Source organism: Streptomyces sp. NPDC101490, assembly GCF_044767145.1.
GTDB lineage: Bacteria > Actinomycetota > Actinomycetes > Streptomycetales > Streptomycetaceae > Streptomyces.
The window spans coordinates 1-44080 of record NZ_JBIWNI010000014.1 but is presented as its reverse complement, the minus strand read 5'-3'; the positions used below and the strand labels follow the sequence as shown (position 1 = coordinate 44080).

The 44080-nt window shown below is 70.3% G+C and carries 42 protein-coding genes and 1 tRNA gene; 24 read left to right on the top strand and 19 right to left on the bottom strand.

All coding sequences use genetic code 11. The annotated features are described in order from the left end of the window. Positions 1–157 precede the first annotated feature (157 nt). Positions 158–469: a hypothetical protein gene (locus ACIRQY_RS23465; RefSeq protein WP_403928811.1), complete on the top strand. Its 312-nt coding sequence runs from the start codon at positions 158–160 to the stop codon at positions 467–469. A 111-nt stretch (positions 470–580) separates the two neighbouring features. Here the strand turns inward: ACIRQY_RS23465 and ACIRQY_RS23460 are convergent, their stop codons facing one another. Beyond that, positions 581–1396, bottom strand: a complete 816-nt coding sequence (locus tag ACIRQY_RS23460; RefSeq protein ID WP_403928808.1) for a M12 family metallo-peptidase — start codon at positions 1394–1396, stop codon at positions 581–583. Positions 1397–1966: 570 nt separating this feature from the next. Here ACIRQY_RS23460 and ACIRQY_RS23455 point away from each other — a divergent pair. After that, the gene (locus ACIRQY_RS23455) at positions 1967–3289 is read left to right on the top strand and encodes a glycoside hydrolase family 18 protein (RefSeq protein WP_403928805.1); all 1323 of its coding nucleotides are present in this window, start codon (positions 1967–1969) and stop codon (positions 3287–3289) included. 759 nt (positions 3290–4048) lie between these two features. Here ACIRQY_RS23455 and ACIRQY_RS23450 read toward each other — a convergent pair. Continuing rightward, positions 4049–5188 carry a helix-turn-helix domain-containing protein gene (locus ACIRQY_RS23450; protein WP_351793318.1) on the bottom strand — a complete coding sequence of 380 codons (1140 nt, stop codon included), beginning with the start codon at positions 5186–5188 and terminating at the stop codon, positions 4049–4051. A gap of 86 nt (positions 5189–5274) precedes the next feature. Between ACIRQY_RS23450 and ACIRQY_RS23445 the strand changes: the two genes are divergently transcribed. Together ACIRQY_RS23445 and ACIRQY_RS23440 are read left to right on the top strand one after the other, a co-directional pair. Next, entirely contained in the window at positions 5275–6330 is a 1056-nt protein-coding gene (locus ACIRQY_RS23445) for a ferredoxin reductase (protein ID WP_403928802.1), read from the top strand. A gap of 8 nt (positions 6331–6338) precedes the next feature. After that, positions 6339–7457: an acyl-CoA desaturase gene (locus ACIRQY_RS23440; protein ID WP_351793322.1), complete on the top strand. Its 1119-nt coding sequence runs from the start codon at positions 6339–6341 to the stop codon at positions 7455–7457. Positions 7458–7505: 48 nt separating this feature from the next. Here ACIRQY_RS23440 and ACIRQY_RS23435 read toward each other — a convergent pair whose 3' ends face one another. After that, positions 7506–8297 (bottom strand): class I SAM-dependent methyltransferase, encoded by a 792-nt coding sequence (locus ACIRQY_RS23435; RefSeq protein ID WP_403928799.1) that lies wholly within the window; start codon positions 8295–8297, stop codon positions 7506–7508. Positions 8298–8820: 523 nt separating this feature from the next. On the opposite strand from ACIRQY_RS23435, the gene ACIRQY_RS23430 reads away from it, so the two are divergent. From ACIRQY_RS23430 to ACIRQY_RS23420, 3 genes are all read left to right on the top strand, one after another. Beyond that, a complete protein-coding gene (locus ACIRQY_RS23430; protein ID WP_403928796.1) occupies positions 8821–9933 on the top strand; it encodes a hypothetical protein in 1113 nt (370 codons plus the stop codon). 74 nt (positions 9934–10007) lie between these two features. Then, positions 10008–11252, top strand: coding sequence for a HEAT repeat domain-containing protein (locus ACIRQY_RS23425; RefSeq protein WP_403928794.1), 1245 nt, complete (start codon positions 10008–10010; stop codon positions 11250–11252). A gap of 247 nt (positions 11253–11499) precedes the next feature. Beyond that, positions 11500–12195, top strand: coding sequence for a DUF6000 family protein (locus ACIRQY_RS23420; RefSeq protein WP_403928791.1), 696 nt, complete (start codon positions 11500–11502; stop codon positions 12193–12195). On the opposite strand, the gene mihF is transcribed toward ACIRQY_RS23420, so the two are convergent. The 5 genes from mihF to ACIRQY_RS23395 form a co-directional block, all read right to left on the bottom strand. Next, positions 12121–12552 carry an integration host factor, actinobacterial type gene (mihF, locus tag ACIRQY_RS23415; protein ID WP_403929053.1) on the bottom strand — a complete coding sequence of 144 codons (432 nt, stop codon included), beginning with the start codon at positions 12550–12552 and terminating at the stop codon, positions 12121–12123. The genes ACIRQY_RS23420 and mihF overlap by 75 nt on opposite strands. A gap of 30 nt (positions 12553–12582) precedes the next feature. Further along, positions 12583–12780 carry a hypothetical protein gene (locus ACIRQY_RS23410; RefSeq protein WP_403928789.1) on the bottom strand — a complete coding sequence of 66 codons (198 nt, stop codon included), beginning with the start codon at positions 12778–12780 and terminating at the stop codon, positions 12583–12585. Between the two features lie 473 nt (positions 12781–13253). Next, entirely contained in the window at positions 13254–13673 is a 420-nt protein-coding gene (locus ACIRQY_RS23405) for a PH domain-containing protein (protein ID WP_403929051.1), read from the bottom strand. Between the two features lie 518 nt (positions 13674–14191). Then, positions 14192–14500 (bottom strand): hypothetical protein, encoded by a 309-nt coding sequence (locus ACIRQY_RS23400; RefSeq protein WP_403928786.1) that lies wholly within the window; start codon positions 14498–14500, stop codon positions 14192–14194. Between the two features lie 382 nt (positions 14501–14882). Beyond that, positions 14883–15803 carry a hypothetical protein gene (locus ACIRQY_RS23395; RefSeq protein WP_403928784.1) on the bottom strand — a complete coding sequence of 307 codons (921 nt, stop codon included), beginning with the start codon at positions 15801–15803 and terminating at the stop codon, positions 14883–14885. A 966-nt stretch (positions 15804–16769) separates the two neighbouring features. Between ACIRQY_RS23395 and ACIRQY_RS23390 the strand changes: the two genes are divergently transcribed. The 7 genes from ACIRQY_RS23390 to ACIRQY_RS23360 all read left to right on the top strand — a co-directional run bounded on the left by ACIRQY_RS23390 (position 16770) and on the right by ACIRQY_RS23360 (position 21457). Then, positions 16770–16843, top strand: a tRNA-Ala gene (locus ACIRQY_RS23390). Between the two features lie 724 nt (positions 16844–17567). Further along, the gene (locus tag ACIRQY_RS23385; RefSeq protein ID WP_403928781.1) at positions 17568–18116 is read left to right on the top strand and encodes a hypothetical protein; all 549 of its coding nucleotides are present in this window, start codon (positions 17568–17570) and stop codon (positions 18114–18116) included. Between the two features lie 711 nt (positions 18117–18827). Continuing rightward, a complete protein-coding gene (locus tag ACIRQY_RS23380; RefSeq protein WP_403928778.1) occupies positions 18828–19640 on the top strand; it encodes an SAM-dependent methyltransferase in 813 nt (270 codons plus the stop codon). 314 nt (positions 19641–19954) lie between these two features. After that, positions 19955–20239, top strand: coding sequence for a hypothetical protein (locus ACIRQY_RS23375; RefSeq protein ID WP_351793347.1), 285 nt, complete (start codon positions 19955–19957; stop codon positions 20237–20239). 18 nt (positions 20240–20257) lie between these two features. Next, a complete protein-coding gene (locus ACIRQY_RS23370; protein WP_351793349.1) occupies positions 20258–20476 on the top strand; it encodes a hypothetical protein in 219 nt (72 codons plus the stop codon). A 370-nt stretch (positions 20477–20846) separates the two neighbouring features. Next, on the top strand, positions 20847–20975 hold the full coding sequence (locus ACIRQY_RS23365; protein WP_403928775.1) for a hypothetical protein: 129 nt from the start codon (positions 20847–20849) through the stop codon (positions 20973–20975). A 245-nt stretch (positions 20976–21220) separates the two neighbouring features. Further along, positions 21221–21457 carry a chaplin gene (locus tag ACIRQY_RS23360; RefSeq protein ID WP_351793354.1) on the top strand — a complete coding sequence of 79 codons (237 nt, stop codon included), beginning with the start codon at positions 21221–21223 and terminating at the stop codon, positions 21455–21457. 245 nt (positions 21458–21702) lie between these two features. Here ACIRQY_RS23360 and ACIRQY_RS23355 read toward each other — a convergent pair whose 3' ends face one another. Next, positions 21703–21990 carry a hypothetical protein gene (locus tag ACIRQY_RS23355; RefSeq protein WP_403928772.1) on the bottom strand — a complete coding sequence of 96 codons (288 nt, stop codon included), beginning with the start codon at positions 21988–21990 and terminating at the stop codon, positions 21703–21705. A 379-nt stretch (positions 21991–22369) separates the two neighbouring features. Next, complete coding sequence (locus tag ACIRQY_RS23350; protein WP_403928769.1) at positions 22370–23164, bottom strand: inositol monophosphatase family protein; 795 nt, start codon at positions 23162–23164, stop codon at positions 22370–22372. Between the two features lie 326 nt (positions 23165–23490). Here ACIRQY_RS23350 and ACIRQY_RS23345 point away from each other — a divergent pair, with 326 nt between their 5' ends. Beyond that, positions 23491–24111, top strand: coding sequence for a hypothetical protein (locus ACIRQY_RS23345; protein WP_403929049.1), 621 nt, complete (start codon positions 23491–23493; stop codon positions 24109–24111). Between the two features lie 728 nt (positions 24112–24839). Here ACIRQY_RS23345 and ACIRQY_RS23340 read toward each other — a convergent pair. Beyond that, positions 24840–25121 (bottom strand): hypothetical protein, encoded by a 282-nt coding sequence (locus ACIRQY_RS23340; protein ID WP_403928767.1) that lies wholly within the window; start codon positions 25119–25121, stop codon positions 24840–24842. 640 nt (positions 25122–25761) lie between these two features. Here ACIRQY_RS23340 and ACIRQY_RS23335 point away from each other — a divergent pair. The 4 genes from ACIRQY_RS23335 (at position 25762) to ACIRQY_RS23320 (ending at position 29642) form a co-directional block, all read left to right on the top strand. Next, entirely contained in the window at positions 25762–27144 is a 1383-nt protein-coding gene (locus tag ACIRQY_RS23335; protein ID WP_403928764.1) for an erythromycin esterase family protein, read from the top strand. A 187-nt stretch (positions 27145–27331) separates the two neighbouring features. Next, positions 27332–27457: a hypothetical protein gene (locus tag ACIRQY_RS23330; RefSeq protein ID WP_403928761.1), complete on the top strand. Its 126-nt coding sequence runs from the start codon at positions 27332–27334 to the stop codon at positions 27455–27457. A gap of 277 nt (positions 27458–27734) precedes the next feature. After that, on the top strand, positions 27735–28967 hold the full coding sequence (locus tag ACIRQY_RS23325; protein ID WP_403928758.1) for a TolB family protein: 1233 nt from the start codon (positions 27735–27737) through the stop codon (positions 28965–28967). Between the two features lie 246 nt (positions 28968–29213). Next, the gene (locus ACIRQY_RS23320; RefSeq protein ID WP_403928756.1) at positions 29214–29642 is read left to right on the top strand and encodes an ester cyclase; all 429 of its coding nucleotides are present in this window, start codon (positions 29214–29216) and stop codon (positions 29640–29642) included. 326 nt (positions 29643–29968) lie between these two features. Here ACIRQY_RS23320 and ACIRQY_RS23315 read toward each other — a convergent pair whose 3' ends face one another. The 3 genes from ACIRQY_RS23315 to ACIRQY_RS23305 form a co-directional block, all read right to left on the bottom strand. Next, positions 29969–31156 (bottom strand): ATP-binding protein, encoded by a 1188-nt coding sequence (locus ACIRQY_RS23315; protein ID WP_403928753.1) that lies wholly within the window; start codon positions 31154–31156, stop codon positions 29969–29971. A gap of 452 nt (positions 31157–31608) precedes the next feature. Beyond that, positions 31609–32712 (bottom strand): hypothetical protein, encoded by a 1104-nt coding sequence (locus ACIRQY_RS23310; protein ID WP_351793372.1) that lies wholly within the window; start codon positions 32710–32712, stop codon positions 31609–31611. 493 nt (positions 32713–33205) lie between these two features. Next, positions 33206–34900 carry an FAD-binding oxidoreductase gene (locus ACIRQY_RS23305; RefSeq protein WP_403928750.1) on the bottom strand — a complete coding sequence of 565 codons (1695 nt, stop codon included), beginning with the start codon at positions 34898–34900 and terminating at the stop codon, positions 33206–33208. Between the two features lie 47 nt (positions 34901–34947). Between ACIRQY_RS23305 and ACIRQY_RS23300 the strand changes: the two genes are divergently transcribed. Then, positions 34948–35406, top strand: a complete 459-nt coding sequence (locus tag ACIRQY_RS23300) for a DUF1877 family protein (protein ID WP_403928747.1) — start codon at positions 34948–34950, stop codon at positions 35404–35406. Between the two features lie 83 nt (positions 35407–35489). Here ACIRQY_RS23300 and ACIRQY_RS23295 read toward each other — a convergent pair whose 3' ends face one another. After that, positions 35490–36008 carry a hypothetical protein gene (locus ACIRQY_RS23295; RefSeq protein ID WP_403928744.1) on the bottom strand — a complete coding sequence of 173 codons (519 nt, stop codon included), beginning with the start codon at positions 36006–36008 and terminating at the stop codon, positions 35490–35492. A gap of 614 nt (positions 36009–36622) precedes the next feature. Here ACIRQY_RS23295 and ACIRQY_RS23290 point away from each other — a divergent pair. Further along, entirely contained in the window at positions 36623–37312 is a 690-nt protein-coding gene (locus ACIRQY_RS23290; RefSeq protein WP_403928741.1) for an adenylate kinase, read from the top strand. A 790-nt stretch (positions 37313–38102) separates the two neighbouring features. Here ACIRQY_RS23290 and ACIRQY_RS23285 read toward each other — a convergent pair. Both ACIRQY_RS23285 and ACIRQY_RS23280 read right to left on the bottom strand, forming a co-directional pair. Further along, complete coding sequence (locus tag ACIRQY_RS23285) at positions 38103–38576, bottom strand: hypothetical protein (RefSeq protein WP_403928738.1); 474 nt, start codon at positions 38574–38576, stop codon at positions 38103–38105. Then, positions 38573–39877 carry an FAD-dependent monooxygenase gene (locus ACIRQY_RS23280; protein ID WP_403928735.1) on the bottom strand — a complete coding sequence of 435 codons (1305 nt, stop codon included), beginning with the start codon at positions 39875–39877 and terminating at the stop codon, positions 38573–38575. Before ACIRQY_RS23280 ends, ACIRQY_RS23285 begins: the two co-directional genes overlap by 4 nt. Here ACIRQY_RS23280 and ACIRQY_RS23275 point away from each other — a divergent pair. The 3 genes from ACIRQY_RS23275 to ACIRQY_RS23265 all read left to right on the top strand — a co-directional run bounded on the left by ACIRQY_RS23275 (position 39870) and on the right by ACIRQY_RS23265 (position 41570). Further along, positions 39870–40454 carry a TetR/AcrR family transcriptional regulator gene (locus tag ACIRQY_RS23275; RefSeq protein ID WP_403928732.1) on the top strand — a complete coding sequence of 195 codons (585 nt, stop codon included), beginning with the start codon at positions 39870–39872 and terminating at the stop codon, positions 40452–40454. The genes ACIRQY_RS23280 and ACIRQY_RS23275 overlap by 8 nt on opposite strands. A 158-nt stretch (positions 40455–40612) precedes the next feature. After that, positions 40613–41149, top strand: a complete 537-nt coding sequence (locus ACIRQY_RS23270; RefSeq protein WP_403928729.1) for a S1 RNA-binding domain-containing protein — start codon at positions 40613–40615, stop codon at positions 41147–41149. A 232-nt stretch (positions 41150–41381) separates the two neighbouring features. Then, complete coding sequence (locus ACIRQY_RS23265; RefSeq protein ID WP_403928726.1) at positions 41382–41570, top strand: hypothetical protein; 189 nt, start codon at positions 41382–41384, stop codon at positions 41568–41570. A gap of 766 nt (positions 41571–42336) precedes the next feature. Here ACIRQY_RS23265 and ACIRQY_RS23260 read toward each other — a convergent pair. Next, a complete protein-coding gene (locus ACIRQY_RS23260; protein WP_403928723.1) occupies positions 42337–43332 on the bottom strand; it encodes a hypothetical protein in 996 nt (331 codons plus the stop codon). 274 nt (positions 43333–43606) lie between these two features. Further along, the coding region (locus tag ACIRQY_RS23255; protein ID WP_403928720.1) for an IS5 family transposase at positions 43607–44080 on the bottom strand (474 nt) is incomplete at its 5' end.

Below are 44080 nucleotides of genomic sequence, written 5' to 3'. Positions count from 1 at the left end.
GGCCCGGGGGCGGTCCCGGCCCCCGCCGGGGGCCCGCCCCCCGCCCCCCTGGGCCGCCCCCCGCCCGGCTCCCCACCCCCCGGGGGGCGCCCGGGGCCCCCCCCCCCCCCCCCCCCACGTCCCCGAGAACCACGCCCCCCACGCCGGTGCCACGACCGTGGGGGCGACCGCCACCGGCGGACTGATCGGTCTGCTCGGCGGCCCCCTCGGCACCCTGATCGGGGCCACCGCCGGGGCGCTCGTGGGCGACGCCGCCGAGGCCCGGCGGGACCAGGAGGGCACGGCGGCCCTCATCCTCCTGAGCGCCGACGTCCCCGACGGAACGGCCCTGCTGGTCCTCGACCTGTCCGAAGAATCCACGGAGCCCGTCGACGCGCTGGCCGCCCGCTACGACACCACCGCGCGTCGCGAACCCGCCGAGACCTTCGCGACCCGGCTGCGCCAGGCCTGGAAGTCGACCGGCAGCTGACACCTGCGAGCGCCTCCCGACACGGCGGGCTCGCTGACCGTCCGTCCGACCCCTGAGACAGGGCCGTGACGGGCGGCATGGGGCGCTCCGGGTCCTGGTGGTGACGCCCGGCTATCGGTAGGCGGCGACGACGGAGGCGGATGCATTGATCATGCTCACGGCATGGGCCTGGTCGTCCCGGCCGATGGCCCTGCCCAGCGGTTCCCCGTCGATGTCCAGATCCGGGTTGGAGAAGTACGGAACGACCGGGCACGAGGTGCCCGCGTCCAGACACGCGTCCTCGTACGCCATGATCGTGCGCCACTTCTTGCTGGGCGCGACGTAGCCTCGGGCGTGGTCGTAGCCGTCGCCCTGATCCGAGCTGACGTGACGGTCGTGGTCGAGGCCGAGCAGGTGCCCCAGTTCGTGGGCGAAGGTGTCCGGTTCCTTGCCGAGCAGCTGCTGGCCGATCACCATGCTGGCACCCTCCATCCCCGGCGCCTCGGGCGGCAGCGGACGTCCGCGATCGCCGATGTAGGCCATGCCGCCGAAATCGCTCGGGACGATCGCGATCACGTCGGCGCGGTACCGGTCGCGGAGCTTCCCCACTGACTCCGGGGTCGCGGAGAGGTAGTCGTAGACGCGCTCGTTGTCGTCCGTTCCCTGCCCGAAGTCCGGGGCCGGCAGGACAGCGGCGATGCGGGTCCCGGCGCGGGCCTCGCTGTTGTCGAAGGCCTCGTTGGCGTAGTCGACGGACCGCTCGACGATGCTCCGTAGCCTCTTCACTCCTCCGGCGTCCCGCTTCGCGTTCGAGGTGTAGAGCACCAGTACGTCGATGACCGGCTCCTCCGCGGCCACCGCGCTGGGGGCGGAGGGAACGAGGACACCGAGGGCGGCGCAGCCGGCGATCAGGGCGCCGCACGCCTTGTGCGTGAACTTTCGCTTCATGCGCTCCAACCTAGGGAGGCGAGTTCATGGTCCTGTGATCATCGTGTAATGAACCGTGGATCAGCGCCATGCCGACGGCCTGGGACACCCCGCCGAAAAGCCGCGCTGAGCGTGGTGACGCCGGACACCCCGGACGGCCGGTGCGGGCCCCTCGGACCGGCCGTACTCCGCAGGCCCGCGTCGGCACTGCCGGTGAGGCGGACCGCTAGGGCGTGTTTCAAAAGTGGCGTCGTCTGCCCGGAGGGCAGGCCTGGCGGCGTCTGGTGCGTGCGATCGCAAGGCGGACGGTTGCCCCGATACTGGATGTATCGGGGTGATCACGACAACGCGGTGAGCGTGCGTGCCAGGCGTCGCCAGGCAGGCGGGACTTTCGAAACACGCCCTACCGCGACGGCGGCATCCCGTGGGACGTGCTGCGTGTGCCGGAGCGACTGACGGTCCGGCAACTCGCAAGAAAATCAGGCAACTTCATGCGCCCCCGCCCCCCTTGTGCGGGTCCCCGCGGATGCACTAGATCTTCTCTCACGATTGGTACAGACCATCTGACCCCACGCAGACAAGGCCACCCGCATGTTCAGACGTACCTCCACGCTCCTCGCCACGGCTCTGCTCGCGTCCCTGGTCGCGGTCCCCGCCACCGCACACGCCGATGACGACGGCAGCCGCCGGCTGACCGGTCAGCGGGTCGCCTACTTCACCCAGTGGAGCGTCTACAGCGGCTTCTCGGCGAAGAAGGTCCAGGACTCGGGCCAGGCCGCAAAACTCACCGTGCTCAACTACGCCTTCGGCAACATCTCCCCCGAGGGCACCTGCTTCGAGGCCAACCAGGCCGGCGAGGGCGACGCCTGGGCCGACTACCAGCGTCCGATCGGCGCCGCCGACTCCGTCGACGGCGTGGCCGACACCTGGGACCAGCCGCTGAAGGGCAGCTTCAACCAGCTGCGCAAGCTGAAGGCGAAGAACCCGCACCTCAAGACGGTCATCTCGATCGGCGGCTGGTCCTGGTCCAAGTACTTCTCGGACGTCGCCGCCACCGACGAGGCCCGCAAGAAGTTCGTCTCCTCCTGCATCGACCTCTACATCAAGGGCAACCTGCCGCAGCTGGGCTCCCTCGAGGGCGGCCCGGGCACCGGCGCGGGCGTCTTCGACGGCATCGACCTCGACTGGGAACACCCGGGCGGCGGCGGTCTGCCGGACAACGCGGTGCGCCCCGAGGACGGCCGCAACTACACCCTGCTGATGGCCGAGTTCCGGCGCCAGCTGGACGCGCTGAGCGGCAAGAAGCGCGGCCAGCGCTACCTGCTGACCGCGGCGGTCGCCGCCAACACCACCATCGTGGACCGGCTGGAGCTGCCGAAGATCGCCCGGCACGTCGACTTCCTCAACCTGATGGCGTACGACCTGCACGGCGCCTGGGAGCCGCAGGGGCCGACCAACCACCAGGCCAACCTCTACACGGACAAGGCCGACCCGTCCGGCATCAACAACGGTTACAGCGCCGACCGGATCGTCCGCCACTACCTGGACCGCGGCCTGCCGGCCCACAAGGCGGTGCTCGGCGTGCCGTCCTGGGGCTACGGCTGGACGGGTGTCCCCGCAGGACCCAGGAACGGCCTCTACCAGCCCGCCACGGGCATGTCGCCCCGCGGCAGCCAGCTGCCCTACAAGGCGATCAAGGACCTGCCCGGAACCGTCCACAACGACTTCCGGCACGGCGGCAGCTGGAAGTACGACGGCACCGAGTTCTGGACCTTCGACACCCCCGAGGTGGCTGCCCAGAAGGCCCGCTACACACGCCACAAGGGTCTCGGCGGTGTCATGGTGTGGTCGCTGGACGGGGACGACGAGCAGGGCTCGCTGATCGCCGCACTGGACCGGGGCCTGCGGCGCTGACCCGTTCGAGGACGGCACCCCGTGGGCCGACCCGTCGCCCCGGACCCGGATGAACGACGGCACACCCCGTGCCGGCCCCGGGGCGCGGGGAGGGAATCCCAGGTGGGTGCCGTCCGCGCGTCCTCGGGGGCGCCGGTCGTGGGGTGCGTGCGGGCGTCGACGCGCCGGGGCGGGAGGACGGCTCCCGACCGTGCGGCGAGCGCGCGGGCCCGCCGGAGCAAGGTCGGGCGCGGCCGGGGTCACCGCGCCCGCACGCGGCCGGGGGCACCGGCCGCGGTGCGGGCCTCGGCCGGGTAGGCCGGTCAGCGCCGTCGTGGGTTCGCCCCCGGCCTGACCGCGCTCCGGGTGGCCCACAGCCTGTTCCAGCGCCCCCGCGCTTCTCCGCCGAAAGGGTCGCGGCCTTCGCCCGTCATGCCGTGCCCAGGGGAGCGCGGCAGACCGCCGCGCACGTACAACACCGTGATCCACGTCCCGGTCTCCGGCTCCGCGTCGTGCCGCGTACGGGCCAGCCGTTGTTCGCCCTCGTCGGTCCGGCCCGGGCCGAGGAGGGCGTACGCGAGGGAGTGGGGGAAGCGCCGCTGCCCGAGCGGGCAGGTCAGCCAAGCGGCTGGCTCCTGGCGCGCCCGGGCATCCGGTCCCAGTCGGCTGAGGCCGCTTCTTTGCCCGAGCCCGGGCCGTATGCGCCCGCAGATGGCACCGAGGACGAGGCGCGATGTACGAATGACCCACGGAAACGGTCGTGGACGGTCGCCGTACGCGTCAGTCGCCCCGAAGACCGACCGCCAGCGTCAGTTCGAGAACCCGGTGGGGCGCTGCGAGATCCGGAAACAGCTCCCGCAGCTGCGACATCCGGTACCGGACCGTCTGCGGATGGACGAACAACGCCGCCGCCACCTCCTCCCGTCTGCCCTGGTGCAGCAGCCACGCCCGCAACGTCTCCTCCAGCCGCCGCGCCGTCGCGTCGGGCAAGGTCCGCAACGGTGCGAGTGCTCGGGCACGCAGGTCCGCGAACGCGTCCACGTCGGCGCTCAGCACCAGCTCGGGCAAGTGGTCCTCGGTGTCGCGGACATCGGAGGAGAGGGAGCGCGCGCGTACCGCCCGTGCGTACGAGGCCGACGCCCGAGTCCATGGCCGCGCCGGGCCGACCACGGCGGTGCGGTCGGCCAGCTGGCCCAAGAGGTGTGACCGGTCGGCATCGGGGACGAGCAGCACGCCCGTGGAGTCCGGCACATCGTCGAGGACGAGGGTGCTCGGATCGAGCGTGCGGTAGGCGGGCCGCGCCTGGGCGGCGGGCAGCAGGACCGCCGTCAGCGAAACCGGAGGCTGCCACCCCGCCCGTTGCGCCGAGGCCAGCAGCACGTCCGTGCTCGCGCCGGCCAGGAGGTCGCGGGCCAGGTGCTCCAGGTGGCGCTCGTGGGCCCGGCCCCGGGCGGCCAGTTCGTCGGCGTGCCCCGCGGCGCTCGCGGCGGAGAGCTCGTCGATGTAGGCGAAGGTCAGCTCGGCGAATTTGGCGACCTCGGCGGCGGGCAGACCTGCGGGCACGGCACCCGCTGCCAGGCAGCGCCAGGCCACGCGCGCGCCGACACGGTAGGCGCCGAGCAGGGCGTCCATCGAACGCCCGTCGCGCACCTCGCCGCGGCCCAGCTCGTAGGCCGCGTCACCGGCGTCGCCGCCCGTGGCGTTCCCGCTCGCGCGGTCCAGGTAGTGCCCCAGGGCGGTGCGGACGGCTCGGCGGATGGTGCCGCCCATGCGGCCCGAAAGAGCGTTGGCGTACGGCGGGACCTCGTCGATGATCGCTTGGACGACCTCGTCGGCAGTGCTCTTCAGCACGCCCCGAAGCGCGGTGACCGTCGTCTCATCCAGGGCCAGATCAGTGGCCCTCTTGATTGGATACCCCATTTTTTGTTCCCAACGAACAACTCGGCCGACCAGATTCACGTCCTACGGGTAGGACTTTACGCCCGGAGGCGCATCAAGCTGGAGCCATGACGAGTGCAGCCCTCCGCAGTAGGGCGTGGAAACTGCTGGAGATGGTCACGACGCCGCTGTTGCCGTCGGACTACCTCGACCTGGTCAGCCCGCTGCGTGCGGGCGCCGACCTGCGGGGGCGCATCGAGGCGGTGCACCCCGAGACGAGTGACGCCGCGACCATCGTGATCAGGCCCGGACGGGGCTGGCGCGGCCACACGGCCGGTCAGTACGTGCGGATCGGGGTCGACGTCGACGGGGTGCGCCTGTGGCGTGCCTACTCCATCACCTCGCCGACGAACCGCCGGGACGGCCGCATCACGATCACCGTGAAGGCGATCCCGGACGGCAAGGTCAGCAACCACCTGGTCCGGAGCGCGAAACCGGGCACGCTGATCCAGCTCGACCAGGCGACCGGTGATTTCGTACTGCCGGAGGCCAGGCCCGCCAAGGTGCTCTGTCTGACGGCCGGCAGTGGCATCACGCCGGTGATGGGCATGCTGCGCGACACTGAGTTCGACGACGTCGTCATGGTCCACTGCGCGCCACGGCCGCAGGACGTGATCTTCCGGGACGATCTGCACGCCCTGGTCGCGGACAAGAAGCTGCGCCTCACCGAGGTGCACACCGACACGGACGGCAAGCTCGACATCGCCCGTCTCGACGCACTGGTGCCCGACTGGGCCGAGCGCGAGACCTGGGCCTGCGGGCCCTCGGGCCTGCTCGACGCCGCCGAAGAGCACTGGACCGCGCACGGCGTACCCGAGCGCCTGCACACCGAACGCTTCCGCTCCGCCCTCGCCGTCGTCGGTGACGGCGGCGAGGTCACGTTCAGCACCACCGGCAAGATCGTCGACGCGGACGGTGCCACGCCGTTGCTGGACGTCGGCGAGGAGGCCGGTGTGCTCATGCCCTCCGGCTGCCGCATGGGCATCTGCTTCGGCTGCGTCACTCCGCTGAAGGCGGGTGCCGTCCGCGACCTGCGTACCGGCGAGATCACCGAGTCCGCGCCGGGCGTCCTCATCCAGACCTGTGTGTCCGCCGCGGCGGGCCCCTGCGACATCGAACGGTAGGAAGCACCTTGACCGCCATCGACCCCACCGCCCACCTGACCGCGGAGCAGATCGAGGAGCTCGGCCGCGAGCTGGACGCGATCCGCGACGAGGTGATCGCCAGCCGTGGTGAGCAGGACGCCGCCTACATCCGCAAGGTCATCTCCGCGCAGCGCAGGCTGGAGCTGGCCAGCCGGGGCGTACTGCTGTTCTCCCTCTTCCCGCCCGCATGGCTGATCGGCACCGTCGGCCTGTCCGTGGCGAAGATCATGGACAACATGGAGATCGGCCACAACGTCCTGCACGGCCAGTGGGACTGGATGCGGGACCCGAAGATCCACTCCACCACCTGGGAGTGGGACCACGTCTCGCCTGCCGAGCAGTGGAAGCACTCGCACAACGAGCTGCACCACACGTACACCAACGTGATCGGCAAGGACAACGACCTCGGCTACGGCATCATGCGCGTCGACGAGGACCAGAAGTGGTACCCGTTCCACCTCGGCCAGCCGCTGTGGAACTTCATCAACGCCTGCTTCTTCGAGTACGGCATCGCGGCGTACGACCTGGAGCTCGGCAAGAACCTGAGCAAGCGCCGCCGCAAGGACCCGGAGTTCCGCGCGCGGGCCAAGGCCGTGGGCCGCAAGATCCGCAAGCAGGTGCTCAAGGACTACGTGATCCACCCGCTGCTGTCGGGCCCGTCGTTCCTCCCCACGCTCGCCGCCACCTTCACCGCGAACCTGGTCCGCAACATCTGGTCCCACTCGGTGATCATGTGCGGGCACTTCCCCGAGGGCGTGCAGGTCTTCGATCGCCGGTCGATCAAGGGCGAGACGCGCGGCCAGTGGTACCTGCGGCAGATGATGGGCTCGGCGAACATCAGCGGCAGCAGGGCCATGCACTTCATGACCGGCAACCTGTCGCACCAGATCGAGCACCACCTGTACCCGGACCTGCCGAGCAACCGGTACGCCGAGGTCGCGGTGAAGGTGCGCGCGCTGTTCGAGAAGTACGAGCTGGAGTACGTCACCGGGCCGCTGCCCCAGCAGGTGTTCTCCGCGTGGCGCAAGGTCTTCCGGCTCTCCCTGCCGAACAAGAAGCCCAAGGCCGAGGCGCCGGACCGCGAGCAGGAGCTCGTCGCGGCCTGACCTCGGTACGGGTTGAGATCATCCGGCCGTAGCGGCGGCACGGCCGGGTCAGCCCGGCTTGACCGCCAGCGTCGCGAAATAGTGCGACATGTAGGGAGCGGACGCGTTGGATTGGTGCGGCGCTTCCGCGAAGCCGGTGAGGACGAACCCCGTGGTGAGTTGCCCGCCGATCTGGTCGGCGAGGGTGTGGCTGTACTCGAGAGCGGCATCCGCGCCGAACTTCGTGGCGCGTTCCTCGGCGGAGTAGTGCGTGACATCGCTGTAGGGCAGCTTGTGCGCGACGATCAGCTCGTCGCGCTCCTCAAGCGCATTGTGGTCGAACAGGTACGCATCGGGGTTGAGGAAGCCCGCGAGCAGAGTTCCGCCCGGCCGCAGGACGCGGAAGCACTCACGCCACACCGGTGCCACGTCCGGTACGAACAGGTTGGAGACCGGATGGAACACGACGTCGAACGTCGCGTCGCCGAAGGCGCTGAGGTCGCGCATGTCGCCCAGGACGGTGCGCAGGTCGAGTCCGTCGCGTGCCGCCACCATCCGGTCCTGGCCGAGCTGCCGGGGCGAGTTGTCGAAAACGGTGACCCGCGCCCCTGCGGCGGCGAGGATCGGCCCCTGCTGGCCACCGCCGGAGGCCAGACACAACACGTCCTTGCCGGTCAGATCCGTCGGCAGCCAGGAGCGGTCGACCGGCTCGTGCCCGATGAGAACGATCGACCAGTCGCCCGCGCGGGCGCGCTCGATGTCCTCAGCACTCACCGGCCTCGTCCACTCGTCGTTCTCCTGGACATACCTGTCCCAGGCCGCCCGGTTGTGGGCAACGGGGTCGACAACCACGTCCTGCACGTTTGACTCCCTGCTCCAGCCGGGCGCACGCCTGCGGCACCGACACTTCGGTGCTGCCAGCCAACACGAACGCGGAGGGCGGGCGCAACGAAATTTGCGGGCATCGAGGTGGCCACGAGCCCACCCCCGGGAAGGTCATGGGGGCTCCGCGTCCTCGGTGCGGACGCTGAACGGTCCGGGGTGCTGAACGGTCGGGGGTGGGTGCGCTCGCGGCCTCGATCGTGACTGCGGGGTGGAAGACCGCCCCTCGAGCCGTCGGAGCCCTCGGAGCTGTCGCAGCCGCATGCGGCCCGTGGGGTCCGTCCGGGCCACGGGCCACGGCGGTGGGCGGAGGCCGCCCGTGGGCCTCGGGGAGGCGGCCGGAGCCGAACGCGCGAAAGAAGAGAGCACCTGAAGCGCTCGCTCACGGTGACCGGGCGCTCGACAGCCTTGAGGTCCGGAGCTCGTCCCGGACGCTGACCTCGCCTTTTCCCTTGACCTGAACTATTGCGGAGAGTGACTGCGTCGGGAATGATCTCCCGCCGTGACACTCTTCCTCGCCGCCGTCCTCGCGGTGCTCCTCGTCGGGGTCTACCGGCTCCTGGTCAGTCCCCAACGCGCCGCCACATGGGCCGCGGGCCACTTCGTCGCCACCGACCACGGGCTTCCGCCCCGTGAGGCCCTCGACCCCCGGCGCCCCGGCCCGCCCCCGGAGACGCACCTCCGGGTGGAACGGCAGGCCGTCGTGGACGCCGCCCAGGAGGGCGACTGGCGGACCGCCGCGCGTTACGTCGGCGACGCGGGCGAGGACTGGGACGAGCGCTGGAGGAGGCTCGCGCTCCTCCAGCAGGTCGCCGAGGAGGACGACGTCTGGCTCGACGCCTGGCGCACCGCCGCGCCGGACGACTGCGACGCCGCGACCCTCCACGCGAGCCTGCTGGTCCACCGCGCGTGGGCGATCCGGGGCAGTGGGTACGCCCACGAGGTCATGACCTCGGACATGGAGCGTTTCAAGATGCTCCTCCCGGCCGCGATCGAGGAGGCGCGCAAGGCGGCGCTGCTCGACCCCGCGAATCCGGGCCCCTGGGTCGTCATGATCACGGCAGCTCGCGGGGCGCAGTACCGTCACGCGGCGTTCCGCCCCCTCTGGGACGGGCTCGTCGCCCGTGCGCCGTACCACTACGAGGGGCACTGGCAGGCTCTCCAGTACTGGTGCGCCAAGTGGTTCGGCAGTGACCGGCGCATGCTGCGGTTCGCCCGCCGAGCAGTGCGGAAGGCTCCGCCCGGCAGTCCGCTCGCCGGGATCTACCTGCACGCCCTCGACGAGCTCGCCGAGAAGTCCTCCCTCGGTGCGGTGCCGGTCACCCCGTTGTCCAGGAACACGCTCAAGCGGGTCGCCGCCTCCTTCGACCAGGTGGCTCCGGACGACGAGCGGCTGCCGCTCCTACGGCATCTGCTGGCCCACTACATGCTGCGGTCGATGCTGTACGAGGGCGCCCTGGAGCAGTTCCGCCGGATCGGGCCGTGGTGCGGCGCCCCGCCGTGGCGGAAGGACGGCAACGCGGTGGCGGCCTTCGACAGCGCCCGTGGAACCGCCGCGAGGCTCTCCCGCGCCCGTCCCGCCCCAGCCCCCAGGACCCACGGCATCGTCCGCTGACACGACCAGCGGTGGCCGGAAACAGTGACATGACCAGACGCGGACGGCAGCAGTGACACGAGGTGAGGAGTGCGATGAGCGGGGCAGCGAGTGGCGGGCATCGGCTGCTCCGCGCGATCCGGGCCGGAGACACACCTCTGGTGAAGAACCTGCTGCTGCGGGACAGTGACGACCCCGATCTCATGGACACCGCGTTCTGCCTGGCCGTGACGACGTATTCGGGACACATCGCGCAGCTGCTGCTCGATCACGGTGCCGACCCCGGCCGGTGCGGACAGGAGGCGCTGCCGTCCCTGCGCGAAGCGGTGGATTCGGGCTCACCCGCACTGGTCGAGGCGCTCCTGGACCACCGGATCCGGGGCAGATACAGCAGGTCCGAGTTCCTGGAGCTACGGGATCTCGCCCGCTGTCGGCACGAGAGAGGAGTGGAGAGCGAACTGCGGCGCCGCACGGGCTCTCAGGACGGCCTTGTCCATACCCGGGTCCCGGACGACGAGTACTTCAGCGTCGGTGCCTACACGCTCGGACGGACGACCGTTCGCGACGGGCACGCGGCGATCCTCACGCGCTTCGAGGAGCTGCTGGGCATCCGTACCCCGTTCGGGGACCTGATGGCACGGGCCTTGGACCACGACCAGAACCACAGAGCATGGGGGAGTGCCACGATCCTGCTGGCCCGCCGCCGCGATGAGGAGACCTGGACCGCCGCGGCGGCTCTGCGCACGCACCCCGAGCCGTCCTCCCGCCTGTTCGGCGCCGAGGTACTCCGGCTGACGCACCTCTTCGACGAGAGCGAAGCCGATACGTTCGCGGGCCCCGCCCTGGACCTCTTCACCGCCTGGTCGACCGAGGAAGAGGATCTCGCGGTCCTCACCGAAGTACTGGTCGCACTCGGGGAGCACACCCACCCACGGGCCGAAGCGGCCCTCCTGGGCCATGCAGGCCACCCCGACGTACGGGTCCGGCGCGTGGTGGCGCGGGGACTCGGCACATGGGCCGGGCCGCTCACGGGCGATGTCCGCGACGCACTGCTGGCATTGCTGACCGACACGGACGCGCAGACACGGAGGAGCGCCTGCCTCAAGGTCGCCGAGGGCAGGGACCGCGGCCCCGTCCTGGCCGACGCTATGGCGGCCCTGCTGGACGACGCCGACCACCAGGTGCAGGCCACAGCCGTGTACGGGCTCGCCCTCCACGACGACGAGCGGTGCGTGCGGGGAGCGCAACGGCTGCCCCCGGCGCCGCCCGGCACCTGGCACGCGCACGAGCACGAACTCGACGCGGTGTGGCGATACGAACGGCGCCGCGACGGCCACTGACACCCCCGCCCGGGCCGCCACCGACCACCACTGCAAGCCCACGCCCTGACCCAGCCCCTGACCCGGCCCCGGACGCAGCCCACCGGGGGACGCTCCACCGCACTGCTGGCGGACGCCCGCGCGTCGGCCCGGACGGATGCCGGGGCGGATGCCTGGGCGGACGGCTCCGCAGGGCCCGGCGCGAACCACTGCCCGCTCCCGGGTGAACCGGCTGACAGCCGACTGCCCCCTGGTCCAGGATGCGGCCATGCCTGATGTCTGCGACAACCCCGAACTGCGGGACCTGATCCGACGGTTCGTCAACCCCGGCCGACGGTACCTCCGGCTGACCGGAAGCCTTCTGAGGCTGAGCGGGACTGAGCGTGAGCAGTTCGGGAGGGAACTGGCGCGAGCCGCCGGGGAGATCACTCCCGCCGAACTCGGCGTCCTCCTCGAAGGCGGCTGGCGGGAGCGCAGGACCGCCTGCTGGCTGATCGCCGTGGCCGGACGCACCGAGTTCCGCGGCCGGCTCGGTGAACGCCTGCTCGCCGACGCGAACCCGTACGGCGGTTCCTACTGCGTCGCTCTGTCCACGTTCGCCACCGACGCGGACGCCGATCTGGTCTGCGCCTACCTCGACCGCTACCTGCCCCGGCCCGACCTCGGCTACGACCAGACGTTCGCGCTCAGCACACTGCTCCACCTCGACACCGTCCTGGGAACCGAGCGGGCCTCGCGCTACCTCGCCGTCGACGGCCTGTGGCAGCGGTGGAGCGATGCCACGCCGGGCACACCAGGCGATCCGTGGGAGTACCAGCGGATCGTGGCCCAGCTCTGCTCCTTCGCGCATGAGTGCGCCGGGCTCCTCGCCGGAGGAGAGAAGGACTGCTCACCTCCCCGCCTCCGAGCCTCTGGACAGGGCCGCCGGGACGCCACGAGACTTGGGCGGGCCGGGACGGGCTGACTCACTGAATGCACTCACCCGACTCGCAGCGGGCCTGCCCCGGCAGGGCGTTGTTGGCCAGGCCGTCGGCGGGAAGAATCCGAGCAGGCGTTCCCTCTGCCTGGCCCCGAGGCCCTGGACGCGGTGGCTCTCCGAGAGGCCGAGCTCTTCCGGAAGCCGACCGGCGCGGACCTCGCCGACACCGGGCAGTGCCTCCAGCGGGCGGCTTACCCGCACCTTGCCGACGACGACGCCCTCACGGGAGAGCACAGCCTCCAAGGAGACCCTGCAGTACGTGAACTGGGCGAGGAGCTCGCCGTGTTCCTTTCGGGCGACGGTGGCTTTCTCCAGTGCCCCGGCCCGGGCCTCGGCGGCCAGTGTGGGGGTGCCCAGCGCAAGCCTCTTCCCTCAGGCGAGGCGCGAAGTGTCGGCTTCGGCCGCGTCGGCGGGAACCCGGACCTTCATGGGTTCGCCACGTCCGACGAGGGTCAGGGTGGTCGTGGTCCGGATCGTTGCCTCGACGTCCATCTCCAGCCGTACCTCCGTGAGGTGGCCGCGTCCGTCGATCCACACCTTGGCGGTGGCGGGGATCGCACCGCCTGTCATGTCGCGTATCTGATCGGTCTTCTTCCGTTCGGTCTTCTTCCGTCGGCACGTCGGACGTCTTTGTCCGCCACTTCTCCCGACCGTCCCGGCCGCCGCACTCTCACGACGCTTCACTGTGTCTGCGCGCGGGGGCAGCGGAGCGAACGCATGACACGGACACGACGGGAGGCGCCGTGATGGAACCAGCCCTTCCCCCACCCCGTGGACGGACCTCTGACACGGAACCGGGACTCTCTGCGCGAGGGGGACTGGCTGCCGAAGCTTCCACCAGGCACCGAGAGTGGCGCTTCCAGCGGGCGCGCCCCCTGCCGCGCACCTGGCCGGGCATCGCCGCGCGCGTCGAACCATACCTTCGGGAGGGCCCGGCTCGTCGTACGCGGCCTGGAGCGGACTCCGCAGGATGGAGGACCTGGTCCTGGAGACGCTGGCGAAGGTCGGCATGTCAGAGATGCCGCCGGGGCCGGGTGGCCGGATCAGCCGGACGCGTCCGAGGCGACCGGCGTGCAGGCGGGGCATACGGCGAGGTGGGCGGCGTGCGCGGACCTGAGCGCGTTCATGCGCTGCTGGGCGGCGCGGCGGGAGTACGAGGCGATGGCCTGGAACGGAACTCGCTCACCGCTCCTGAGTACCACTCCCGGGAGAACGCTCTGCACCGGGCCGGTACCGCGTGCGTCCAGGTATGCCTCGCGGATCTCGCACCACGCCACGGAACGCGACCGTCCCAGCCCGCGCTCCGTGACACCTCCGGTATCGATCCGCAGCCCCAAGAAGCAAGCGCGGAAGGCGATCCAGCCACCGAAGGCGAGGCACCCCGCATAGATGGCGATACTGGCGGCATCGCCTGTCATGACCAGCCCGGCCACACCCAGCAACCCGAACACGCTCCCCACCATGATCAGCACGACACACTGACCCGCGCTGCTCAAGGTCCGGGCGGGTATCGGACAAGACGACGGCTCCATGCCACGGACTCTACGCCGTCACCACGCGAGGAGGCAGCGGCGGGCGGCCCTGGGGTCACTGCCCATCTACGAGGTCAAGCGCGGTGTCGCCAAGCGGTGTCATGGACAGTGAGCACGGCACCGGCGGGGGAGGCTCAGGCCGTCTGCCCGGAGCTGGGCCGGGTCGATGCGAACGCCGCCGGTGCCTGCCCTGAGCGCAACACTGCCGTCGGCCGCCGCACCACCGGGCAGTGAGACGTCCCCGGTGAGCCGCGCCCGCTTCCCGCCCGCCGTGACACCACTGCCCGCTCGCTCCGGTGCTGCCCGGCATGCTGTTCAGCGACGAGATGGCCGCCGTGAGCGCCCCCCCCGACCCCGACTGGCTGTTCGTCAACCGCTCCCCGCTGGAGCACCCGACCTGGCAGGCAACCCCTGCTCCGCCGTTGCGCCCGTCCTTCCGCCGTCGTGTGTCAGGCCAGCTCGAAGCCGCTCTGAATGACGCCGTATTCCGCAGGTGTCTCCCGGCAGGTGTAGTGACGGCCGAGAAGATCCGGCAGGTCCGTTCCCAGCTCGTGTGCCAACCAGGCCGCACTGGTCTTGCCTGTCCGCGAGGGGTCGTCGACGGCCTGGTAGCAGGCCGTGGCGCCACGCAGTTCGACGATCACGTATCTCACACGGTTGCCCGCGCCGACCACCATGCCATTGCCATGATGCTCTGGGGCGCAGCCCGGAGGCTGCTCACAAAGCCCACAGCTCACGTCGTCCTTCGAGGAATCCACGACGTGATCGTACGTCCCTCATGATCATCCGGCGTCGGGTGGCCCACGATGGGAACGGCGGCGACGACGCAGAGACCGAGCCGCAGGAGTACGAGCGTTGACATGGTGGGCGGCATCTGTGTCAGGTTTCCTTCCGGGACGCGGGCAGGCGGAGGAACGTGTGCGGCGGTGCCGGTCCATGCCGCTCACGGCGGAAGCCAGGCTCAGGGCAGCGGTGTGCCTTCCGTCGGCGCCCGAGCACCAGTTGGCCACGGCTCGTTCCCGGCGTTCCTGACAGGGGTGGGAGCGGTGCCCGCGCCCGTCGACGGCCGTGTGGACCGGACGGCGTCGCCAGCCACAGAACGGGCCCGGCCTGCCCGGACGCGACCTGGTGCGGCACGCTTCAGCCGCGTCGCAGGGTGTAGATCTCGCCGGAGTCGGGGTCGCCGATGAAGAGGTACAGCTTGGGGTGTCGCAGGGTGCCGTAGACGTTCCAGCTGTCCGTGGGGCAGGAGTCGAGGGTGACGAGGACCTGCTGGCTGAGCGGGCCGTGGGCGGGGTCGTGGGTCCAGGTGCCGGTACCGGAGCACTCGCGGACCCGGGGCCCGAAGGAGTCGGCCGTATCGTCGTAGTCGAAGGTGCGGATGCGGTCCGCGTCGGCCCGGCCGTCAGGGGCGAGAGTGAGGGTGCCGCCGTCGCCGTCGGTGTACGTACCGGTGAGTTGCTGGGCGTTGAAGCGCGGGGGCTCGTAGGCGATCCCGGAGTGCAGGGCGATTCCGGCGAGAGTGAAGGCGGTGACCACGGCGAGCGTCCCGTACACGCCGACCGAGCCGAGCACGGTGCGCAGCGACGGGCGTCGGCGGGCCGGGAGGAGCAGTCGGCGTGCGGTCAGAGCGGGGGCAGCGAGGGCTGCCGTTCCCGCGACCCAGGCGACGAAGCCCGCGAGGACACCGCCGTCGGTGAGTACCGTCACGGCGACGCCCGGCCCGACCGCGAGGACGGCCGCCACGGCCGGGACCCACCACCAGACCTGACGCCCGGAGACGACACGGCCGAGCCAGGCCGCCACGCATATCACCGGCACGACCACGGTTGCCGCCACCGCCGTGGCGAGCATGGCACCGCCCGCCACGAGGAACGGTGAACCGACCACCAGCATGAACAGGCTCATCGCGTTCATCGGCAGCGTGGGACTCTCCGCCGTCTGCCCCCACACGTAGTTCACGATCAGCCCGATGACCGCCTCAGTCAGCAGTACCGCGACGCAAGCCGCCACGACCTCGTCGAGCCGGTCCCTCACACGCAGCTGCGCCTGATCCGACACCCCACACCACATTCCTGAACGCATTCAAATCCCCTCCGCGGCACATCATGCACCACCCCCGCCCCCACCCCTCCGCCACCCCCGCCCCGCACCGCATGGGACCGGGTGGCGGCCCCTGAGAGGGCAGGGCATTCAGCCGTCCGGAGGTGCGTAGGGTGCCGCCACCTGCGAGGACACATCGCCCTGGGATGGGCCAAGGGGTTTGGATGAGGAAGTTGTGGGCCTGCGCCCAGATACTTGGCGCGGTCGGCCTGACGGGCTCCGCCGACGAGGACGGGAAGGCGCGTCTGGGCCGGTTCCGGCGCCCTCGCCCGTCAACCTCACGATCAGTGGCAGGGTCGCGGTCCTACTCTCCCTCGAAGGAGTCGGCCCCGGACAGGGGCAGCCCTGCGAGTCCCCGTCAAAGGCCAGGAGCAAGCTCGGTACGGAAGTCCGCGTCACAGACGACACCGGCGACTCGACCAACTCGTCACCGAAGCAGTACCCGACCGAGCACTGCAATCAGCGGACCCGCCTCAGCCTCGTAAGGAAACGGACGGCAGGTTCAGAGCTCACCTTGCACCGTTGGATGGCGATGGAAACCGAGCCACGGTGTGGTGCGCGTACTGCTCCTCCGGGCCGAAGTCTCGGACCGCGCGATGAGCCTCTTGGGTCCGACTCGTCTCGCCCGGCAGGCGAACGAGGATGCAGAGGGCGCTACGGATGCCGGTTTTGGCGCGGTTGCGCAGCGCCTCTTCCATCCCCTGCTCGCGCAGCGATCTGTTGAGTCTCCGACGTGCGCGGACATCCGTGAGAGGACGCTCCGTGAGGTCCGAGTGCCGGTCCGCACGAGCGAGCAGCTCCATGTGTTGGCCTAACTCACGGGTTCTGGCTCAGGTCGTGTGATCTCGTCGCGCTGAGTGAACAGTCCTCCTGGATAAAATCAGGGCGCTGGGTGCGGGTTGCTCGTATGATCACGGGCGGGATGGGGCTCGTAGCGCAGTGGTTGTCGCGCCTTCACCGCATGTGGGAGGACGCCGGTTCGAATCCGGCCAGCCCCATCCCACTCGGGCTCATGCCAGTAGGACGCGCTTCCGCAGGAGCTGGAACTCGGGTGTCGTCGAGGGCCACGTCAACCGCATCAAGATGCTCAAGCGCCAGATGTTCGGCCGTGCCGGCTTTGCCCTGCTCCGCAAACGTGTACTCCAATGCGCCGTGAACGGTGTCAGTGGCTGCTGAGACGCTGGCCGCAGTTCAACGAGCGGATGCCAGGAGACGTAGATGGGCACGTGGGGAACAGGGCCGTTCCGAAAAGGCCGCATCCCAGTCCCGGCGTCGCTCTGCCACCTGGGCCTGCTCGAATCACTTCACGGTGCCAGTGTCACGTAGCGCTGGCTGGTACAGCATCGCGAAAGTCGCCGCTGCCGAACATCCGCCAGGACCGAACACCTACCACCTGCCGAAGGCTCTGGAAGTGACCATCTCTGAGTGGGTTCTTCGTCGCCGGACGGGGTGGGGTGTCTGCGATCGAAGCGCCACATCAAGCCCTCGCCGCCGCTGCGCTGTTCGCTCCGCTGTCGGCGGAGCGAAGGACGCGGTCGTGGGCCAGACACCTGCTCTGGAGCACACGGCACGCCTCCGCCCCGAAAGGCGACCGGCCTGTCGAAGCCGACGTGCTCGGGGGTACCCGCTCGGTGAGAACTCCCGTGAGGCCGTTGGTGTCTCCATGGCACACTCATGCCTCGATCACGGGGCGGTCAGCCTTGTGACCTGGGAGGGGACACCTTGAACATACGGAAGTGGACTGTCGGCGCGGTGGTGGCCGCGATCACGCTGGGCATCGCGGGCTGTAGCGGAGACGCCACCGGCATCGAGGCCACGGCGCCCGCCTCGCCGCGTCCCGCGGGCACCGGCCCGCTCGCGCAGGCGGTCGTGCGCGCCGACATCGCGTCCACGGTCGCGGACGCGGGAGTCCCCGACAACGCCCCGGACTACGGCCGCAGGTCCGAGGGGTTGGCGGACACGGTGGCATCGTGCGTGGTCGCCTTCAAGGGGTTCGGCGAGAAGGGCACCACTGTCGACTTCGCACGCTTCGAGGCGGTGACACGCGAGCTTCGTGAGCGTCAGTGGACGGAGGACCCTGGGGCGAGGAAGGAAGACAGGACCGCGGACGGGACGGTCGGCCGGGCCGAGACGATTCTGCGGCAGCGCGGCTGGATCATGACCGCGGACCTCAGTGAGTTCCAGGACGAGGGCGTGATCACCCTGCGGGCCATCGACCAGGCATGCTTCAAGAAGTACCGCGGCCAGCTCGAAGTCCCCGACGGACTGTGAAGCATGTGAGCGCGTCGACTCGTCTTGTCCAACGGTGGTGGCGCCTTCCTCCGGCGGCGGTGACGCACATGTTCGGCGCATACCGGGTCGTCCGGGGACGCCCCGCCTTGACGGGCTGATGGCGGACGACACAGGTCCAGGCGAACTTGGGCAGGAAGAGCGCCGCTGGCGCGGTCGCCGGAGACCCACCGATCGATGCCTCTTCCATGCGGCTGTCCGCTCTTGCTCGGAGTGACCTCGTGTCGCACCTGATCGTTTCGGAATGCTGTCCGGCGGAGACGCCAGTGGCTCCATGGAGCACCCCTTCGGTTACCGGCTCAGGGGGATGCCGTCGTATCGAACGGGTTGGGGCTGCACGAGACCTCATGCCCGGTCACGTCCACGCCCGGTGAGCGCCCTGAGGCAGGAGCCGGGCAGGACCAGGGCCGTGGTGGCGTGCCACGTTCTGGCTGGCGGGGCCACGCGCCGGGTCGTCGCGTGGTCGTGCCGTGGGGCCGACCGTCACCCTTCGGGGCGGCATGTCACACGGGCCGGTCCGGCCGTCGGAGGCGAGGATGGGCCACGGCTCGAAGCCGGAGCCGGTCGGTGCGACGGTCCCGTCTCGCCGACGGGCAGGGTCCGGGCGGCAGGCCCGGACGCCGCCCCACGGCGTTCCCGGCGGCTTCGCGGCCGTCGCACGACCGGTCCCGTCGAGAACGCTGGTGAGGCTTCATGTCCGGTACGCCGTCCTACGTCGATCCGAGGAAACCCAGTATTGCCCGGGTGTACGACGCCTTCCTCGGCGGCAGCAACAACTACGAGGTGGACCGCGAGGTGGTCCGGGAAGTGAGGGAGGCGGTTCCGGAGGCCGCCGACCTGGCGGTCGAGAACCGCTCCTTCCTGATCAGGGTGTGCAGGTTCCTCGCCGGCGAGGCGGACGTCACCCAGTTCCTGGACTGCGGCTCGGGTCTGCCGACCGCCCAGAACACCCACCAGGTGGTGAGGAAGATCGCCCCGGACGCGCGGGTCGTCTACGTGGACAACGACCCCCTGGTGCTGGAGCACAGCCGCGCGCTCCTCGAAGGAAACAGGACCGCCGTCATCGTCGCCGAGGACATCTTCGAACCGGAGACGCTGCTGCGGAACGAGGTCCTGCGGTCCCACCTCGACTGGAACGAGCCGATCGCGCTGCTCCACATGGGCACCCTGCACCACTACAACGGCGAGGCCACCCGCCCGCGCAAGGACATCGTGCGCGCCTACGTCGACGCCCTTCCCTCGGGTTCGTACCTGGCGCTCAGCCACTTCCTGGACCCTGAGAACGAGTACAGCGGGACCGCGCGGAAGCTGGAGGACCGGCTTCTGCACAGTCTGATGGGCAGCGGCATCTTCTCCACCTGGGCCGAGCTGGCGGAGCTGTTCGACGGACTGGAGCTGGTCGACCCGGGACTGGTCCCGTGCCACGAGTGGCGCCGCGACACCCCGCGCGTCGACCAGACTCCGGCCGAGCGGTGCATCGCGGGGGGCGTCGCCCGCAAGCCGTGACCTCCGTCGCGGCCACCGGTCGCGACCCCGTCCGCTTCCCGCTCGTACCGTCGGTCCTGATCCCGCGTACGACGTGGCAGGTGCGGCGCTTGGCGGCCGGCTTCGGCGAGGGGAGGGACGCCCGGACCGCCCGGGCGAGAGCCTCGGGCTCCCAGACGGTCTCGTCACTCGCGCCTCAGCGCCGCCGAACACGCGGCGGCACGCCTCGTCGTGCGCAACGCGCGCTCCGGCATCCGCGTGAAAGCGGTTCCGACCGCACTTGCCGTTCGACGAAAAGGGAAGAAAGGGTGTGACACGCACGAAGGGTGATGTTCATGGCAAACGTGCAGCGCCGCTTCACGGGCCGGATCTTCCTTGCGGCCGGACAGCAGACCTGGCTCGGTTTCTACTACACCGACGGCGACCCCCAACCAAGCAGCTGGAACCGCTGGGCCGCAGGTCAAACCGGGTTCGGCAGTTCCTTCTCGTACATCGAGATCCTGGAGGAACTGGTCGCCTGGGACATCAACGCACAGCCCCATGTGGGATGGAACCTGCTGCTCCGGGCTCAGAACGGGGACGCGGACTTCATCTTGAGCGCCGTCAATGTGGACGGGTAGAACAGTGAGGAGAGTCTGATGCGGGTCCACGTGGTGTACGAGCCGGACGGGAAGATCATTGCCCTCGCGGATCTCGACAGCGAAGGCGGAGTGGGGGTGCGGCCTCTCCCGCAGGAAGGCCGGGAGTTCACCCGGATCGATGTACCGGACGCGTACGCCGGTCTTCCCCTGTCCGGGCTGTACGAGCGCCTCCGCCTGGAAGTCGGACCGGAGGGCCCCCGGGCCCACTGGCAGTAAGAGGTCCTGACAGCGGCGTCGGGCGTGGCGGTGGGGTGATGAGGCAGGTTGCGAAGCCGAACTCGTCCCCGGCTGCGACGCCGCCGGGGATCGCTGGGTTGTCCTGGTAGAGGCCGTGAGCGCGACGGGACGCCCGTGGGTATCGAGCGTGTTCGGGTTGAAGAAGGCCGCTGCGCCTTCCCTTATCGGGTCAGGAGCCCTGCTCTGCCGGGATGGCGCCGCCCCCGCGGCCCGACGGCGGAACTCGCCGTGTGGTGAGATCTGCGCCCCGTGGACGGGCCTCGGCATCCCCGGCCTGCTCCACGCCACCCGCCGGACGAAGTCGCGTCCCCCAGGTGACGGGGCTCTGGACCTGCTTCACGGTCTGTGTGTGGCCGACTTCCTCTCGGCCCGCATCCGCGAGGCCGAACAGCCCGCCGACCAGGTCGCGGCGCTGGGAGAGATCGGCAGCCGGTTCGCGGAGTGCCTGCCCTCCGCCGCCCTGCGGGCCCACCGCTGAGGCGCGTGCGCCGCGCCTGCCGGAATTGCGTCACCCGGGGTGTACAGAAGCACGTTATGCGGACTCTGGTCGCGTCAGGAAGTGGCGGTCTTCCGGTGAGGTGGTGGGTGATGGGATCGGTCAGCACCCAGCCAGGCTTCGTCCGCCCGGGCGTCGCCCACCAACGGCTGAATGACCGACTGCGGCGGGTCGCGTGCTGTGTGATTGACCGGTCCTGCCCCCCCCTGAATTGTTGGGAGAACAGCATGAAGATTCGTGTCATGGCCGCAGCCGCCTGTCTGGCTGCCGGGATGGTCCTGGCGGGCGGAAGCGCCGCCGTCGCCGATGCCGACGCGGACGGTGTCGCCATCGGCTCGCCCGGCGTACTGTCAGGCAACGTGGTCCAGGTCCCGATCCACATCCCCATCAACGCGTGCGGGAACTCCATCGGTCTGATCTCGTTCCTCAACCCGGCGTTCGGCAACACCTGCGTCAATACCTGACCAGCCTGGAAGCGGTCCGGCTCACCTTGTTGGAGCCGGACCGCTGGCATCGCCTGCGGAACCTGCCGGAGGCGACATACGGCGCCCGCCCCGCAGCATGACGAGCCCCTGCCACCCGTGCGAGTCGCCGAGGTACGAGCTCTGGCCCAGCGAAATTGCGCGGCAGCCGAGGCGGCGGTCCGGCAGATCCTGCCGTGTGAGGACTCCGGCCGGGCACGGTCGGCCGGGCTGTGCGAGGCGTGCGGTCACCGGCGGCGGACCGAGTTCCTGACCGGCCCGGCCGCCGTCACGGCCGCCACCGCCGAGGTGATCGTGCGTCGGCACTTTCTCCTGCGGACGGTGGGTGAGGGGGAGCACCGTGACGGGTGCTCCCCCTCACCTCGGGGCTCGGCAGTCGTTCGACGGCAGCCGCACAGTTCGACGAACGGGCCGCTCGCCCGTACGAGTTCGTCGAACGAGCCGTCCTCCCGGATCCGGCCGCGTTTGCCGAGGCCCCGGTCTCCTTCGCGGCCGTTGTCCAGGACGTGCGTCACGATGACCGTGATCCGTTCCTCCCGGCCCTCGCGGAGCTGGTGAGGACCTGGTGTTCAGCGCGTGCGTCCATCGCGCGGGGGCGCCATGTGATGCCCGCACGGCTCTGGACCCAAAGGACATGAGAGGAGGTCTTCGCGCAGGCCTCGGGCGGGCCCATCGGGCCCGGGCAGCCGTCGCCTTGGGATCGGTACGGGTGGGCCGTCGGCGCCCCGAGCGGCGGATTCGGCCGCACGCGCAGCTCAAGGCCTGCACGCGCGGCTCAACCTTGCGAACGGGCCCGGATCCGCGGACGAGAGGGGCATCCGCTGGGGCGACAGGCCTTGCCCCGTCGCGGCATGATCCAGCCCCGGCGAAATCCATGAGGTCGTAGCACTAGCTTCAGCTGTGGATCATCGACATCAGCGCCCCGTGGGTCTCGTCGTCGGCGGCGACCACGAGCCCGCGGCCTGCCTCGCCGACCGGGGCACCGTCGATTCCGGTGACAGTGCAGCCCGCGGCCCGGCACAAAGCGATGCCGGCCGCGAAATGCACGCTCCGAGAGAGATCGCCGCCATCGGTAACGTACGCGGCGCGTCTTCCGGCGGCGACCCAGGCAAGCGCCAGCATCGTGGACACGACCCGAGGCCGGAACCGTTCGACGAACTCAGGACGGGCCAGCAGATCCACGGCCCGGACTCCCGGTGCACTCGGGAACGGCGGATCCAGGTTCACGTCCACCAACCGGGTAGCAGACGAGGGAGTCAGCAGCTCGTCTTCCGCCCCGTCATTCCGCACCCAGGCGGCCTCCCCGTCGGTGAAGAAGACCTCGCCGCTGAACGGGTCGGCCACCGCCGCAGCCCCATCGCGCAGCGCCACGTTGACAGCCACCAGCATGCTTCCCACGGCGTAGTTCAGCGTGCCGCACAGGGGATCCACCAACCACTGACGCACAGCACTGACGGCGCCCTGCTGCCCGCCTTCCTCGCCGAGCACCGCGTCATCGGGCCGTGCGGAACGGATGACACCAAGAATCGTCCTCTCCGCTTCCACGTCGGCGGCGGTGGCAAAGTCCCCGGCGCCCTTGTCGATGCGGTCGAGTCGCCGGCCGTACATGGCGCGGACCACATCCGCACCAGCCCGTGCCCCGGCTATCGCGACTGCGGCATCGTCGGAACTCGCGTATGAGTCGATCATGCCGTGCACACTATCGACGCGAAGCCACCGCTCCGGCGAACCGTCCCGGCCGGAGCACCAGCGACCCGTGCGACGACGCCCCCGTCGTACGGAGACCGCCCCTTCCGCCAGCTCACGTCAGGCTCGTACCAGCGGGGTTTCCAGCGCACCGCCACCATCGGGAATCGCGCACCCCCATGCCGGTGGTTGGTGACCTTCCGCTTCTCGGACGAGGTCAGCACCTGCGAGTCGTCGCTTTGCACCGGGCCCGCTCCGAGCCCGGTGCCCCAGCTGAAAGCCCGTGGCGGCGTTGCGGGTGGGTCCGGCATCATCCCCATGTGATCGTGATGCAAGCCGTTCTGGAGATCTCCGCTGCCGACGACTTCGCGCTCTGGCCCGTTGGTGAGCACGAGTCGTACGGCTACCTCGTACTGAACGGGGAGCTGACTCCGGCGGAAGTCGGCGCGGCAGTCATGCGGATCGCCGAGTGCAACGACTTCGAGCCGGAGGAGGAGCACGGGCCTTGCCCGACCGACCCGCTCGGCGCGTTCCTGCACGGGCTGCTCACCATGCCCGACCTGTTCGCCGCCGGTGGTTTCCGGGTGGCCGACACGGCCACCGGCACCGTCTTCGTCGAGCCGGGCTGCTGCAACGGCCTGGAGAACTGGCAGGACTGGTGGGAGGTGCTGGACGGCACCGGCTGCTCCTCCTTCGGCCACGACCCGTCCTCGGCGGCCGAACGTTTCGGTGACACCGTCCGGCTGACTCTCGATGCCGACGCGGAGGACGGAAGCCCGGTGATCGAATTGCCGGTGGACCAGGTGCGTGCGCTCGTCATCGGCGCCCAGGCGGACTTGCGGAACTTCCTCGGCCTCGCCGGAACCTGGGCCGGGCAACACCTGCCGACGCACGCCGTCGCTGTCACGGCCGCCTTGGCCCGGGCGCTGGACCTGGAGCTCAGTTCCTGACCCACCGGGCGTGTGTGCACGATGTCCGTCTTCCCCTCCACCGAAGGCACAGCGCGCTGCGTACCTGCCTCACCGGTTTCGCTCCGTACGGCCTGCGGGCGACGTACCACCACCTCACGCTCAGCGCCGCGATCCCCGTCGGCTGGAGGCGGACCCGGATGCGTTGGTGCGGGCGGTGGAGGAACTGTTCGAGGCGAGGGTGCTGTGGCTGGTGCGAGCAGAAGAGTTCGACGTGCAACGCCGGGCGGAGAAGCGGGCTGGTCGGCGGGCCGTACCGGACCCTCGGCCGTGGTGGCTGCGGAGCTGGTGGGAGAGCCCGGACCGTGCCTGGTTGGAAGACCCGTCTCGCCACCCGTCGTTGCGACTGTCCGAGTACGTCCGGCGGCAGAACGCGCTCCTGGACGGCGCTGATCTGCCCGGCTGCCCGGCTTGCGGCGACGAGGGACCGCGGGTGCTGAGCTCGACCGGGCACGGCTGGGTCGAGCTGTGCCGTGGGAGACGAGGAGCTTCACTCCTCCCTCGGGCTGACCTCCGTGAGATCCGGCGGGATGACGACGGCGCCCTGGGGTTGACGGGCTCCCGCACGCGACGGCGGGACAGGTTCGGCGCCGCATGTCCGGACCGCCGGGCCTGTCGAAGGAACAGGAGCCGGGCGGACTTCCCGTGTGACCGCCGTCCTCCTCTTGCTGGTGGAGGTGAGGACGGCCATGCCCGCTCTCTGTGACTTTTCAGATCCGGATGAAGGGGAGGAGGTGTGCGCCCTCCAGGAGGTCGGTCATCAAGAACTCCTGTGAGACGGCTCGCAGGGTGTCGTACTCAGTCGGGGTGATGCGTACGTCGAAGAACCGGATGATCTGGCACAGGTCGTCCAGAGCTAGTTCCGGTTCGGCGTTGTCGATGGCCTCGGCCGTGGACCGCAGGGCGTTGAGTGCTGGGTGGGAGGGCTCCAGCCGCGTGCGAACTGATGCCACGACGGTGCTGAGGCGGATGCTCGCATCGTCTTCTCGCATGGTTTTTGTCCTTCTGCCTGTCATCCAGCTTGAGCGGGCTCCCTTACAGGCCGTGCCTCCGGAACGACGGCGGGTTCCGGAGGCACGACGAGTGAGGGGCAGAGTCAGCTGATTTGTATCACTGGCTGGTGTTGATGAAGGCGGACATTACGCCGACGGGCTTTCCATCGGGTAGCACGAAGGTGCGGTAGCACACCGTGACTGTGTACTGCGTCTTCGTCCGGCTCCCCGGCGGCCGGGGCTCGGGTCCCGGTTCTCGGGTCCGGCTCCCGCCGCCTGGTCCGCCTCGGGCTGGGGTTCCTGGGCTGGGGGCTGGTGGGGAGAGAGGCGGTTGCGGCAGAGGATCAGGAGGGTGTGGGGGTGCCGGTGCAGCGGGTGGCCTGGGACGGGTAGGCGTTTTGAATGTGCCTGCCCAGGTGTTCTCGTGGTCGGGGCGAGCACGCGGATGGGGTCGGCGATCACCTTGGCGTACAGGCCGTGTGCGGTGGGCGGGTCTCCGGCCTTCCTGGTGGTGTCTGCGGCCCTTCTGGTGGAGTGCACTCCACCAGGAACTGGGGAGTTGTGTTCACTGCGCCACCAGGGGACCGCGGGCGAGGATCTTCATCACGTCGCCGGTAGCGAACCCAAGGAGCCCACCAGTATGACCACTCACCACCACTCGCGCGTCGGCCGCAGGGCCATGCTCGTCACGGCGGCGATCGCGATGGGAATGACCCTCACCCCCGCGGTGGCACAGGCGTCCCCGACCGCCCAGCAGACCCCGGTGGCGACCGCCACCCGGGCCCAGGACCCCGTCGTCCGCGAGCTGGAGCGGATCGCCCACCCGCTGCGCTCCACCGAACCCGGCGGGAGGACCACCGATCTGCGGGCCCTGGGCGCGATGATCGGCGATGCGAAGGTCGTCGGCCTCGGCGAGGCCACCCATGGCTCCCACGAGTTCTTCGCCATGAAGGAGCGGGTCTTCCGCCACCTCGTCGAGGAGAAGGGGTTCCGCGCCTTCTCCCTGGAGTTCAGCTGGGGCGCCGGGCTGCGGATCGACGAGTACCTCCAGACCGGTAAGGGTGACGCCCGGCGGATCGTCGCGGAGCACCTCGGCAACTCCCCCTGGGACCGCGAGGAGTTCGTCCACCTCCTCCAGTGGATGCGCGACCACAACCGGCGCAACCCCACCCGTACCGTCCACTTCGTCGGCAACGACCTCTCCGGCCCGGCCATGACCGAGGACCTCTTCGGCCGGATCACCGGCTACGTGCAGCGGCACCAGCCCGCGCTGGCACCTCGCGTCGACAGCCTCTACGCAGGGCTGCGCCCCGTCGACGACGTCTTCGAGTACCTGAAGAAGCCGCTCGCCGAGCGACAGCTCTTCGCCGACCGGGCCCGTGAGGTGCACGACCTGATCAGCGCGGCGGGCGGGCGGGACCGGAAGGCACATGAACTGGCTGTGCAGAACGCCCGCTCCGTCGCCGACACCACCCGGTTCCTGACCGCGGATCCCAGCAACCCGGCGGCCATGCCCGAATTCCAGCGCCTCCGCGACGAGGCCATGGCCCGGAACGTCCTGTGGTGGCAGAAGCGCACCGGCCACAAGATCCTGGTCTCCGCGCACAACGACCACCTCGGCCTGATCGCCGGAACGGCCACGATGTACCCCAAGACCCAGGGATCCTTCCTCCGCGACGCGATGGGCCGGAACTACCTGCCCATCGCCATGACCTTCGACCGGGGATCCTTCCTCTCCAAGGACACCGCCATCGGTGGTGACTGGAAGAAGTTCACCGTCGGCGCCGCTGCCCCGGGCACCAACGAGAACACCCTCGACAAGGTCCGCCACCGCGACTTCTACGCCGACCTGCGCACCGCCGCGCCCGCCGCCCGCAGCTGGCTGGACACCGCCCGCCCCACCCGCAGCATCGGCACGCTGTTCAACGACGACTACCCCCTCTACGACCTGGCGCTCGGCCGCGCCTTCGACGTTCTGGTCCACATCCATGGTGTACGGGAGGCGGACCTGCCCCGGCCGTGACCCCTGAGGGGCCGGGCCCGCAGGCGCGGACCCGGCCCCTCAGGCACACCGGCGACGGTTCAGCGCGCCACGGCGCCGACCGGCCGTGAATCCCCACCCCGGCGGGAGCGGGCGAGGCCAACGAGGAGGGGGCGCTGGACCTCGGCGACCTCGCCACCGTGCACAGGCGCTGGCCGACCTCGGCTACGTGAGTGTCCCTGAGCGGCTGCCGCGCGGCCGGATGTACGGCCACGGCCACCCCGCCCCGGGCCCGCCGCCGCACCAGACGTACGTCGTGCTCGGCGACGGACCGCTGGACGAACTCGCTGCCTGATATCACCGGCTGGAGGCCGGAGGAGAGGGACGACGGCGTCTCCCTGACCCCCTGGCTGTGCCAGCTCATGGGGTTGGTGCCACGGCTGCGTTCACCGTACGGCCGGGCCCGTGTCTTCGTCCGTCGTACCCGGACACGCTTCGGCGGCCCTGACGTCCGAAGCGTGTCCATGGTTGTACGTCATCGGACTGATTGCCCGCGACGGGCCCGCTGCGGTTGTATCGCGGATTACCCCGGTAGGGGTTTGAGGCGGGGCCACGAATGTTCTGGAGGGGACATGCGAAGACTCTTACCCGCGGTGGCGGGCGCGTTGGGGGCCGGTCTGCTGGCGGCGCTGCTGCCGATGGGGACGGCGAGCGCCGACCCCGGCGGTGGTGGTACGGGGACGGTGCGGGTCAGTGTGGCCGCCGACGGGGCGCAGGGCAACGACAGGTCGTTCGGTTCGGTGCTCAGCAGGAACGGACGCTACATCGCTTTCACCTCGTGGGCGACGAATCTCGTGCCCGGTCCGATCCCCACCCATCAGTCCCGGACGTACTTGCGCGACCTGCGCGAAGGCACGGTGGAGCTGGTGACCTTGGATGGCGCTCCGGTGGACATATGCGACTTCAGCGCCTCGGGGGACCGGATGCTGATCAGGTCGGGCGATCACCTGTATGTGCGCGATCTGCCGACGGGCCTCACCCAGCGGGTGGACGTCGACCTCGGTGAGTTCACCGGCGGCTACCCGCGCGACCCCCGGATCAGCGGTTCCGGCCGCCACGTCGTGTTCGCGCAGGGCCGTCCCTCGGGGTCGACGGCGGCCGAGGGATCAAGGGTGTACGTGCGCGATCTGCTGGAGGGCACGACGCAGTGGGTGAGTCGGCCCAACACCGCGGCCGAGACCTATTACGCGGGCGCACCGTCCATCAGCGACGATGGGCAGCGCATCGCGTACGACAACCTCAGGTACCCCGCCCCGGGCCCCGGCCCCACACCCCCCGCGAAGGGCCATGTCTACCTCCTCGACCGGAGTACCGGCGAGGAACAGATGGTGGATGTCGCGCAGAACGGACCGACACCGGAGCGAGCCCTGAGCGGCCGGCCGTCGATGAGCGCGGACGGCAACCGGGTGCTCTTCGCCCGGTCCGACAAGAGTCCGGTGACGGCGAACGACCAGAACTCGACCATTTTCGTCCGCGATCTGGCGACCGGCACCACCCGGCCGAACCCGTTCAGCCAGCCCACCGGCCACGGCTCGCTCAGCGCCGACGGCCACTCCGTGCTCCTCCTGCCATCCGTCCTGGGCCCGAACACGTTGCTTCCGCCGGTCTTCAGGTGGAACCTGAAGACCGATCAGGCGCAGCTGGTGAGCCTCGCGAGGGACGGCGGGCCGGTCAGCGCCTATCCCGGGCAGATGACCGGCGACGGCCGCACGTTCTCCTTCGAATCGCGTGACTCCGACATCGTCTCCGCCGACACCAACGGCACATGGGACGTCTTCGTTCGGACCCTGCCGCCCGCATCCTGAGACTCCCGTGGCGGGGGGGCGGTCGTTGAACGATCGCCCCCGCGCTCACTCGGCATGATGCCGGGCCCCGCACCCCACCTCCGGGTGCGGGGCCGGACCCGTTCCCGGGCCCGGGGCATGCGGCGCCGGGTGGTTCACGGCCTTCCGCGTACACGTGCGCGACGTGGTTCCGAGTGGTTCGGCCCAGGAGGAAGGCCACCTCACCCCCCTCGCCTGCGTCGATCCGATAGATGTCACACTTTGGCCATGAGCAATGTGAAGGACACTGTCCATCAGTTCCTCCTGCAGGTGCGCTCGGGGCAGCGTCCCGAGCGGGCCGGTGACTTCATGGCCGGCCAGGTCCGGGCCCACCAGGTCGTCTCGGAGGCACCGGTGGTCGTGGAGCGGACACCGAGGGATTACACCGAGCACGTTCAGGAGATGCTCGACGCGTACGGTCCCTTCACGCTGACCGTGGACGAGCTCATCGCCGAGGGGGACCGGGTCTACGCCCGCTGGACCCAGCGCGGGCGGCACAACGGACCGGTCGACCACCACCAGCCGACCGGCGCGCCGGTCACGGCGATGACCAGCGCGGTCTACCGCGTCGAGGACGGCCTCATCGTGGAGTACTGGATCCAGATCGACCGGCAGGGGATCACCGCCCAGCTGCGCCAGCCGGCCATCAATCGCTGATCCCGCTTTCCGGCCGAGTCGGTGGCGATTCCGGCCGTCGTCGTTCTGCACGGGGCTGTTGACGACCTTGCCGCCCGCGCCCATGGCTTCGGCCGGCTCATACTCGAAGGCACGGCCCTGTGCGGCTTCGCTCGGGCCAGTGGCGACAAGCCGGTTCGGGCCCGGCCCGCCGGACTGTTCCGAGTGCAGCCGAGCGGGAAGTCCGCCGGGATCCGGGCGTCCTCGTAGGTCGTCGCCCACGGTCGTCCCGGATCACCGGCGGTCGCATGGGCCTCATCCACGATCGCGAGGTCGAGACCGTCCATGCCTCGGCTGTTGAGCTTCCGTCACCACTTCCCGTGTCCGGTCGAGGCATGGACGATGTGGCGGATGATGGCCGTGGCCTGATTCGGGTGGTGGTCCAGCCAGTCGGTGAGGTGTCGGCGGACGACCTCTTGGACGTAGGTGTTCGCTTCGGGATTGCTGAGCCTGGTCCTGGTGGATCCCTCGAAGACGGGATGGGCGAGCTTCACAGAGACGACTGCGGTCATACCCTCTTGGACGGCCTCGGCCGTGAGGTCCTGGTCGTCTGCGGACATCTGCCCCCGGCGGCGCGCGTACTCGTTGACGACGGACGTGAGCGCGGTACGGAAGCCCTCTTCGTGGGCGCCGCCCTCATGAGTACGGGTGTTGTTCGCGAAGGAGCGGAACTCTCCCGGGGACCAGGTGTTCCACTGCATGGCGACCTGCACGGAGAGCGTCCGGTCCTCGTTCTCCGATCCGAAGCCGATGGCGGGGGAGTGGACAAGACTCGGGGGATAGGGGTTGAGGTGGGCGACGTACGCCAGTAGACCGTCTGCATGGTGGTGGCGGACCGGCCGTACCGGACGTTCGTCGGTGAGCGAGATGGCGAGGCCTCCGTTGAGGAAGGCCAGTTCATGGAGGCGCTGCGACAGGGTCTCGTACGAGAACCGGGTGGTCTCGAAGATGTCGGCGTCGGGCAGGAAGGCGATCTCGGTGCCGTGCTCGCGCGTCTCCTCGTTCCTCGTCAGTGGAGTGACCGGGATGCCCTTCGCGTATTCCTGCGTCCAGCGGTGGCCGTCTCGGTGGATTTCGACGGTGAGTCGGCTCGACAGCGCGTTGACCACGGACAGCCCCAGGCTGAGGCCACCGGACACCCCGTAGCCGGTGCAGGGTCTGGTGCCGAATGACAGATCCGTCAGCTCGCGCTCGACGGCCGACTTGCCGGTGGGTTCCGCTGCCTCGACGGGCAGGCCCCGCCCGTTGTCCCTGAGCCGAATGCCGCCGTCCGCGGCGATCGTGACGTCGATGGCGTCGGCGTGGCCGGAAAGATGCTCGTCGACGGCGTACGAGACGACCTCGTAGACCATGTGGTGCAGGCCGCGCTCGCCGGTCGAGCCGATGTACATGCCCGGCCGCCTGCGCACCGCCTCAAGGCCCTCGAAGACCTGGATGTGGCTGGCGTCGTACTCGCTCACGGCCACTGGCTGGCCGGGGTTGCCGGACTCGGTCATGAAGCACCCTCCCTGGGACGTCCTGGGCATGCTGAGCGCAGGTCACGAAACCGCGGCCAACACCGCGTTCACGCTGTCGCCCGCACCCGTCCATCCTAGGTACCCGGAGGGAAACATGCAGGTCAGGCCGCATGCACCCGAGGTCCCAGGTGACCGCGTCCACGACTTTTCCGACAGCTTCGTTCCGGAGTGCCGCCACCAGGAGCAGAACAATACGAAGACCCCGCCACAGGCGTGTGAGGGGCGTTCCAGGCGGGAGCCGGGGGCCCTTCCTCGTGAATTTTCCGGTGGGGTGTGGCCCGCCCCTGCCCTGGCGAGACTACGTCGAGAGGGCGGGCCGCTGGAGCTCTGCCACAACCACTACCGTGCCCCCGCCGCTTGACTGGATGTTCAGGCCCCTTCGAACGCCGGCGGACGGACGATGGGGTCTCGGGCGTGAGGCTCATGAGGGCTCAGTGGCGTCGGACGACCTGGGCCTCCGCCCGTTCCACGGCGGCTCTTCCATGGACGTGGACCAGGGCGAGGTGGAACAGGGCCGGGGCTGTCGGAGCCCAGCGGTGCACCCGGTCCGTGTGCAGCAGATAGCCGGCCACGGTGGCCGCGCGGAACGGGACGAGGTCGATGGTCTGATGCTCCCAGCGGTCGGCCACACCTCTGCTCAGCCGGGACCGCAGTCCCTGGGCGGTCAGGTCATGCAGACGCGCGTAGAAGTGGGCGCTCCACTGGCGTTTCTCGACGTCGAGCACGAAGGCGAGGAGTTCGAGGGAGTACTCGTGCGGCTCCAGCGCCAGTTCTTCCCGCATGCCGCGCTGGGCGACCGAGTGGAGGACCGGTGCGCTTCTGCCGGATGAATCGATGTGCCGGGACACCCCTTCGTTGACGGAGGAGTTCCAGGTGCCGGGAGCCATCCGGACCTGGTCGCTCCGCCGACTGACCACCAGCAGGTCGTCGGCGGTCACCACGGCGATGTTGACACCGAGACTGCACTGCAGGAAAGCGGGTGCTTCAAGGGGGCGGTCGGGGTCCAGGTAGCGGGAGCGCAGTGTCGTACCGTCGGGCAGCCGACGGTCGAGCTGTTGGGCGGCGAGGAACGTGTAGTAGTCCGTGGGCCGCAGCCGCAGGCGGACTTCCGGCTGCTCGTCCAGAGGGGTCCGAGAGACGGCGAACGACTCGACCGCGTATCGCGGGCCGTTCCAGATCGGGTTCTTCCCCTCGGCGCGGAGCCTGGCGCTCTCGGCCTCGATCTCCTCCCGCCAGTGAGTGATCTCGGAGGGGAGGACGACCTCGTCGTCGAGTACCTGGATGTGCACGCTCGGCGGGGAGATGGGTGTCTCGCCGTCCCCCTCGACGATCAGTGCCGAAGTGCGCAGGGGGCCCAGTGCGAAGGTCGCCCACGAGGCATCGGGTTCGTCGCGGAACCGACGGCTCCGAAGGACGGCCGACCAGCGCCTGCGCACCTTGAACCACGAGTCCTGCAGGGGTTGCTGGAACAGCACCGCGAAGAGCATGCCGATGACGGCCCCGACGATCCCGTTGGCCATGTCTATTCCGCCCATGCCGCGGAGCATAGCGACGGCGGGTGGCGGAGTCGGGTGATCTCCCTGTATTCAGCAGGACCACCGCGATGGTCGATCCTGCGCTGAGCGCAAACGGGCCGGCTGTGGGGATGCGGGGCAGTAATGAGACGCTGCGGCTCTGCTCGCAGGAGGACCGGCGCAGAGTTCGATGGCGCGCTGGGCCCCCGGCCGGGAGAGCAGGAACCAGCGGCCCGGCCACGGGGCGGCGATCCGGTCCAGCTCGGGCATGAGGACCACAGGGATGGGCCTCTCGGCGCAGACGCGGCCGAGGGCGTTGACGAGGGCGTATTCGTCGGCGGCGGACAGCGCGGACAACACGGTCGGCACCGTTTCCCGCCCCATGGACGCTGTCGCCGCACTGGGGCAGAGGGCGCGGGCATGTTGCTTGAGGAAGCCCCGCGCGGGACGGCCGGAACCACCAGCGGTGTGACCTGCGCTCCCTCTCCTCTGTCCGGAGCGGATGGCTCACCCTCTACCTGGGCGGCGGTTCGACCGAGAGGGAGTGCCGGAAGACGTCGCGGGGGTCCCAGCGGGCCTTGATCCGCTGCAGGCGGGGGTAGTTGGCCTTGTAGTACAGGGTGTGCCAGGGGGTGCCGGAGGTGTTCCAGGCAGGGTCGGCGAGATCGGTGTCGGCGTAGTTGATGTAGGAGCCGTCACTGACGTCGCCGGGGACGGGGACGCCTCCGGTGTCGCGGTACACGTCCCGGTAGAAGTCGCGCACCCAGGTCAGTCTGGCCGTGTCGTCCGCCTCGGCGGCCCAGACGGTGAAGTAGATGGCCTTCATCACCGAGTCCCGCTGGGCGACGGCGGTGGCGTGGGGGGTGACGGCGTTGACCTGACCTCCGTACCCGATGAGGAGCATCCCGCTGTCGGTGTCGCCCGTGCTGCCCGTGTCGTTCGTCAAGTGGCGGTAGACGGTGGCCAGTTGGGTATCGGTGAACCCGCGGCGCAGGTAGCCGGCCTTGTCCTTGTAGCGGCGGGTGCCGACATCGCCCGCTTCGCCGGTGCCGGGCCAGGTCATGGCATGCAGCCACGGCAAGATGCCCCGGAGCGTCACGGACGGGGCGACGCCGCCACCCGCCGTCATGGCGGAGACGAAGCCGGTGAGGAGGGCATCGGCGTCCGGGAGGTCCGCGTCGATCTGCACGGTCAGCTGAAGGCCGCCGGTGGCGCGGTGTCTGGCCACGAGAACCGCGTACAGGTTCGCGGCGCGCGAACCGGGCGCGCTGTTGTGCTCGTGCCAGGTCCCGAAATTGCGCAGCAGGGTCGTGAAGGCGCGCTCGTCCATCCCGTCCCAGGTCCAGATGACCAGCCCCTCCAGCAGCCTGCTCGGTGCGGACGGCAGAAGGCGCGCGGGCTCGGCCGGTCGCCGGTCGCCGCTGCCCTCCGGCCCCGGGGAGCGCAGCCAGTAGCGGGTGACGACACCGAAGTTGCCGCCCCCACCGCCGGTGTGGGCCCACCACAGGTCGTGGTGTGGATCGCCGGGATCACGGGTGGCGACGACCGCGCGGGCGGTGCCGTCTCGGTCGACGACGACCACCTCGACGGCATGCAGATAGTCCACGACCGAGCCGTGTCGCCGGGACAGCGGACCGTATCCGCCACCGGCCAGATGCCCGCCCGCACCCACCTCGGGACAGCCACCGGCCGGGATCGTCACACCCCACCCCTGGAACAGGGTCCGGTACACGTGCCCGAGGGTCGCCCCCGGCCGTACGACGAAGGCGCCCATCCCCGGGTCGAAGCCGACGGCGCCCATCGGCGAGAGATCGAGCAGCACCCGCACATCCGGGCCGGCGGTGAAGTCCTCGAAGCAGTGACCGCCGCTGCGCACCGCGATACGGCGCCCGGAACGGACAGCGTCGGCCACCGCCCGCACCACCTGCCCGGTGGAGCCGACCAGACGGATCTCTTCCGGTCGGCCGACGAACCGGAAGTTGTCGCCGCGCCGCAGACTCTCGTAGCGGGAATCGCCGGGAAGGACCACCACCTGCCCGAACGGCGTTCCTCCGCCCTCGTCCTCACCGCCTGTCCGCCCTATGCCCGTACCGCTCAGCGCCTCGGCGGCTCCGGCAGCGGCGCCACCGCCCGTCCCGCCGATGGTGAGCGCAGCGGCCCGGGCGAGCAGGTGGCGCCGCCCGAGGCTCTCGTCCGTCGAGCGTTCCATCGCGTGGTCCTCCTCCGCCGGGGCGTCCTCCGGCGCCCGCACGCTACATGCGCACCCGGACCGAACCGCCCTGCCGCACCCGGCTGTCGACACGGCTCACCGGATCGGACTCAAACGGCGACGGCCGTGACCAGGTGGACGGCGCGCACCTGCGGGCGGTCAGCTCCCGGCCCGGCGGTCAGGCCTTGTTGAAGCGTTCGGCGTTCCCGGTGGACATCGTGCATGGCGAGGAACCCTTCACCGGGGTCGATGACTGGGGCTACGGGCCGCCGCGATACGTGACTGGCGACCGCGTACGGCTGGCCGCTGAAACGCTGACGCAGATGACCTATGACCAGTTGATCCAGGGTGTCGATCACTCCGAACTCGCCACAGCCGAGATCTACCCCCTGATCTGGGATTCGCCGACGTCGCTGGGCTGGGCCCGAGATCTGTTCATCCCTCTGACGGAGTTCTTCCAGGCCGCTGCCTCTGATGGCCACGCCATGGTGATCTGGCTCGACTGATGTCTGGTTCTGCCTGTCTGACGGGCGGTATACGGCAAGGTCGGCTGCGGGGTAGATCTCGGCTGGGCTCGAACGGTCCGCCGTCAGCGGCCGTACATCCGGCGGCAGAGAGCGGGGGCGCCCATGGGGGCCTGGATGCCTTGGGCCTGGCGGCAGAGTCGGCGCATGTCGGGGGCGGCTCCGGTCGTCGGCTGCTGTCGGCGGGCGGAGGGTTTCATGGGGGTCCGGCGGGGTTTCGGGCGGGCCGCGGAGGAACGGATCGGCGTCCGGGCCTTCGTGGCGGGGTGTTTCGGGGCGGTCTGTCGTGGCGGTCGAACCGTTGCCGGCCGCGCGGCTCGGGGAGCGGTGGCGGGGCGGTCTGCCAGGGCCGGGGCCTTCGTCCTGGCCGTGGTGGTGCGGCGGGGGCCGGTGGTGGAGAGATCCTCGCGTGGTGGGGCGAGGGTGAGTTCGGGCCAGGTGGTCACCGGGGTCGGCGGGAGTGCGTCAGCGGGCTGGAGTTGCGCGGGCCGGGCCGGAGCGGAGGCGTGCGGGGCGGGGACGGCCACGCATCCGCTGGTGAGGAGCGCGGCGAGGACGAGGAGCGTTGTACGGCGGGGGTGCATGGTGTCCACGCTGCCCGACCGGGGGCGGGCGACGGTGGCGGCGCGGCCCGGGTCCACCGTGACGGGTGACCGGCCGGATGGTGGCGGCCGTGCCTCCACACGGCGGACTGCGGATGGCGGCCGACGGATGGCGGAAGGCTGAGGCACGGACTGCGGAGGGTGTACGGCTGAGGCAGGGCTGGAGCGGTACGGGAGCGCAACGATCAGTCGGCTCAACGCACTTCGGCGAGCGTGGCGGCCCGGAAGGGTGGCTGTGTCGGGCGTACGGCGGGCCCGAAGCCCACCGGGGGCCGCGCGCGGTACGCGCGGAGGGGCCGGGTTCGGGCCTTCGCACTTACGATCCCCGGGGGGAGAGAGCGGCCGGAGGCGCCCGGCGGCGGGCGGTGGCGCTGTGCATCCGCCGGAGGCAGAGGCGCGTCCGGCCGGGACGTGCCGTCGGCCTCGACGACGCCGTTCCTGGCCAGTCCGCGAAGGCTACGGCTGGGGGTATCCCCCGCTCCGGTCTTGGGGTGGGCCGTATCGTGCCTTGGCGGGTACCGGATCTAACGTTCGGTTCATGGCTGCGGAGCCCGGGACCGGTCCTGGGTCAGACCGGGCGAAGGGATACCTCATCGATGCGCATCCTCCTGATCGGGCCGCCGGGGGCGGGCAAGGGCACGCAAGCGGTGCGCATTGCCGCGCATCTGTCGATCCAGCACGTCTCCACGGGTGACCTGTTCCGTGAGCACATCGAGCAGGGCACCGAGCTGGGGCGGAACGCCCGGAGTCACCTACGCGCCGGTCTTCTGGTGCCGGACGAGGTCACGATCGGAGTGGTCGAAGAGCGCCTTGCCCACCCGGACACCGGGCGCGGATTCCTCCTGGACGGCTTTCCCCGCAACCGCGTTCAGGCGGAGGCGCTGGACGGCATCCTGGCCGGCTCGAAGTCGAGGCTGGATGCTGTGCTCGGCCTGGAGATTCCCGAGGCTCAGGTGGTCAGCCGGATCGCTGGACGACGGGTGTGCCGACGGGACCGCGAGCACATCTTCCACGTCGACCACAGGCCGCCTGAAGCGGCAGGGACCTGCGATGTCTGTGGCGGAGAGCTGTACCAGCGCGATGACGACCGCGAGGCAACCGTCCGAAGACGACTGGAGGTCTACCACAGCGAGACGGCGCCGGTCATCGACCACTATCGGGTCCAGGGCTTGGTCGCCACGATCTCGGCCCTCGGCCAGGTCCAGGAGGTCCTGGACCGTGCGCTTGCCGCGCTCGGCCAAGGACGGATGAATGCCTCCGGCACGTCGGGCCGTCGACCCCTTTGATCGACGAACTGCGACACCCCGACACCTCGCGACCTCCTGTCGGCCCTCACCTGGCGTGACGCCCGAGGCAGGACCCGCAATCCGAAGCACGTCATGGACGGCCGCGTGTGGCGCTCCGTCAACTTCCAGGGCGTCCACCGACTCACCTCCGAGTCCGCCGCACGTTGGCCGGGCTCGTCGGCAGCGCCCAGTGCACCCGGGACGCCCCGCATCCGCATGCCCACCGGCCGGGAAACGCGGGTGCGTGAGAGCACCCGGAGGTGGCTGAAGTGTGTTCGGCGTCCTCCCGCCGCTCGGCCATCAGGTGAGCCCTGGAGTCGGGTCCCCGTGTGGGCGGACCTGAAAGCGCCCTGGGGGAAGACGGACAGCGGTAGCGACGGCGGGTAGCTGACACGTGTGCCTCGATGTGGTGGGTGTACCTATCCCCGGTCCGCAGCAGACGGCGGAGGGCGCCGCAGATGGGCAAATGTGAGGCGGGAGTGACAGGCGTGACTCAGAAGGTGCGGGCCGCCTCGACCCCGTTGTCGGCGGTGCGGATCCGGCGGGTCCTGCGTCCGGCCGAGGACCGTCCACCGTTCCGGGACCGGCTGCGGTGGTCCCGCATCGGCGTGGTGGCGGCGAGTCGGGCGGCACGGTCGACCGTCAGGCGACGTACCAGATCCGTATCGACCTGAAGCCGGAACTGGCCACCGGCGAGCGTGTGGCAGTCAGCCGGACGCGGGGTGCGTGCGGCGCGGACGGCTGAGCGGATTCCAACCGGCCGGAACGGGCCGTCTCGGCCCGCGTCATGTCACGAGTTCCTGCGCGCGGCAGGTGCGGCCCTGTGCAGGGACAGGGCGAAAGCGCAGCTGGTGAGGGTGAGGAAGACGATCGGCGGAGGGGGCAGCAGGAGGACGGATACCGCCAGGGAGGCGAGGGAGGCCGCGAGAGCGATCCATCCGAACGCGGTCCGGCGCTGGACGAGGGCGGGGGAGTGGCGGACGGCGGCGAGGATCATGAGGCCGCAGGCGATGATGAAGAAGGCCATGGCGACGCTGATGCCGTTGAAGACGTCGAGGACCGTGCGTTCCAGACCCAACAGGGTGAAGGCGGGCTCCTGCATGGCGATGTCGACCTGACGCTGTCGCGGAGTCCTGGCCGTCGCCGAAGTGACGGAGAGCGCGAGATGGCCGACGCCCATGAGGACAAAGCCGTAGGCGCCGACCGCGAAGGGACGGACGGGGTCCGCCCGGCGGAGGGGGCGGGATGTGTCCGTGGTGCTCACCGATGCTCCTTGGTGTTGGTGTTGGTGTTGGTGTTGGTGTTGGTGGGGGCGGAAGGCGGTTGCCAGTCGAGGACCGTGTCCAGAGCTCTTCGCGACAGCGCTCGTGGCATGGCGCGTACGGCCAGGTTCCGGAGGGGCACGGCGAGCGGGTGGGAGAGCCGGGCGAGTTCGCCGAGCCGCCGGGAGCGGCGGCTGATCAGGGTGGTCCGCCGGTGCCTGGCATCCGTATAGGCGGCGAGCGCGACCGGTGCATCGTCGGTGGACGCGAGGAGATGCGCCACGACGACGGCGTCCTCGATGGCCTGGCAGCCGCCCTGGCCCATGTTGGGGGTCATCGCGTGGGCTGCGTCACCGAGCAGGGCCGCTCTGCCGGTGTGGAGCCGGGGCAAGGGGGCGGCCAGCTCATGGAAGTCGTGGTGGAGTATGCCGACCCGGTCCGGGGCCCGCTGGTCCAGCCTGTCCAGCAGCGCCGGTATCGGATCGTGCCACGCGCCGAAGCGCCGGGTCAGCTCGGCGTGGTGGTCGGCGGGCCCGGCTCCCGTCCTGGCGCCGGGGCCGGAAACGGCGGTGGCGTAGACGTAGACACGGCCGTCGGAGAGAGGGACGACACCGAACCGCTCGCCCCGCCCCCAGGTCTCGGCGGCCTCCTGGGCGGGCAGGCCCGCACCCGGCAGCACCGCTCGCCAACCGGCCTCACCGGCGTGACGCAGCCCGCGGTGGCCGGGGAAGAGCTGTCCGCGGAGCACGCTGCGGATGCCGTCCGCCCCCAGCGCGACGTCGGCGCGCAGATCGCCCGCCGACGTACGCACGGTCACGCTGTCCCCCGTGTCGTCCACACCGGTCACCGATACGCCGAGGCGCAGGGTACCGACGGGCAGGGCGGTCGCGAGGGTGTCGATCAGGAAGCCGCGGTGCACGGCCCGCGCGGCCGTTCCATGGCGTGCGGACAGCGAGCCGCTGTCGGACCGGGTCAGCCACGTGCCGTCGGGCGTACGCAGCCCGACCTGGCAGGGCAGGGCGTCACCCGCCCACGAGCCGGGGGCCAGGCCGATCGATTCCAGGGCGCGCAGCGCGTTCGGGGCGAGCACGATGCCCGCGCCGACACCCGTGAGTACGGAGGCCCGTTCGCACACGGTGACGTGCCATCCGCGGCGGCTCAGGCCCACCGCCGCGGTCAAGCCCCCGATTCCGCCTCCGGCCACGACGGCATGACGGACACCCATGTCGACCACCCCCTTGTCTCTACACCTGTAGAGGTCGATGATCCGCACTCTACATCTGTAGAGTGCGGGTATGTCCATCTCCGACCGTCGAAACCTGATCGCCGACGCCGCCATCGGCACCGTGGCGACCGCCGGGCTGCGCGGCCTGACGCATCGCGCGGTCGACGCCGCCGCAGGCCTGCCGGCCGGCAGCACGTCCTACTACTTCCGCACTCGCGGTGCTCTCATCAGCGCCTGCTACCTCCGCCTGACCGAACTCTTCGTCGCCGACGTGGACCGCTGGGAAGCGGACCAGGGTCGCCTGGACCTTGACTCCGCCGCGGACGGGATGGCCACGCTGCTGCACCACTGGCTGACGACGGCGCGCGAACGCCAGATCGCCCGCTTCGAGCTCGGCCTGGAAGCTACTCGCCGACCGGAGCTGCGCGCCGACCTGCGGACCGCAGGTCTCGCCGCGCAGGCCAGGACCGCCGCCCTGCTGGCGGCACTCGGGGCTCCCCGTCCCGGCCCGGCGGCGGATCTCTTCGTCGCCTGGACCGACGGCCTGCTGTACGACTGGCTCGCGGGCGCGCTCGCGGCGACCCGCCCGGTGCCCGACGCGACCGAGCTGGCCACGGTGGTTCGGCGGATGCTCGAAGCAGCGCTCTCCGTCTGACCGGGCCGGCGGCCTCATCGACGTGAGGACGCGGTCGGCCCGCGGTCGCCCTCAGGGCCATCCTCACGCCACTGTCGGTATGGGTGCTCCGGGCGGAGGAGTACTGGGCGGCGATGCTCACCCTTCCCGGCGTGACCGGCGCATGCCATGATCGGTGAATGAGCGAGTACTCCTGGCCCTGGGAGAACGGCAGGCGCATGCCCGACGCGGCCTCGGCCTGGACCGAGACCGTCCGCGTTCTGCCCGTCGGTACCCGCATCACCGGTGAGGTCGTCGGCCGACAGCCCTTCGGCGTCTTCCTCTCCATCGACGACCGGCCCGACGCCGTGGGCCTGGCCAGGATCGACAGGAAGCCCAGGTGCATGGAGCTGCCGACCGTGGGGCAGCACGTCACCGGCGAGGTCGTCTGGCACACCGACCACAATCATCAGGTGGGGGTCGTGCTCGGCGAGTGGGCCGAGCACGAAGACCTGCTGCCTCGCTTTCGCGTCGGCCAGGTCGTCGCCGGGCGCATCATCAAGGTCGCGTCCATCGGCGTCTTCGTGCGCCTCGCCGACTGCGTCGAGGGACTCGTTCCGTTCACCGGGCCGACTGCGTCCTCGGAGTCCTTCCGCGAGGGCCAGGAGATGTTCGTACAGATCGTGGAGATCGACCACGAGCGGAACCGGATCCTGCTGGCAGTGCCCGTCCCGTAGCTCCTGAACGCTGCGCTGGGCGGTGGTCCCGCCCAGCCTTTCGCGGGCCCTGCATGGTCCGGAGCTGGGCCGCTGCGGCCGGTGACTTGACCGTGAGCTGTCCATCCGAGTGGAGGGGAACACCGGTTGGGTTCCCGGGGCCGGTATGGGCGAGCGGCTGGGCGGCGCCGGGATCGGCACGTCAGGGTCGAGCGGCTGACCGGCCCGTTGGCGTGACCGGTCTCCCCGGCCGGTGACGGACAGGCGCGTGGAGGCGGCCGACCCGGACGCCGTCGAGGAGGCGGTCGCGCACAACGCCTTCCTCTCCTCCGAGATCGCGGTCGCGCAGTACCGGCACCGGGCTCTGGTGATGCTGGGACGCGGCGAGGAGGCCCCGGCCGAGGCGCGGCAGACGTACGCCGCCGAGCACGCCAAGCCGTGACACCGGTCCGTGCATGAAGGCGGCAACACCCCGTGTGCCGCGACCGAGGCCGCCGCACAGGGCCAGACCCGTACCGCCGAACACCTTCTCGCCGTACGGGCTGGAGCAGCTGCGCAACCGGGCCGGGCCCGATCCGGTCAGTCCCGCACCGTGGCCGCAGCGCCTGCCCGAACTCGCCGCCCGCCCGCCGGACAGTGAAATCTGGAGGTGCTCGCGTGAACGCCGTACCGGAGCCGTCCGGCATTCTCCTCGCCCGGCAAGGACTGCTCGCCACCCGCGAAACGGCGAAGGAGCCGGGCGCCGCCTGGAAGAAGCCGAGGCGGTGGACCACTACCGTGTCCGCGACGGCCGCACCCCCAGGAGGCCCCGGTCCTGGCCACCGTCGTTGTCGTACGCCAGAGCAGGTTCGCCGCGACCTCGGCGCCCGTGCCTTCCCCGACATCAACGAGGAGGATCAGCACGACGAGGCGCCGACGTTGCTGGAGGAGGTCCGTGCCCACCGGCGTCGAGCCGGTGATCGATGCCTCCGAGGTCGCGGAGGGCGTAATGGAGGCCGCTGTACGTCGAGTTGGTCAGTTCGCTTCGCCGTGCTTCGGTCGCCTTCTTGAGTGTCGGTGTGCGCCTCGGTCCGGCGGAGCATCTTCATCCCGTGGCCCTCGGGGCCGACCGGTGCTGGGGGCCGCCGCGGCCAGTACCCCACGGGGGTTCCGGCCGCGGCGGTTCCGTGCGACCGGCCGCGCGGTCAGTGCTTCGGCCGGTGCCGTGGTCAGTCCCGCGAGCCCGGACAGATGTCGAGGGAGAGCAGCGAACCGCCCTCGTCCTCGTCATCCGTGCCCACTATGCCCGTTTCGCTGCCGCGGCGGCAGGCGACCGCCTCGATCTTGCGGTTGTCGACCTCCTTGTCGAACGAGGCGAGCGCGGTGAGCCGGTCCTTCGACTTCAGATCGACCCGGATCCGGCCCGACTTGTCCGAGGTCACCTTCCCGGCGATGTAGACCGCCGAGGCGAACGGCCCGGAGTTGAGGTTCGGGTCCGACGCGGCGGTCAGCAGCACCGTGCCGTCCGCGTGGATCTTGATGTCGCTGGCGTGCCGTACCTCCTGTCCGTCCACGGGCAGCGGGTAGGGCACCGTGAAGGCCACGGGCGCGGTCGCCGGGCCGAACGTCCCGCTGTTCGGGTCGTACTCGGCGGCCCGCACCAGCGAGGGCTTGTCACCGCTCGAACCCCGGGTCGCCCAGACGGCGATGGTCCGTCCGTGCTGGCGGGTCAGGGCGAAGCTCTCGTAGTTGTCCCCGGCCGCCCGGTCGGGCACGGGCGAACTGCCCCACGCCACAGCCGCGTCCGGGTCGAGGGTGAAGCGGTACGCCGTGCCGTCGCTGGTGAGGGTCACGTAGTCACCCGGCTGCCCGGGCACCGAGTCGACCGCCTCCAGGTCCCTCGGCTCCGGCATGCCCTGCCAGGGCAGCTCCCGCACGACCGGCGCCTTCTTGCCGGAGGCGCTGTACCGGACGGTGGCCACCCGGCTCTCGCCGGGCTTCTTGCTGTCCCGCACCATCACGAGGTCGACGCTCTTCTTGGCGCCCCCGCGCTTCTCGATCACTGCGAGTCCGCTGACACCTCCGGTCATCCCGGTGCCCACCCGCTGCCACTCCGACGCGTCGGCGGCGTCGGCCGTGTCGGAGGCGTTGGCGGTGGTGGCGAGTGAGCCGCCGAGGGCCAGGAGGGCGACGGCGGTGGCGATTGTCCATCTGCGACGAGTCATGGGGCGGACGCTAGCCCAAGATCTCACGCGTTCGGCAGCGGGTGTCTCGTTAAGGTAAAACGCGCAGGTCGGGAGGCGGTTGCACATCGCGGCCCAGTCGAACATCCTCAACTCACCGCACAGCGGAACCACTTGTGGGCGCTACCGGGGCGTGGGAGGGTGGCGCTCCGGGAGTCGTGCCCATGGCGGCTCGTCCCTGACCGGTCCGTTTCGCGCGCCCGCGCCCGTCCCGGCCGACGAAGGTGGCGCTCGGCTAGGGCGTGTCTTCAAAGGGTCATATCCACATCAGGAGTGACGCGATGGTGAGGGCCGCTTCGTAGGACTCGCGGGTTTTGTCGTAGCGGGTGGCGATGGCGCGGTACTGCTTCAGCGTGTTGAAACAGCGTTCGACAACGTTGCGCTGTTTGTAGCGTTCCTTGTCGAAACCAGGAGGTCTGCCGCCGCTGCGGCCGCGACGGCGGCGGTTCGCCTGCTGGTCCGAGCGCTCCGGAATGGTGTGGGGAATGCCGCGTTTCCGCAGATAGTCGCGTATGCTCCGGCTGCTGTATCCCTTGTCGCCCAGAAGATGGTCGGGCCGGGTTCGCGGTCGGCCTGGACCTGGCCGGCGGACCTTGACGCGTGCGAGGACCTGCTCGAACTGCGTGCAGTCGTTGATGTTGCCGCCTGTGACCACGAAGCTCAGCGGGCGGCCTCGGCCGTCACAGCCAAGATGGATCTTGGTGGTCAGTCCGCCACGGGATCGTCCGAG

Coding starts and splice junctions, on each gene's coding strand:
- ACIRQY_RS23460 (WP_403928808.1), bottom strand. CDS start 1,396: ATGAAGCGAAAGTTCACGCACAAGGCGTGCGGCGCCCTGATCGCCGGC.
- ACIRQY_RS23455 (WP_403928805.1), top strand. CDS start 1,967: ATGTTCAGACGTACCTCCACGCTCCTCGCCACGGCTCTGCTCGCGTCC.
- ACIRQY_RS23450 (WP_351793318.1), bottom strand. CDS start 5,188: ATGGGGTATCCAATCAAGAGGGCCACTGATCTGGCCCTGGATGAGACG.
- ACIRQY_RS23445 (WP_403928802.1), top strand. CDS start 5,275: ATGACGAGTGCAGCCCTCCGCAGTAGGGCGTGGAAACTGCTGGAGATG.
- ACIRQY_RS23425 (WP_403928794.1), top strand. CDS start 10,008: ATGAGCGGGGCAGCGAGTGGCGGGCATCGGCTGCTCCGCGCGATCCGG.
- ACIRQY_RS23420 (WP_403928791.1), top strand. CDS start 11,500: ATGCCTGATGTCTGCGACAACCCCGAACTGCGGGACCTGATCCGACGG.
- ACIRQY_RS23410 (WP_403928789.1), bottom strand. CDS start 12,780: ATGACAGGCGGTGCGATCCCCGCCACCGCCAAGGTGTGGATCGACGGA.
- ACIRQY_RS23405 (WP_403929051.1), bottom strand. CDS start 13,673: ATGGTGGGGAGCGTGTTCGGGTTGCTGGGTGTGGCCGGGCTGGTCATG.
- ACIRQY_RS23380 (WP_403928778.1), top strand. CDS start 18,828: ATGTCCGGTACGCCGTCCTACGTCGATCCGAGGAAACCCAGTATTGCC.
- ACIRQY_RS23375 (WP_351793347.1), top strand. CDS start 19,955: ATGGCAAACGTGCAGCGCCGCTTCACGGGCCGGATCTTCCTTGCGGCC.
- ACIRQY_RS23370 (WP_351793349.1), top strand. CDS start 20,258: ATGCGGGTCCACGTGGTGTACGAGCCGGACGGGAAGATCATTGCCCTC.
- ACIRQY_RS23360 (WP_351793354.1), top strand. CDS start 21,221: ATGAAGATTCGTGTCATGGCCGCAGCCGCCTGTCTGGCTGCCGGGATG.
- ACIRQY_RS23350 (WP_403928769.1), bottom strand. CDS start 23,164: ATGATCGACTCATACGCGAGTTCCGACGATGCCGCAGTCGCGATAGCC.
- ACIRQY_RS23345 (WP_403929049.1), top strand. CDS start 23,491: ATGCAAGCCGTTCTGGAGATCTCCGCTGCCGACGACTTCGCGCTCTGG.
- ACIRQY_RS23340 (WP_403928767.1), bottom strand. CDS start 25,121: ATGCGAGAAGACGATGCGAGCATCCGCCTCAGCACCGTCGTGGCATCA.
- ACIRQY_RS23335 (WP_403928764.1), top strand. CDS start 25,762: ATGACCACTCACCACCACTCGCGCGTCGGCCGCAGGGCCATGCTCGTC.
- ACIRQY_RS23325 (WP_403928758.1), top strand. CDS start 27,735: ATGCGAAGACTCTTACCCGCGGTGGCGGGCGCGTTGGGGGCCGGTCTG.
- ACIRQY_RS23320 (WP_403928756.1), top strand. CDS start 29,214: ATGAGCAATGTGAAGGACACTGTCCATCAGTTCCTCCTGCAGGTGCGC.
- ACIRQY_RS23315 (WP_403928753.1), bottom strand. CDS start 31,156: ATGACCGAGTCCGGCAACCCCGGCCAGCCAGTGGCCGTGAGCGAGTAC.
- ACIRQY_RS23310 (WP_351793372.1), bottom strand. CDS start 32,712: ATGGGCGGAATAGACATGGCCAACGGGATCGTCGGGGCCGTCATCGGC.
- ACIRQY_RS23305 (WP_403928750.1), bottom strand. CDS start 34,900: ATGGAACGCTCGACGGACGAGAGCCTCGGGCGGCGCCACCTGCTCGCC.
- ACIRQY_RS23300 (WP_403928747.1), top strand. CDS start 34,948: ATGCGCACCCGGACCGAACCGCCCTGCCGCACCCGGCTGTCGACACGG.
- ACIRQY_RS23295 (WP_403928744.1), bottom strand. CDS start 36,008: ATGCACCCCCGCCGTACAACGCTCCTCGTCCTCGCCGCGCTCCTCACC.
- ACIRQY_RS23290 (WP_403928741.1), top strand. CDS start 36,623: ATGCGCATCCTCCTGATCGGGCCGCCGGGGGCGGGCAAGGGCACGCAA.
- ACIRQY_RS23275 (WP_403928732.1), top strand. CDS start 39,870: ATGTCCATCTCCGACCGTCGAAACCTGATCGCCGACGCCGCCATCGGC.
- ACIRQY_RS23280 (WP_403928735.1), bottom strand. CDS start 39,877: ATGGACATACCCGCACTCTACAGATGTAGAGTGCGGATCATCGACCTC.
- ACIRQY_RS23270 (WP_403928729.1), top strand. CDS start 40,613: ATGAGCGAGTACTCCTGGCCCTGGGAGAACGGCAGGCGCATGCCCGAC.
- ACIRQY_RS23260 (WP_403928723.1), bottom strand. CDS start 43,332: ATGACTCGTCGCAGATGGACAATCGCCACCGCCGTCGCCCTCCTGGCC.